The sequence below is a fragment of the Paenibacillus sp. NN59 genome (assembly GCF_057597225.1).
On sequence record NZ_CP199678.1, the window covers coordinates 2,652,627 to 2,710,297 of the forward strand.

At 42.5% G+C, this 57,671-nt stretch carries 65 protein-coding genes and 1 pseudogene (2 of these 66 cut by a window edge); 62 read left to right on the forward strand and 4 right to left on the reverse strand.

The annotated features are described in order from the left end of the window. Positions 1–51, reverse strand: the 5' end (the start) of a protein-coding gene (locus tag ACT89M_RS11830) for a TraR/DksA C4-type zinc finger protein (RefSeq protein ID WP_308721980.1). It extends 516 nt beyond the left edge of the window; the window shows 51 of its 567 coding nt (coding positions 1–51); its start codon is at positions 49–51; its stop codon lies off the left edge, out of view. A 200-nt stretch (positions 52–251) separates the two neighbouring features. On the opposite strand from ACT89M_RS11830, the gene ACT89M_RS11835 reads away from it, so the two are divergent. The 50 genes and pseudogenes from ACT89M_RS11835 (at position 252) to ACT89M_RS12080 (ending at position 42,555) form a co-directional block, all read left to right on the forward strand. Then, the gene (locus ACT89M_RS11835; RefSeq protein ID WP_154886309.1) at positions 252–629 is read left to right on the forward strand and encodes a DivIVA domain-containing protein; all 378 of its coding nucleotides are present in this window, start codon (positions 252–254) and stop codon (positions 627–629) included. 41 nt (positions 630–670) lie between these two features. Continuing rightward, positions 671–1,120: an Rrf2 family transcriptional regulator gene (locus ACT89M_RS11840; protein WP_308721979.1), complete on the forward strand. Its 450-nt coding sequence runs from the start codon at positions 671–673 to the stop codon at positions 1,118–1,120. Between the two features lie 17 nt (positions 1,121–1,137). Then, positions 1,138–1,635: a metallophosphoesterase family protein gene (locus tag ACT89M_RS11845; RefSeq protein ID WP_308721978.1), complete on the forward strand. Its 498-nt coding sequence runs from the start codon at positions 1,138–1,140 to the stop codon at positions 1,633–1,635. Between the two features lie 276 nt (positions 1,636–1,911). Then, entirely contained in the window at positions 1,912–2,832 is a 921-nt protein-coding gene (locus ACT89M_RS11850; protein WP_308721977.1) for a sugar phosphate isomerase/epimerase family protein, read from the forward strand. After that, entirely contained in the window at positions 2,829–4,001 is a 1,173-nt protein-coding gene (locus ACT89M_RS11855) for a Gfo/Idh/MocA family protein (protein WP_308721976.1), read from the forward strand. The genes ACT89M_RS11850 and ACT89M_RS11855 overlap by 4 nt, the downstream gene beginning before the upstream one ends. Before the next feature lie 112 nt (positions 4,002–4,113). Next, positions 4,114–5,211, forward strand: a complete 1,098-nt coding sequence (locus ACT89M_RS11860; protein WP_090921016.1) for a Gfo/Idh/MocA family protein — start codon at positions 4,114–4,116, stop codon at positions 5,209–5,211. Positions 5,212–5,481: 270 nt separating this feature from the next. Continuing rightward, positions 5,482–6,099 (forward strand): bis(5'-nucleosyl)-tetraphosphatase (symmetrical) YqeK, encoded by a 618-nt coding sequence (gene yqeK / locus ACT89M_RS11865; protein ID WP_308721975.1) that lies wholly within the window; start codon positions 5,482–5,484, stop codon positions 6,097–6,099. Positions 6,100–6,258: 159 nt separating this feature from the next. After that, the gene (locus ACT89M_RS11870; protein ID WP_308721974.1) at positions 6,259–6,969 is read left to right on the forward strand and encodes a P-loop NTPase fold protein; all 711 of its coding nucleotides are present in this window, start codon (positions 6,259–6,261) and stop codon (positions 6,967–6,969) included. A gap of 121 nt (positions 6,970–7,090) precedes the next feature. After that, positions 7,091–7,588, forward strand: coding sequence for a hypothetical protein (locus ACT89M_RS11875; protein ID WP_308721973.1), 498 nt, complete (start codon positions 7,091–7,093; stop codon positions 7,586–7,588). A gap of 171 nt (positions 7,589–7,759) precedes the next feature. Continuing rightward, positions 7,760–7,999: a hypothetical protein gene (locus ACT89M_RS11880; RefSeq protein ID WP_308721972.1), complete on the forward strand. Its 240-nt coding sequence runs from the start codon at positions 7,760–7,762 to the stop codon at positions 7,997–7,999. A 139-nt stretch (positions 8,000–8,138) separates the two neighbouring features. Continuing rightward, positions 8,139–8,540, forward strand: a complete 402-nt coding sequence (locus ACT89M_RS11885) for a hypothetical protein (protein ID WP_487345236.1) — start codon at positions 8,139–8,141, stop codon at positions 8,538–8,540. Positions 8,541–8,610: 70 nt separating this feature from the next. Further along, positions 8,611–9,138 carry a GNAT family N-acetyltransferase gene (locus tag ACT89M_RS11890; RefSeq protein ID WP_308721970.1) on the forward strand — a complete coding sequence of 176 codons (528 nt, stop codon included), beginning with the start codon at positions 8,611–8,613 and terminating at the stop codon, positions 9,136–9,138. A gap of 112 nt (positions 9,139–9,250) precedes the next feature. Then, a complete protein-coding gene (locus ACT89M_RS11895) occupies positions 9,251–9,757 on the forward strand; it encodes a hypothetical protein (protein WP_308721969.1) in 507 nt (168 codons plus the stop codon). Between the two features lie 66 nt (positions 9,758–9,823). Further along, the gene (locus ACT89M_RS11900; RefSeq protein ID WP_308721968.1) at positions 9,824–10,705 is read left to right on the forward strand and encodes a GNAT family N-acetyltransferase; all 882 of its coding nucleotides are present in this window, start codon (positions 9,824–9,826) and stop codon (positions 10,703–10,705) included. Positions 10,706–10,951: 246 nt separating this feature from the next. After that, positions 10,952–11,440 (forward strand): NUDIX hydrolase, encoded by a 489-nt coding sequence (locus tag ACT89M_RS11905; protein ID WP_308721967.1) that lies wholly within the window; start codon positions 10,952–10,954, stop codon positions 11,438–11,440. Between the two features lie 19 nt (positions 11,441–11,459). Beyond that, positions 11,460–12,392 (forward strand): aminoglycoside phosphotransferase family protein, encoded by a 933-nt coding sequence (locus tag ACT89M_RS11910; RefSeq protein WP_308721966.1) that lies wholly within the window; start codon positions 11,460–11,462, stop codon positions 12,390–12,392. Between the two features lie 62 nt (positions 12,393–12,454). Continuing rightward, positions 12,455–12,775: a GrpB family protein gene (locus ACT89M_RS11915; protein WP_373323167.1), complete on the forward strand. Its 321-nt coding sequence runs from the start codon at positions 12,455–12,457 to the stop codon at positions 12,773–12,775. A gap of 51 nt (positions 12,776–12,826) precedes the next feature. Further along, on the forward strand, positions 12,827–13,453 hold the full coding sequence (locus tag ACT89M_RS11920; RefSeq protein ID WP_308721965.1) for a Type 1 glutamine amidotransferase-like domain-containing protein: 627 nt from the start codon (positions 12,827–12,829) through the stop codon (positions 13,451–13,453). A 90-nt stretch (positions 13,454–13,543) separates the two neighbouring features. Beyond that, on the forward strand, positions 13,544–14,539 hold the full coding sequence (locus ACT89M_RS11925) for a phosphotransferase enzyme family protein (protein ID WP_308721964.1): 996 nt from the start codon (positions 13,544–13,546) through the stop codon (positions 14,537–14,539). A 91-nt stretch (positions 14,540–14,630) separates the two neighbouring features. Continuing rightward, positions 14,631–15,113, forward strand: coding sequence for a DinB family protein (locus ACT89M_RS11930; protein WP_308721963.1), 483 nt, complete (start codon positions 14,631–14,633; stop codon positions 15,111–15,113). A gap of 40 nt (positions 15,114–15,153) precedes the next feature. After that, complete coding sequence (locus ACT89M_RS11935) at positions 15,154–15,627, forward strand: hypothetical protein (RefSeq protein WP_221791065.1); 474 nt, start codon at positions 15,154–15,156, stop codon at positions 15,625–15,627. A 23-nt stretch (positions 15,628–15,650) separates the two neighbouring features. After that, positions 15,651–15,980: a low molecular weight protein tyrosine phosphatase family protein gene (locus ACT89M_RS11940; protein ID WP_090920973.1), complete on the forward strand. Its 330-nt coding sequence runs from the start codon at positions 15,651–15,653 to the stop codon at positions 15,978–15,980. A gap of 17 nt (positions 15,981–15,997) precedes the next feature. Beyond that, the gene (locus ACT89M_RS11945) at positions 15,998–16,417 is read left to right on the forward strand and encodes an HD domain-containing protein (RefSeq protein ID WP_308721962.1); all 420 of its coding nucleotides are present in this window, start codon (positions 15,998–16,000) and stop codon (positions 16,415–16,417) included. Positions 16,418–16,447: 30 nt separating this feature from the next. After that, entirely contained in the window at positions 16,448–17,029 is a 582-nt protein-coding gene (locus ACT89M_RS11950) for a hypothetical protein (protein WP_308721961.1), read from the forward strand. A gap of 14 nt (positions 17,030–17,043) precedes the next feature. Then, positions 17,044–17,499, forward strand: a complete 456-nt coding sequence (locus tag ACT89M_RS11955; protein ID WP_308721960.1) for a hypothetical protein — start codon at positions 17,044–17,046, stop codon at positions 17,497–17,499. Between the two features lie 60 nt (positions 17,500–17,559). Then, the gene (locus ACT89M_RS11960) at positions 17,560–18,009 is read left to right on the forward strand and encodes a hypothetical protein (RefSeq protein ID WP_308721959.1); all 450 of its coding nucleotides are present in this window, start codon (positions 17,560–17,562) and stop codon (positions 18,007–18,009) included. 88 nt (positions 18,010–18,097) lie between these two features. Then, entirely contained in the window at positions 18,098–18,532 is a 435-nt protein-coding gene (locus ACT89M_RS11965; protein WP_308721958.1) for a DUF6557 family protein, read from the forward strand. A 222-nt stretch (positions 18,533–18,754) separates the two neighbouring features. Next, a pseudogene (locus ACT89M_RS11970) lies at positions 18,755–19,261 on the forward strand (YfiT family bacillithiol transferase); the annotation flags it as partial. A gap of 63 nt (positions 19,262–19,324) precedes the next feature. Then, entirely contained in the window at positions 19,325–19,825 is a 501-nt protein-coding gene (locus ACT89M_RS11975) for a helicase (RefSeq protein WP_308722027.1), read from the forward strand. Positions 19,826–19,849: 24 nt separating this feature from the next. Next, positions 19,850–20,296 carry a GNAT family N-acetyltransferase gene (locus ACT89M_RS11980; protein WP_154958881.1) on the forward strand — a complete coding sequence of 149 codons (447 nt, stop codon included), beginning with the start codon at positions 19,850–19,852 and terminating at the stop codon, positions 20,294–20,296. A gap of 11 nt (positions 20,297–20,307) precedes the next feature. Next, complete coding sequence (locus tag ACT89M_RS11985; RefSeq protein ID WP_308721957.1) at positions 20,308–20,853, forward strand: P-loop nucleotide/nucleoside kinase family protein; 546 nt, start codon at positions 20,308–20,310, stop codon at positions 20,851–20,853. Beyond that, positions 20,850–21,149 carry a hypothetical protein gene (locus ACT89M_RS11990; protein WP_154886289.1) on the forward strand — a complete coding sequence of 100 codons (300 nt, stop codon included), beginning with the start codon at positions 20,850–20,852 and terminating at the stop codon, positions 21,147–21,149. The genes ACT89M_RS11985 and ACT89M_RS11990 overlap by 4 nt, the downstream gene beginning before the upstream one ends. 549 nt (positions 21,150–21,698) lie before the next feature. Then, positions 21,699–22,217 carry a phosphotransferase-like protein gene (locus tag ACT89M_RS11995; RefSeq protein WP_090920952.1) on the forward strand — a complete coding sequence of 173 codons (519 nt, stop codon included), beginning with the start codon at positions 21,699–21,701 and terminating at the stop codon, positions 22,215–22,217. Positions 22,218–22,450: 233 nt separating this feature from the next. Next, the gene (locus ACT89M_RS12000) at positions 22,451–22,927 is read left to right on the forward strand and encodes a hypothetical protein (RefSeq protein ID WP_308721956.1); all 477 of its coding nucleotides are present in this window, start codon (positions 22,451–22,453) and stop codon (positions 22,925–22,927) included. Positions 22,928–22,979: 52 nt separating this feature from the next. Then, positions 22,980–23,516 (forward strand): hypothetical protein, encoded by a 537-nt coding sequence (locus ACT89M_RS12005; protein ID WP_308721955.1) that lies wholly within the window; start codon positions 22,980–22,982, stop codon positions 23,514–23,516. A gap of 23 nt (positions 23,517–23,539) precedes the next feature. Next, complete coding sequence (locus ACT89M_RS12010) at positions 23,540–24,052, forward strand: DUF6886 family protein (RefSeq protein ID WP_308722026.1); 513 nt, start codon at positions 23,540–23,542, stop codon at positions 24,050–24,052. Between the two features lie 32 nt (positions 24,053–24,084). Next, positions 24,085–24,546: a DUF5662 family protein gene (locus tag ACT89M_RS12015; RefSeq protein WP_487345237.1), complete on the forward strand. Its 462-nt coding sequence runs from the start codon at positions 24,085–24,087 to the stop codon at positions 24,544–24,546. A 37-nt stretch (positions 24,547–24,583) separates the two neighbouring features. Further along, positions 24,584–25,072 (forward strand): DinB family protein, encoded by a 489-nt coding sequence (locus ACT89M_RS12020; protein WP_308721953.1) that lies wholly within the window; start codon positions 24,584–24,586, stop codon positions 25,070–25,072. Beyond that, the gene (locus tag ACT89M_RS12025) at positions 25,069–26,016 is read left to right on the forward strand and encodes an acetamidase/formamidase family protein (RefSeq protein WP_308721952.1); all 948 of its coding nucleotides are present in this window, start codon (positions 25,069–25,071) and stop codon (positions 26,014–26,016) included. The genes ACT89M_RS12020 and ACT89M_RS12025 overlap by 4 nt, the downstream gene beginning before the upstream one ends. Positions 26,017–26,420: 404 nt before the next feature. Beyond that, positions 26,421–27,812, forward strand: coding sequence for an extracellular solute-binding protein (locus ACT89M_RS12030; RefSeq protein ID WP_308721951.1), 1,392 nt, complete (start codon positions 26,421–26,423; stop codon positions 27,810–27,812). 31 nt (positions 27,813–27,843) lie between these two features. Further along, positions 27,844–29,253, forward strand: coding sequence for an ABC transporter substrate-binding protein (locus ACT89M_RS12035; RefSeq protein WP_308721950.1), 1,410 nt, complete (start codon positions 27,844–27,846; stop codon positions 29,251–29,253). 108 nt (positions 29,254–29,361) lie between these two features. Continuing rightward, positions 29,362–32,274, forward strand: coding sequence for an extracellular solute-binding protein (locus ACT89M_RS12040; RefSeq protein WP_308721949.1), 2,913 nt, complete (start codon positions 29,362–29,364; stop codon positions 32,272–32,274). A gap of 72 nt (positions 32,275–32,346) precedes the next feature. Continuing rightward, complete coding sequence (locus tag ACT89M_RS12045; protein WP_240037208.1) at positions 32,347–33,252, forward strand: carbohydrate ABC transporter permease; 906 nt, start codon at positions 32,347–32,349, stop codon at positions 33,250–33,252. 3 nt (positions 33,253–33,255) lie between these two features. After that, positions 33,256–34,119, forward strand: a complete 864-nt coding sequence (locus ACT89M_RS12050) for a carbohydrate ABC transporter permease (RefSeq protein ID WP_090920933.1) — start codon at positions 33,256–33,258, stop codon at positions 34,117–34,119. Positions 34,120–34,142: 23 nt separating this feature from the next. Beyond that, positions 34,143–35,576: a gluconolactonase gene (locus ACT89M_RS12055; protein WP_341181981.1), complete on the forward strand. Its 1,434-nt coding sequence runs from the start codon at positions 34,143–34,145 to the stop codon at positions 35,574–35,576. After that, positions 35,563–36,186, forward strand: a complete 624-nt coding sequence (locus ACT89M_RS12060; RefSeq protein ID WP_090920930.1) for a Yip1 family protein — start codon at positions 35,563–35,565, stop codon at positions 36,184–36,186. The genes ACT89M_RS12055 and ACT89M_RS12060 overlap by 14 nt, the downstream gene beginning before the upstream one ends. Positions 36,187–36,208: 22 nt before the next feature. Next, the gene (locus ACT89M_RS12065) at positions 36,209–38,881 is read left to right on the forward strand and encodes a DUF5696 domain-containing protein (protein ID WP_308721948.1); all 2,673 of its coding nucleotides are present in this window, start codon (positions 36,209–36,211) and stop codon (positions 38,879–38,881) included. Next, on the forward strand, positions 38,878–39,777 hold the full coding sequence (locus ACT89M_RS12070) for a carbohydrate ABC transporter permease (protein ID WP_090920925.1): 900 nt from the start codon (positions 38,878–38,880) through the stop codon (positions 39,775–39,777). Before ACT89M_RS12065 ends, ACT89M_RS12070 begins: the two co-directional genes overlap by 4 nt. Positions 39,778–39,797: 20 nt before the next feature. Next, complete coding sequence (locus ACT89M_RS12075) at positions 39,798–40,811, forward strand: carbohydrate ABC transporter permease (RefSeq protein ID WP_090920923.1); 1,014 nt, start codon at positions 39,798–39,800, stop codon at positions 40,809–40,811. A 175-nt stretch (positions 40,812–40,986) separates the two neighbouring features. Then, positions 40,987–42,555: a glycoside hydrolase gene (locus ACT89M_RS12080; protein ID WP_154886279.1), complete on the forward strand. Its 1,569-nt coding sequence runs from the start codon at positions 40,987–40,989 to the stop codon at positions 42,553–42,555. Positions 42,556–42,671: 116 nt separating this feature from the next. Here the strand turns inward: ACT89M_RS12080 and ACT89M_RS12085 are convergent, their stop codons facing one another. Further along, positions 42,672–43,121 (reverse strand): DUF1569 domain-containing protein, encoded by a 450-nt coding sequence (locus tag ACT89M_RS12085; protein ID WP_154886278.1) that lies wholly within the window; start codon positions 43,119–43,121, stop codon positions 42,672–42,674. 156 nt (positions 43,122–43,277) lie between these two features. On the opposite strand from ACT89M_RS12085, the gene ACT89M_RS12090 reads away from it, so the two are divergent. The 12 genes from ACT89M_RS12090 to bglB all read left to right on the forward strand — a co-directional run bounded on the left by ACT89M_RS12090 (position 43,278) and on the right by bglB (position 55,182). Next, positions 43,278–44,054 (forward strand): class I SAM-dependent methyltransferase, encoded by a 777-nt coding sequence (locus ACT89M_RS12090; protein ID WP_186809544.1) that lies wholly within the window; start codon positions 43,278–43,280, stop codon positions 44,052–44,054. A gap of 43 nt (positions 44,055–44,097) precedes the next feature. Continuing rightward, complete coding sequence (locus ACT89M_RS12095) at positions 44,098–44,922, forward strand: methyltransferase domain-containing protein (RefSeq protein WP_154886276.1); 825 nt, start codon at positions 44,098–44,100, stop codon at positions 44,920–44,922. A 25-nt stretch (positions 44,923–44,947) separates the two neighbouring features. Beyond that, positions 44,948–45,241, forward strand: a complete 294-nt coding sequence (locus tag ACT89M_RS12100) for a hypothetical protein (RefSeq protein WP_221791022.1) — start codon at positions 44,948–44,950, stop codon at positions 45,239–45,241. Between the two features lie 56 nt (positions 45,242–45,297). Further along, complete coding sequence (locus ACT89M_RS12105; protein ID WP_221791021.1) at positions 45,298–45,663, forward strand: hypothetical protein; 366 nt, start codon at positions 45,298–45,300, stop codon at positions 45,661–45,663. A 67-nt stretch (positions 45,664–45,730) separates the two neighbouring features. Then, positions 45,731–46,309, forward strand: a complete 579-nt coding sequence (locus ACT89M_RS12110) for a phosphotransferase family protein (RefSeq protein ID WP_186809543.1) — start codon at positions 45,731–45,733, stop codon at positions 46,307–46,309. 126 nt (positions 46,310–46,435) lie between these two features. Beyond that, a complete protein-coding gene (locus ACT89M_RS12115) occupies positions 46,436–46,888 on the forward strand; it encodes a GNAT family N-acetyltransferase (RefSeq protein ID WP_154886273.1) in 453 nt (150 codons plus the stop codon). Between the two features lie 600 nt (positions 46,889–47,488). Further along, positions 47,489–48,370 (forward strand): AraC family transcriptional regulator, encoded by an 882-nt coding sequence (locus ACT89M_RS12120; RefSeq protein ID WP_154886272.1) that lies wholly within the window; start codon positions 47,489–47,491, stop codon positions 48,368–48,370. A gap of 22 nt (positions 48,371–48,392) precedes the next feature. Continuing rightward, entirely contained in the window at positions 48,393–49,664 is a 1,272-nt protein-coding gene (locus ACT89M_RS12125; RefSeq protein WP_308721946.1) for an ABC transporter substrate-binding protein, read from the forward strand. Positions 49,665–49,776: 112 nt separating this feature from the next. Next, positions 49,777–50,682: a carbohydrate ABC transporter permease gene (locus ACT89M_RS12130; protein ID WP_154886270.1), complete on the forward strand. Its 906-nt coding sequence runs from the start codon at positions 49,777–49,779 to the stop codon at positions 50,680–50,682. After that, positions 50,682–51,506 (forward strand): carbohydrate ABC transporter permease, encoded by an 825-nt coding sequence (locus ACT89M_RS12135; protein ID WP_154886269.1) that lies wholly within the window; start codon positions 50,682–50,684, stop codon positions 51,504–51,506. The genes ACT89M_RS12130 and ACT89M_RS12135 overlap by 1 nt, the downstream gene beginning before the upstream one ends. Before the next feature lie 5 nt (positions 51,507–51,511). After that, on the forward strand, positions 51,512–54,067 hold the full coding sequence (locus ACT89M_RS12140) for a hypothetical protein (RefSeq protein ID WP_154886268.1): 2,556 nt from the start codon (positions 51,512–51,514) through the stop codon (positions 54,065–54,067). Positions 54,068–54,102: 35 nt separating this feature from the next. Beyond that, positions 54,103–55,182 (forward strand): beta-galactosidase BglB, encoded by a 1,080-nt coding sequence (gene bglB / locus ACT89M_RS12145; protein ID WP_154886267.1) that lies wholly within the window; start codon positions 54,103–54,105, stop codon positions 55,180–55,182. A 93-nt stretch (positions 55,183–55,275) separates the two neighbouring features. Here the strand turns inward: bglB and ACT89M_RS12150 are convergent, their stop codons facing one another. Beyond that, on the reverse strand, positions 55,276–56,286 hold the full coding sequence (locus ACT89M_RS12150; RefSeq protein ID WP_154886266.1) for a sugar ABC transporter substrate-binding protein: 1,011 nt from the start codon (positions 56,284–56,286) through the stop codon (positions 55,276–55,278). Then, positions 56,279–57,671, reverse strand: the 3' portion of a protein-coding gene (locus ACT89M_RS12155) for a response regulator transcription factor (RefSeq protein ID WP_487345238.1). 206 nt of this gene lie beyond the right edge of the window; the window shows 1,393 of its 1,599 coding nt (coding positions 207–1,599); its start codon lies beyond the right edge, outside the window — the gene reads right to left on this strand; it ends in the stop codon at positions 56,279–56,281. Before ACT89M_RS12155 ends, ACT89M_RS12150 begins: the two co-directional genes overlap by 8 nt.

Consider the following 57,671-nt stretch of genomic DNA (forward strand, 5'->3'; position numbering starts at 1 on the left):
CAGCAGGGCTTGCTGCAATTCTTTACGTTGATCTTGGGTTAATTTACTCATAAGGACATGCTCCTTTCCCGCTTGAGGGGGTGTAGTGACTTCTTACCCTAAAAGCAAGTGAGGCAATCATTTTGCACGGGAGAGGGCGGTTTCGTTTTATATCTGATGCATTATGTGTTATAAAAAATAGAGAGAGAATTGCCGTGTGTTCTTTTCGAATGAATGGAACCGCTGCTCGGCTATAATGGAGGGTTGTCAAGATGGATGAACATATGAAACGAAGATTGGACAAACAGAGACAATTGTTCAAACAACTGGGTGTACAGCTGGATGCTTTATCAATTCATGAGAAACAGTTCAATTATAAACTTCGTGGTTATGACCCGGACGAGGTAGATGCGTACCTGGATCTGGTGATTAAGGATTACGAGCGCTTTTATGCGAATATTGCGGATTTAATGGATAAATGGCAGGAACAACAGTTGACCATTCGTGACCTCAAAAATTCGGTCAAACCTGTCGAAGACCCGAATAAGATTGATCGCAAACAACTGGATGACATCGTGAAGCAACTGGAGTATACTGTGCGACAACTCAAAGTCAGAGCACGTCCTGAAAAGGATCTGTTTATGGAATAAGGCTGGAACATCCGGGATTATATTAAAAAAGGTGGTTAATCATGAGTACTCATTTTTCGGTCAGTGTGCATTGTTTGTTGTTACTGTCTCTCAGCGCGCCTGAACGAATCACGTCTGCTGAAATTGCGGGCAGCGTAAATACCAATCCTGTCGTTGTCAGACGTATACTGGGAGGGCTGAAAAAGGCAGGATTAGTCAATTCTTCACCAGGCACTCGAGGGTTTTATTTGGCAAAGCCAGCGAGTGAAATTACACTTGCCATGGTTTATGAGGCAGCCAAGGATGAAGGACCATTGTTCCCGATTCATGGCAATTGTAATCCCAATTGTGAAGTAGGCCTTCAAATCGATGGACTGCTGACCAATCTGTATCAGATTGCTGAATCTAAAGTGGAGCAGTTCTTTGCAACGATCACGCTTGAAGATATGGAGCGTACCAGTACCGAGCGGATTCGGGCTTCACAATTAGAGGCGAACCAGAAGTCGAACTAAGGGAAGGCGGTAATCACATGAAAATCATTGTTATCTCCGACACGCATCTACCAAAAAAAGCAAAAACATTACCAACACCATTGGTTGACGCATTGACTAGTGCAGATCTCATTCTTCATGCAGGGGACTGGTCAGACTGGAGTGTGTATGAATTGCTAAGCCATTACGCTCCGGTCGAAGGTGTAGCTGGTAACACGGACCCATCCGAGATTGGAGAGAAGCTGGGTTTCTCGCGAGTTGTTGAAGCGGAAGGATTACGGATTGGACTTGTGCATGGTCATCGTGGATCAAACGGAACAGAGCAGAACGCCATTCAGACCTTTGCTGGAGAGCAACTGGATGCGGTAGTCTATGGACATTCCCATATTCCGGTGATGCATACCGTAGATGGTTTACTTGTATTTAATCCGGGTTCACCCACGGACCGCCGGTTTCAGAAGCGATTTTCGTTTGGAATCATGACGGCAGAAGATGGGAAATTGCAGGCCGAGCATGTTTTTTTTGATCGTGAATAGATCGTGTTTGTATGGACATGTTGGCTTGGATAACGATAGAACAACATTCCATATAAAAGGTGTCTCTGAACAGAAGTCATTTCTGATTTAGAGACGCTTTTTTGTTTTTGGAGGATGATTTTGACGTGAAACGTTATCTCTGAATGGGGAATATGTGCGGTTTGTTATCTGTCATTCATCTGTTTGCGTTATGCTCTATGGCAGTGATCGAGAGAGTGATACAATGCGTTTACGACATAAAATGAATGCGTTTACATAAAGGGGAGGTTCAAGAACATGAAACTGTCCATATTCACCGTTGCTGTCCCTGACCTGGATGCTAACGAGCTGGCTTCCGCAGCGGCGGCAGCGGGCGTCGCTGGAATCGAGTGGAGATATCGCGGCATACCGGAGGATGCGTTGGCTGAACAACCTTCGTTCTGGCGAAATAATCGGTGCTCCATCGATCCGGACAGATGGCAGGAACAAGTTCCTGTTTTTCGGGAAGCAGCTGAAGCCCATGACAGAAAGTCTATCGCACTTGTGCCATATCTCAATTGTGGGGATATAGTTGCAACCGAGCAAGCATTCCAGGCCGCATCTACACTTGGCGCTTCGATGATGCGTGTGGGTGTTCCGGGTTATGACCGGAGTACAGCTTATCCCGAGTTATACGGGAAGGCCGTTCGTTATCTAAACGAAGTTCAGGATATAGCGAAACAGTATAACGTTAAGGCTGTTATTGAAACTCATCATCAAACGATTGCGCCAACGGCTTCTCTAGCCTATCGTCTTGTACAATCTCTTGACCCGGAGCATGTCGGGGTACTCTATGATCCGGGCAACATGGTGCACGAAGGGTATGAAAACCATCGCATGGGACTTGAACTGCTTGGTCCGTATCTCGCCCATGTGCATGTGAAAAATGCAGGGTGGTACAAGAAGAATTCCGGGGACACATCAGATGCGAGATCGTTGGTTGGAAGCGGCGGCTCTGAACAATCACTAAGCACGTCATGGGAATGTCACTGGGCTCCGCTGACGGAAGGTATGGTGGACTGGGTGCAGATGGTACGTGATCTGAGAGCAGTTGGCTATGACGGTTATTATGGCATCGAAGATTTTAGCGGAACTTTGGATTCCAGAGCGATGTTGCAGCATTTTGCAGACGTTTTTGCAGAAATTGAGCGTCGCGTAAACGAGGAGGAGCAAGCATGAGTATCGTTCGAGTAGCGGTCATTGGAATTGGAAATATGGGGGCATCACATGCCAGAACATTGGTGGCTGGAGAAGTACCGGGTGCAGAATTAGTAGCTGTATGTGATGTGAGAAAAGAGATGGAGAGCTGGGTAACGAGTAACCTTCCGTCTACCGTAACGTATTGGCAGGATGCGGAGCAGATGATGTCCTCGGGAACGATCGATGCCGTCATTGTTGCCACGCCACACTACGATCATCCCGAACAAGCGATCCAGGCGTTCCGTCATGGCCTGCATGTAATGATCGAAAAACCGGCAGGTGTGTATACAAAACAGGTACGGGAGATGAACGAGGCTGCCGCGGCAAGCGGTAAAGTGTTCTCCATCATGTACAATCAGCGGACCAATCCGCTGTACATTAAGCTACGTGATCTGATTGCTTCAGGTGAGCTTGGTGAGGTGCGGCGCACCAACTGGATTATTACGAACTGGTATCGTTCTCAGAGTTACTATGATTCCGGCGGCTGGCGTGCAACATGGGCAGGCGAAGGAGGCGGTGTGTTGATTAACCAAGACCCGCATCAGCTGGACTTGTGGCAATGGACGATTGGCATGATGCCTGTGCGTATGCGTGCCTTCTGCGCCTTCGGCAAATACCGGAACATAGAAGTGGAAGATGACGTGACTGCCTATGTGGAATATGAAAATGGAGCGACCGGTGTGTTTGTAACCACCACGGGTGAAGCACCAGGAACCAACCGCTTTGAGGTCAGCGGCGACCGCGGTAAGATCGTCATCGAAGACGGACAACTCACCTTCTGGCGCTTGCGCGAATCGGAACCAGAGTTCAATCAACGTTTTACCGGCGGATTCGGACAGCCGGAATGCTGGAAATGCGATGTGCCAATTACAGGCATTGAGACAGGTCATCCAGGGTTAATCCGCAACTGGGTTGATGCGATTCGAACAGGGGCACCATTGATTGCTCCCGGTCAGGATGGTATTCACGGCTTAACGTTATCCAATGCGATGTTACTCTCCACTTGGACGGATAACTGGGTTGATCTGCCGATCAATGAAGACTTGTTCTATGAGCACCTGCAGGAACGGATTTCCAATTCAACAACGAAGAAAGACAAAGCATATGCGGGCGGTCAGCCTGCCGATCTGAGTCAGACCTTTAAATGATGATGTAGATAAGTTCAACTGGGGATTTACACGGAACACTCCGATGACCTCTGAACTTCAAACTTGATCTATATGCGTTTATGAATATAACTTTTAAAAAGGATGGGATAACATGGCGAAAGACGGAATGTTCTATGCACCCAAAAGTGTGACAAAAGAAGTTGTGTGTCAACCGGGAGAGTTCACGATCGCAGCTGTAGCGTTAGATCACGGACATATCTATGGTATGGTTGGCGGTTTGCTGGATGCTGGAGCTACGCTCAAATGGGTATATGACCCGGACCCGGCGAAGGTGGAGGCATTCCGTAAACAGTTCCCCCAGGCGCAGGTCGCCGCATCGGAAGCGGAAGTACTTGCGGATGAAGAGGTATTGCTGGTAGCAAGCGCAGCTATAACATCAGATCGTGCGCCACTCGGTATGAGAGTGATGGCGGCAGGCAAAGATTATTTTACAGACAAAGCCCCGTTCACCACGATGGAGCAATTAGACTTGGCACGTGAAGAAGTGAAGCGTACGGGCAAAAAATACATGGTGTATTACAGTGAACGCTTGCATGTGGAAAGTGCCATCTATGCGGGACAGCTCATTGAACAAGGAGCTATCGGCAAAGTAGTACAGGTCATGGGCACAGGGCCACACCGCTTGAACGCGGGCGGACGCCCGGACTGGTTCTTCAACCATCAGCAATACGGCGGCATTCTCTGTGATATTGGTAGTCACCAGATTGAACAGTTCTTGACCTTTGCGTCGTGCAGTGATGCACAGGTAGCTTTCAGCCGGGTCAACAATTTCAATCATCCGCAGTTCCCTGAACTGGAGGATTTCGGTGAAGCTTCCCTGATCGGTGATAACGGAGCATCCGGCTACTTCCGCGTAGACTGGTTCACACCGGACGGCCTCGGCACCTGGGGGGATGGTCGTACCGTAATCCTGGGTACTGATGGATACATTGAGTTGCGCAAATACATCGATATTGCACGCGAGCCGGAAGGGGATCAGGTATATCTGGTTAACCATGAGGGTGAGTTCAGATACAACGTCAAAGGCAAAGTCGGTTATCCATTCTTCGGTCAACTCATCCGCGACTGTCTCGATCGTACCGAGACTGCAATGACACAGGAGCATGCGTTCAAAGCAGCAGAGCTGTGCCTGATCGCTCAGCATAAAGCCATGAGCGAACGTGTAGTGTGGAGTGTCGGTGGTAAGTAAGGGTTAGGGGTATGGAGTGAAATTTTAGGTATGAGACAGTAAGAATATAAATAAGCTCAAGCAGTCCCGTTGTAACTGTACGTATGCTTGTTAGTAAGTACTAACAAGTCACGCAGTTGTGGGACTGCTTTTTATCTAGTTGCGTCTTCGCAGATGGAACAAATTGGGTTATATTAGATGTAGTTCGCATATGAGTTTGAAATGAGAGGTATATACGGAGTTCGTAGATACAATGTTAGCAGAAATTAATGCAAAGGGGAACCCAAAAACATGAACACCATACTTGAACAGTTTGTGCCAAACTTTAAATTAACGAATGACCTAAAGTATGATATCCAGAAGTTTTTCACAATACATAATGACAAAGAAACATTGGAACATACATTGAAAGTCGCAGCTGAAGCAAGACGAGTTGCTCAATTATATAATGCAGATCCATTGAAAGCGGAGCAAGTAGGGCTTCTTCATGATATAAGTAATGTCATTCCAGTGAAAGAAATGTTACATGTTGCAGAAGTGCTTTCAATAGAAATCTTGCCGGAAGAGAGAACTTATGCCCGAATCGTACATCAAAAGCTATCAAAAGCAATGGCTTTTGAAATATTTAAAATTGATGATCAAGAAATGTTAAGTGCAATAGAGTGTCATACAACTATGAAGCCACATTCCTCTTTATTGGATAAAGTCTTATTTATTTCTGATAAGATCTCATGGGAACTTCCAGGAGACCATCAATATTTGAAGGACATACGAACAAAAGTGGATGAACACAAAATAACAGAAGGAATACTAATCTATTTAAATAACATATGGGAACAAAGAGACAAATTGAAATTAGTCCATCCGTGGTTAATCAAAGCAAGAGAAGAACTTTTGAAGCAATTCTAAGATGACATTAACATCTGCTAACATCATATCCACGCTTCGGGCCTGACGGCCCTCGGTCCGCTTGAAGCGATCGGCAGGGAAGCAGAATCAGCGGACACATCCGCACCGACTAACCGCATCGCGGCCGCTTCCGTTGGTCGCTTAAGTAGGTGGGACGTCGTGGATACAGGAACGTTAGGTGAAATTATCAGAAAGAAGGAAAAATATATAATGACTCATAAACTAATCATAGTAGATGGAATACCGGGATCTGGGAAGTCAACGCTTTCGGAAATGATATCTAAAGAGTTGGATAAGCAAGAAATAAACAATATATTTTATCATGAATTAACTGAAAATCACCCACTATTTATATGGGAGCGTAAATTTACGACCTTAAAAGATAAAGAGGAGGCAGAGTATTATTTTAATCGAGTAGTTGAACTGTTTAATAGTTTTGTAGAATCCCATAAAAATAAATCGGAAGTTATTATAATCGAAAGTGTATTATTTCAAGATACATTAAGTTTTGCATATAACAGGGGAATGGACCGGCTAAAGATTGAAGAACTATTTAGTAAATTAGTAGATATATTAAGAAACATGAATCCTATTCTCGTTTATATCTATCAATTAAATGTTAGAAGAAATTGGGAAATAATTGGTAAGGTAAGAGGTGTAGAATGGATAGCTTCTTTACATACTCAAGAAGGATTAGATGAAGCTGAAAGAGATTGGAAACCGAATCAAGAATTTATTAAGTCATTGATTGAAGAATGGAAGATACCAAAATTAATTATTGAAAACAAAGATTATTTATGGGAGGAATATAATGAAAGAACTAAAGAATTTTTGAGAGCTAATTCAATGCTGTCTGATAAAATCACCTAACATCACATTCCTACTGCGGGGCATTCGCCCCTTGGTCACCAGAAGCATTTCGAGGAAGAGGTTCAGGTGACACATTGATTTCCCTAAGATAAGAGCTATCTAAAGGAATCAAACTTCAGGAATGCAACAACGTTATACAAAACCTGTGCAAGTGATAATATATAAACAAAACCTTAAGATACAAGAAATTTTGGCTAGTGGGGGATTAGAAATGAATAAAATGGTTGAGTATGGTTTTTTATGTGGCATTAAGGATGAAAAGGTGCTTATGAGTGCTCTTTACAGTTTTTTAGAACCATTAAATAGAACTTTCTCAAAAACAAGGAACAAAAGCTTGTTAGATTCGAGGCTTCCATATGTTTATAAATATTATTATTGGAATTTGAACAAAGAAAAACAAGTATACATAGAAGTTTATCCCAACAAAGATTTAGAAGGGAAATATAAGTTTTCGAACGAGGACGTTGGCTGGATACTCTTTGCTAATATTATAGATCAAACACCACCTTACCATGTAACAATCGAAGAGCAAGAAAGGTATCTCCATGATATTTTAGCCTCATCGAATTTTGAGTATTTAAAGTTATATGAGTACAAAAATGGTGAGGAGAGATTGTAAAGGAATGAATATTTAATGATTTTAGTTTTGGAAGGCAGCGAATATGGAGGAGCTGATTTTAGTTACGGAGTTAGGCAGCCTGTCGATAATAAACAGGTACAGATATTTCTCGAACTCAAAAATCAAAAATTTAATCCAGAGGTGATTTGAGATAAAGAACTTTACTTAGAGGTGAATATTGAGGGAGTGAGAAATAGCCTGAATAAAATTCTGAAGATTTATACAGAAAGAGCAAGCAAGGAAGAACAAGATAGAATTATATGCCAAGCAATGAGTGAAGTTTTTGAAAGATATGAAGGTGCCTATATCACTAAAGAACATATTCAAAAATTGTCTTTAAAAATAGCAGAAGATTTTGAGAATTGGAGATATAGAGTTGACACGGAATCATCTATTGATTTAGAAAAATGAGTTTCTAAATCAACTGAAAGTAATAGGAAGGCGAATAAACAATAACGAACCCCATGTAGCGGAGTGGTTTACTACAAAAGTTGAACAGCTATTCACTGATTTTGTCAATGAAAGAGTAGGGCGAGACGAAGTTACAATTATGGAAAGTTACGTCTTTCAGAATACACTTGGCTTTGCCTTTAATATGCAAATGGACAAACAAAGAATATTAGATTTGACCAAGAAAGTACAACTTATTTTAAGTCGTCTCGACCCGATCCTCATTTATTTTTATCAAACTCATGTAGAGCAACATTGGAAATGGATATGTAGTGTTCGTGGACCTGAGTTCACACAGGATCGTTGTGGACTTTACACGGATAATGATTTTATTGAAGCAGGCCATTTTTGGACGAAAAACCAAGATTTCATTTTCAATATCGTTCAGGACTGGGAGATACCAAAATTGATCATAAAAAACGAAAAGTACAATTGGGAAGACTATGAGAATAAAGTGGATCATTTTTTGGAGAAATGTGAAGAAGACACTGACATCCGATAATTTAAGCAGGCAATCCCGGGGTACATGAATACAGGAACGTTAACTAAAATTGATAGAAAGAGGAATGAAAATGGAAACCCAAATAAGAATAAGGCAGCTTTCAAATCATGAAGAAGTATCTTTATTAGTTTTTGAATTTTCAAAAAGATATCCATGGTACACCTCGAATGACTATTTTGATAAGTGCTTGGAAGAAAATATAGAAGGCAAGAGAGTGACTTTAATGGCCTATTATGGAGATACATTGGCCGGGTGTTGCCACTTAATGTTTACTTCGGATTATCCGTATTTTAAAACAGGTAATATCCCAGAAATAAATGACTTGAATGTTTTTCCAGAGTTCAGGAGGAAGGGGATCGCAAGTACAATGTTCGATGAACTCGAAAGAATAGCATCCAAGAGATCCAGATTCATTGGCTTAGGAGTAGGGCTCTATAAAGATTACGGTAATGCTCAAATGATGTACAACAAACGCGGGTATTACATGGATGGTCAAGGAATCGTCTATAACAATATTGAAGCAAAACCCGGAGAGAAAGTGATGGTAGACGACGACTTACTGATATATCTAATTAAACCATTGGATAATGAGCTGTGAATGTAATTCAAAGAAGTGTCGAGATCAATTAACATTCTATTCAAGCTTTGGGCATACGCTGAGGCCGTGAGTACAGGAACGTTAAGTGAAATCACCAAAAAGGAGTGAGCTTTTGATTCTGGAGTACTTAAAAAAGTATGCTAAAAAAGCATATGGAGAAGTTCATTCGATAACGAGTTCCCCCGGTTTTTTATTTGCTAATGATCCCAAATTAAGAGAGAAGGAATTTTATCATAACTACTTCTACATCCATGGATTCAACCGATTGATTAAGTATAATCGAATATCATCAGAGAAATTAATCGAAACCTTTTCTTATCTAGAGGAAGAGATGGAGCACTATCTTAAAACGTATTATAAGAGTAAAAACTTTATTTTGTATTTGAAAGCGGATTCCTTAGTACCTGCATTTACAGTGACATTGCTTTCTTATTATGAAGACGAGGGCTTGAAGGGAAGTTGCTCCCTGCCTGAATTAATTGATTGGTATAAAGAAAATGCTTGTTTTGATGGCTTGAAAATCATAGAGAATGAAACAAGCGAAGACCATGTAGAAGTACAGTCTGAAGATGTTTTTCCTATTGTCGAAAAGACATATATAAAGATCATAAGGACCTAGTCGGGTCGTGAATACGGGAACGTTATCAGAAATAGACTCAGAATTTATATGATATGGGGGATTGTCATGAAAATTGTTTTTAGAAATTTTGACGATTCGTATTATGAACAAGTTTGTGATTTTTTGATTGAACTATCAAAAAACGATCGTAAACATATCAATTGGAATTGGGCAAGGTGGGAATGGATGTTTTTTCATCCTGAATTTAATCGTGACTTAAAAAATAAAATTGGTTTATGGTATCATTCTGATGAGTTAGTAGCTATAGCAACGTATGACCATTATTTCGGTGAAGCTTTTTTTGCTACTAAACAGGGATTTGAAGAGTTAGAAAAAGATATATTAGAATATGCTATTGCTACTTTCAGTAATGAAGGTGGCCTTGGGATTGCGGTGAATGATAAAGATATCCATACTGTAGATTTACTGCGTAGTTATCATTTTGTTACGCATGATCAGACGGAAAACATACTTGAGCTTGCACTAGAGAATGTTAGCCTTGAAGGTACAATTTCTGAAGGCATAACCCTAAAAAACATTGATATAAAGAATGACTTATATAAACTTCATCATATGTTATGGCAAGCATTTGATAACGAAGGGCCTGTACCCGTTGATGAAGTTACGATGAATAAGCAAAAAGAAATGTTATCCGCAACCCATTTGAACCCTTTTCTACATGTTATGGCTGAAAATAAAGATGGGGAATATGTTGCATACTGTGGCTTATGGTATAGTCCGAAAACAGATTATGTTTATGTTGAACCTGTATGTACGGTTCCTGAGTATCGTCATAAGGGTCTAGGCCAAGCGGTGGTTATGGAAGCTTTAAAAAAAGGCCGTTCCTTAGGTGCTAAAAAAGCATATGTTATTTCTGATAGTCATTTTTATAAGTCATTAGGATTTCAACAGCATTCACATTATACGTTTTATTGGCATAATAGCTGATATTTCGATCATCGTTAAGTGAGAGTTGCATATATTCAAGTTGAGTCCTTGTCTATCTTTGGTCCGAGTTGAAGCATAGATGAGGTTTCAAAGAAGCTGATTCAGTAGCAGGGAGGCATATTCGGTCGGACAACCTTGCACTGTTTAATCGGTCACAACCGATCTCTCTATTCACTTAAGGCAGTGAAAATTTGTGAATACAGGAACAAAATAAAGAAATATAACTGGTGAATAGGAGGTAATAAAATGGGATTTCCAACACATATCGTATCAGCGGGTGGAATTGTAGAGGATGGAAACGGAAATATACTTTTGGTAAAAGCTCATGATGATGGATGGGTATATCCTGGTGGGATTACTGAAGTTGGAGAAAATCTAATTGATGGTGTGATCCGTGAAATCAAGGAGGAAAGTGGAATTGATGTTACAGTAAGCCATTTAGTTAACATTGTATCAAGCACGGGAATACATAAGTGGTATGACGGAGTAACTGATGTTCCAACGAAGGTTATGTTTGATTTTGTATGTAAAGCTGAGGGAGGAGAGTTAAGTATTTCTGAAGAAACAAGTGATTGCCGCTGGGTTGCAAAGGACAAGGTTCTGGATTTTATTACTTTCCCAGCCATTCGAACTCGTTACGAAGCTTATTTAAATTTTAGTGGCTCGGTGAATTATATTGAGTATATTACTCCGACCACGACAGAATGTAATGTAAAAGTTCAAAGGTATTTGTAATTTTTATAAAGGAGGATCAATGAAGTTAGAACTTAGAAATACAATGCAGAGTACAATTGACCGTTTCGTATCGCGTAATGCAGAAATATTGAGTATTAAAGATCAGGATCTTGCTTACGGCACCTCAGCTGTAGAACTTAAAAGACATGAAATATTACTTAGAAATGATACTCGTGATTGGAGTATTAATCTTATTTCAAAGAGAGCGTCACTCATTGAAAGGCGTACATTAAATTATCTAAATGATCAATCAGCAAATGTTCCATTTAGTTTTACATTAAATATGACAAGTAACAGCCGAGAATATCTTTGCATGCAGGATGTAGATTATGAAACGGATTACAATAATTTAGATATCGAACTGCTTCAAAAAAATGAACAAGCTGCTCTGGCAGATATACATGCGTTCAACTTTGAAAAATATTATAAATTGGCATGGCTTCCATTGCTTGATTCAAGATATATTAAATCAATACTGAACGAGAAATGGGGACCGACTTGGAATAATGCAAAATCAGATCCGGATTTTATAAGTCATTTTGGTGATCTTATTCCAGAGATTGATAAGGTTGCAGAGCATATAGTTAAGGACATGGATAAAGTTCTCAGTGATGAAAGCTCCCATACCCTTGTACATAACGATCTACACCCCGGCAATACATTAGTTCACAAAAACCGAAAGGTATATTTCATTGATTGGGAAGAAGCACATTATGGTTCCTTATACATTGATGTAGCGCTTAGGTATAGAGAGTTTTCTCAAGCCGAGAACTATAGAATGTTGATGAATTCGAGAGGATTAAATCTATCGGAGGGTAAATTTAAACTGAATTATACAATTACGTCCAGATACTTGGGATTACGATATATGTCATGGTTTTTATCCACGTGGAAAGATGATAAGCGATGGCTGGACGAATTAAACAAGTATATAAATATGACTATATCCTAAATAAGATTGAAACTACTTTAGTGATGGAATATACGTAATATTTATGTTACGCACATTCGCCCTTGGTCTGGTATGTACACGAAGGTGATTTAGAAATAAAAAATAGAGAGGCATTTGAAAGAAAGATGACTAGGTACCTTACCAGTGCTGAAAGCGATATCAAGTACGAACATCATCTGTACGTATGTAATAGAGAAAGTGACGAACTACAAAGACATATCATGTTCCGGGACATATTAAGGAAGCATCCCCTATTGGTATCTGAGTACTCAAATTTGAAGATCCAACTGTCATCTGAATTCAGAAACAATCGCAAAGCCTATACTGAAGGGAAAACAGAATTTGTTACGAGGATAATGAAAGAGTACAAAGATGTTTTGTAGCATATTTCAGGTTATAAGATCAGATAAATTCTTATTAAGGACGGGATTTGAATGAGTAGCGTGTTACTGACCTCTTGTGGGTTTAATACGGAAGATATTAAAAATCAATTTCTGGATTTTATTGATAGAGATATTTCTCAATTAAAGGTCGCTATTATTACAACAGGATCCCCTATGAAAGAAAATAATAGATATGCACAAAGGGCAATGCAAGATTTCAAAGACATGGGGTTTCAGAATATTGAGTTTGTAGATATCGAATTTGATGACCCGCAAATCCTTTTACATAGAGATGTTATATATATTAATGGGGGGAATCCCTTTACTTTATTGTATTACGCTAAAAAAAGTGGTGCTGATGAAATTATTAAAACATTGGCTTCGCAGAATGTAATTATAATTGGAGTAAGTGCTGGCGCGTTAATACTGGGGCCGAATATTAACATTGTCGGTTACTTTACTCCAGAGATGAATACGATGGATGTAACGGATTTTAGGGCATTAGGTGTAACCGACAAGTTTATCTTTCCTCACTATGATCGAGAGGACATATTTAGAGATAGTACGAATAGAACGATTGAAGAGAGAATCGTTGAATTTGAATCTAATGAGAATTGTAAAGTGACAAGGCTTAGAGATGATGAATATATTTCGATTTTAACGAATCAAACACAGTAAAAGTCGTAAATGCTGAAGCTCTTAAGCCATAGAAGGCTAAGTAAATACGAGATGTTAGGCGAGATCGTGATATAGAAAGGAAGAGATTTGATGGAAAAGCATGTTAAAGAACTTTTTACTGAGGAAGTGCTTCATGAAGCAGCGCAAAAGTTTAATATTATTCAATCCAGTCTTCAAGATTTGGAAGGTTTTCAGAACTTTGTTTATTTTGGGGAGTCCAATGGTACAAATGTTGTTCTCCGGATAACACATAAATCCCATCGAACCGAAAAGGAGATTTTATCTGAAATAGATTTTATAAATCACTTGTCTTCTCATCATGTATCTGTTTCCAAAGCTATAACATCTATTCATGGGAAGTTTGTAGAGGAAATCAGTGATGGGGGATTTTATGCAACATCTTTTGAATTTTCTAGTGGAAGAAAGGCTAAAATCGCTGAAGAGAGCGATCTGTTCTATCAAAGAATCGGTGGTTATACAGGGAAAATGCATAATATTTCAAAGACGTCAAATCTAATACATAAATTAAACAGGAGACAATGGCATGAAAAAGAGTTTTTGATCCATATGAAAGAGTATTTACCTGCGGAACTTTCTTATGTAATGGATCAATACGAAATTCTGAAGAGAAAGCTTAGTCAGCTTCCAAAGAATACGGATTCATATGGAATGATTCATGGGGATTTAAATCATGGGAATTACTTAAATGTAGAAGACGATGTTGTATTTATTGATTTTGATGAAGCCGAATACAGTTGGTTTGTGAGTGATATTGCTATCCCGTTATTCTATGAAATTCCAATCCCTTGGGTAGTCGATGGAAAGCAAAGGTTAGAGATAACCAAGAGGTATTATTATAATTTCATGGATGGTTATGTTAAAGAAAATACAATAGATCGTACATGGTTAGAATTAATCCCTGATTTTATTAATCTTAGACAGTTTGGTGTAGTTTCCGCGATTTATAGAAGTTATAATTTTGATAACTATAACAACTGGAGTGATTGGGACAAGGAAGCGTTGAAATTCTATCTGAATAATATCGAGCATGATATTCCTTATATTGATATGGATTTTAGCAGGTAGTTTAATGTGGCATGGACTAAGCTTATATTATAAATGCATGACGTTTACTGAAGAAATCAACACTTAGGATGAATGAAGAGAAGAGGATCAAATGATGAGCTATAAATCCGTTTTAACAGATCAAATATCGGCATGTTATAACGATAAAAGCTGGTTTATTCCGCTGGAGGACATACTGAAAGATGTCACAATGGAAGAAGCATTGACTGAGGATGATAATAAACAAACCATTTGGTCCATCGTGAATCACCTTATTTATTGGAATGAAAAATGGCTTGAGCGTTATAAGGCTGGAGAATTTGTATTAAATCATGGAATCAACAATGATGAAACTTTTGTTTTGAATGAAGATCATTTGAATGATGCTGGCTGGAAGGAAACATTAAATAGACTTGAGCATGTTTTTATCAGTTGGAGAGTAGTTTTAGAAGAAACAGATGAATCTAAACTAACAAAGCAACTTCCAGAATATTTTAATGCTCCTTGGTGGGGAGTTGTTTCTAATCTAAGTATTCATAGTGCATATCATATTGGACAAATTATGTTATTAAAAAAACAAATTCGAGGTAGATAATATCAGATTAGACTACTATCCATTCATGGGAGTGAATACAATGTTGTTTTTTGAGAATCTGGCTATTTACAATTTCAACTTAACAACTGAAGAAGAAGCAACAATTTTAAGTCAGTTTATAGATGCAGACCATGACTTGTTATTTCCTTATTTTGAATGTAATTTTCGGGCATTTCCTGAGGATCGGGCATATATTGAAGAGCGAACAATAATAAGGAGCAAAGAGAAAGTTTTTGAAATGAATTATTCATTTATCGAGAATGAATTAGTTTATTGGTATAAGCCTCATGATCGAGACGATTTAATACATATTATTAATAGGGACAGGATTACTTATCGAAGCATAGTAGTACCAAAGAATGGGGGGCTGAATGACTGTAGATTCAAACTTTTTACATATGAGCATGCTATCTACAATGAAGAAGAAACTAGGGTGCTTTGGATAGAAGAGGCCATTGAAAATGACTATATCGAAAATATTTGTCCTAAAATAATAAGTCAAACAAATGAATAATTAAAAAGGATAGGTGAGATGACATAAAATTACTGTTTATTTGCAGCCGGAATAAATGGCGTAGCTTAACTGCTGAGAAAATTTTTGAAGGGTACAACGGATATGAAGTAAGGTCGGCTGGAACCGAAACTGGAGCAAGAATCAAGGTTACGGGAGGGCACATTGGATGGTCAGAATTAATTTTTGTTATGGAGAAAAAACATGTGAGAAGATTGAAGGAAAAATTTCCAACAAGTCTAAAAGATAAACGTTTAATCTGTCTGGATATTCCAGATGATTATCAATTCATGGATGAAGAATTAATAGAAATTTTGAAAGCAAGAGTGTCCGAATATATTGAAGTGCCCATCTAAATAAGGAGTTGATTATTTTGGACATCGAATCAGCTATATCTCTCGCGTTACAAGCTCATAAAGGGCAGCTTGATAAAGGTGGGCAACCTTATATTTTACATCCGTTAGCTGTTATGAACAGAGTGGAAAGCATGGAAGAGAAGATCGTGGCTGTTCTCCATGATGTCATTGAAGATTCAGAAGTTACACTTGAAGAGTTAAGAGGTTTGGGATTTTCGGAAGAAATTTTAACAGCCATTCAGTTGTTGACGAGATCTACAGAGGATAGTTACGAAGAATTTATTGAGAAGACAACAACGAATCGAACTGCAAGAAATGTAAAGATCGCTGATATTAAAGAGAATATGAACATATCAAGAATAATGAATCCGACGGAGGAAGACTATAATCGACTTGAGAAATATAGAAAGGCGTTGGAAAGATTAGAGCATGAATAACATGTGAAAGAAACTAAAAAGAGGTACGTTATGTCTCAGACGATGACAATTCCTAGAATACAGATAAAATTCCAAAGTGCTGAGTGGACAGCAGTAGTCTTAAGACAGAAGGATATAAATATCAAAGTAAGAGAAGAGCTGGGTCATCTACTGTTAGTAGATGCTAGGGACTGTCCTGAAATGTTTTTGTTAGCCAGTTTATTTCAGCACGCCATGTATACTCACGACATTATCTATTTTGCGAGAGAAGATGATTTAAGTTGTGATCTCTTGGTATTTAACGGTGCGATAACTCCAATAAATCAAAGAGATTTAAAAAATCTAAAAACAGTGATAAAGCATACACAGCCAGGAACTTATACAATTCCGTTGATAGATTCTCACGATGAATCCATGTGGAAGACTTGGCAACATTGGAAATACGATGAACAATTGAGAGTTATGGCGAACAAAGATTTAGCCATCATTAATGCATCTCAGCTGGGATACGAACTATTGATTCATCAATGTGCATACTTAGCAAGCTCGTATTCAGGGCATTCACATTTTGATCAGTATTCAACCAAGAAATCTATAGAACTGATTATACGTAATATGAAGCGAAATAATTAAATGAGGTATTTTATATGAGTGAACCAGTGCAGTTTTTTTATAATGATGATCTTATAGGAGTGTGGTCATCTGAAGCGTTTTTCTATGATGCATTTGAAGATACACAGTTAGAATTTCATGCGGATGGCACGGGATGTCATGCCTATTTAAGACCTGATGGTCAAGAGATTACCTTATTCCGATGGACGTTAATTAAGGATCGAATTGAATTTGAGGAATATTTCACGGTATCCATTGAGGTGAGTGAGGTTACGGGAGAAGAAATTTGCTCTACAGATCGATTTGAAAATAAATATTCAGCAAGGTTTTTCAAAGCGAAGGGATTAAATGTGGCTAATGAAGAGATTAATGTGATCGTATTCTATTCCCCTTTGATTGAAGGGATCAATTCACAATCATTTGGAAAGATTTCAAAAGCATTGGATAGATCACTTTTTGATGCAGCCATGAGACATGAGCAGGACATCTAGATCATGGAAGCTGGGCTGCTCAGAGTAATCTGTACAAATACTCAATGATTGGAGTCCAGGATGAGTAAATTAATTCTTATATTGATAGGTGTCCTTCTACTTATAACAGGTTGCAGTACTACATATAAGATCCATACCGATTCAACCAAAGAATTAACAAAAGAGCTGAAGGAACTTTTTCCGTCGATTGAAAAAGTCCATTTTACGTTTACCCGTCCAAATCTCTCTTGCAGAATAGACATGAGCAAAGAACCGAGTAAAGAAGAACTGGAATCAATTCTTACAGTAATCAAGAGATTTACAACGTTGGATAACATGAATGAGATTGCTCGTAGCGTTAAATGGGGACTGGAAATATCCAAAATTTATCTTGATATGAATACAGATGAGGATACGAAAACCATTGAACATGCTTATTATGCGAGATATTTCAAAACATTTAACGCTAGCGACTATTCTGAAACAAACATTGAGGGCTATAGAATTTGGTATGAAATAAATGAGAAATAGTGGCGACTGTACCTATTAAATTCTCAGAATAGCAATTAAACGCTACCCTAACCATTGAGAGTCTTATAAAGAATAGGAGTAAAATGAGTTGATTACTTTTAAGGAGATTTTAGAGCGTGTTACTTTCGATGCCGTTTGGGATAACTTGATTAAATACTATCCTGATATGGCTCAAATAAAAGAAAAATATGTAACAGTATATGAATCCATTCTTTTACAAAACCCTGCAACTAATGTAGTCGAAATGATTGTTCATATAGACTCGATTGATTCTGATGATGATAAGGATAAAAAAGACATCGAATATAGAGTACACGGAAAGAATAATTCACCTGAGTGGGAAGGATATTGGGATCTTTCTGCAAGTAAGTGGGGAGAATGGTTAGATTTTTATGTAGATCAACAGGTACTTGAGCAATTCTCAAATGAACAAATCGTCGCACTTTGTTTGGTTGAAATGACTTGGTTTGGTTTTTCTGAAGAACGAATCAAGGATCGGATTGATCATCTTGAAGATGATTAACAATCGGAGAGGATACATGGATGGCGGACATTATAAAATAACGGCTTCGTATCTAAAGAAGGAGGGTACTATTCCAGATTTTACTATATAAGATGGAGTCATTGGAGCTAGCCGTCAGGATCATGGCTGCTTTTTTTTATTTTTCCACTTCGCAAATGGAACATTGTGGGTTATATTGGATATGATTTGATCCTGTAGTAAACGATTGGAGCGGTGTTAAATATGGACTTAGATGAAAAGATACGTTTTCCGATTGGACACTTTGAGCCCCGATTTGAATTTACTGATGAGAATCGAAAACACATATTGGATCAAATTCCCGAGATTGCAAAGACCTTGAGGGAGATCACACAAGATCTTAATGTTGAGCAACTTCGTACTCCTTATCGTACAGGCGGCTGGACGATCATCCAGATTGTACACCATCTTGCAGACAATGATATGAATGCATACATAAGATTCAAAAGAGCATTAACTGAAGAGGAACCACTCGCAAGCTCGTATCGCGAGGATTTGTGGGCAGCGTTACAGGAGTATAAAGATTTGCCAATGGAAGATTCAATCATGCTGCTTGAAATACTGCACAAACGATTTCTCACACTGCTACGTGGTTTACAACCTGAGCAATTCAAGCGGAAGCTGCGAACAGAACTACTAGGTACCATTTCTTTGGATATCGCTATTCAACGATTGGTCTGGCATGGACAGCATCATATTGCTCAGATTAAATCTTTAAAAAGTGTCACAAAAATAGGAGTGCTTAACCAAGAAGAAATTTACCCTCATTGTCCCATGAAAATAAGAGTCATTGAAGTTGGGGGAGTAAGCAAACCGCAGCTTAAAGATAAATTACAGCAGTGTTCAATTCGAATGAATGAATACGGAAATAAACTGTTTGATGATGAGAAATTTGTCATTTCTCCCACCAAGAGGCGGCTAGAGACGGTCGAGTTATCAGTTAGAAATCTAGGGTTTTTGGATGGAGCTACGACCTTACAACTCTTTCAAATGGCGGGTACTCTTGGTTTGCAGTTATGTCCAATGGATTTGGGTCCCTTTCTTCGAATTCAGTATTCGGATCAACCTGAGATATGTAAATTAAGCCTGGATGAAAGAAACCAAGCACCATCAGGTTCTCTTACAATAGCCTCTAAACCTCTTACTGAGGATGATTATTTTCCAAAAGGCTTTTATCTCAGAAATATAGAAGAAGAGTTGTGGTTAAGAGGTTACATTGCGGATGATCTGCATGTGTGGAATCCTCATGACCGTTTTATCTTTTGCAGAACTTGACTGTGTTCGATAGGAGACTTGCATATGTACCATTACCGAAAGGGGCAAAAGAAAGATCTTACACACATTATTGAACTCTCTATACTTTGGCAGAAAGAAGACATTACAGTAGGCTATGAGAATGTGGCCTGGACCCCAGAAAAATTAGAAAAGAAGCTGAATGATTACTTTTATATTGTGGAGTTACAGGGTGTGGTTATCGGTTATGCCTTCGGAGAGATTAGGTGTGGAAACGCAGAGCCGGTCATTCCTCAAGCTGATGGTTATTTGGAAATTCATGAAGTGTATATCCATCCTGAACATAGGAGTAAAGGGGTCGGCAAAGAACTTGTTAGGTGTTTAATCGAGAAGGCAAGTGAGCACCAGATTGAGAGGACTCTGGTTGGATCGTCCAATCGAAAATGGAAAGATACGGCGTCATTTTATGAAGAATTGGGCTTCCATATGTGGTATATCCAAATGTATAAGTAGGTGAGGACAACATGATCCCAACAATTTACGTAATTTCAGGACCCGCTGGGGTAGGAAAATCGACAACATCGCAACAGCTTGTTAAGACATTGAGCAAAAGTGCGTATATTTCGGGAGACGCTATCAGTCATATTCCAGTGAATGGACGAGGTAAACCATGGTTATGCAAAGACACGTTTGATCTGACATGGAAAAATATATTGAGCTTAACCCGGAATCTGTTAGAACAGAATTATGATATTGTCATTGACTACGTTACTTTCCCTTCAGAAATAGAATGGCTTGTACAGCAGTTAACGAATTTTCAATTCAGGATCGTCTATGTTGTCTTGTTGGTAGATCGAAGTACCTTGATCGCCAGGGATCAATTGAGACCCTCAGAAGCACAGATGGGTGAGCGCAGTTTGGATTTACTAGAGGAATTTGAAACATGCTCAGAATTAAAAGAACAATATAAACTCTATACGCAGCAGTACAGGCGAGAACAAGTATCTGAAATTGTTGAGGAGTTACGAAACAATCTGAGGTTTATCTGGAAGGGAGGTCACCCGAGTTGAAGGCACTACCCAAAATTTTTTCGTTCATTCTCATTATTGTTGGAATCAGTATAGTGACACTTACCAAAACGATTGAACAGGTCATACCAAAATTGGGATATGCCGCGTTTCAGTCCGCAGGAGCAGGAAGTTACAGCCCGATTAACTATGAGATGAATTTGGACTTGAACTACTTGGTGGGAGGCATCTGCATCTTGGTGGGAGCAATGTACTTCATTCGTCACATCGCTTTCTTTCAACATTCGATCACCGAAATGAAAAAGAGAAACAAAGAATTTGAGGATAAATATAAATAATATCGGGTACTTGTACGCTGAAGTTAATTATATTAATTTTCAGGTGGGTGATCGGTATGGATGATCAAAATCTCTTGAATTTTTATTTACAATATTCAAATACCGACAACAAAAGGAGGGCCATCCCAATGCCTCTGCTGTCATATGTGAAGACTTTTTAACATCTGAATTGCCTCAGGATCATTATGATCTGGTCACCATGATTGGTTCTGCTCTTCAAGAGACAGACGCATACCGGAAAGGTTTGCAGAAAATATCAGAGGTGTTAAAACCGGATGCTCAATTCATGTATATGGATTTTGATAGATACCACAAAAAAGAAAATCTATTCGAACTCTTAAATGAATTGAAGTTTGAGCTAATACATATCGAAGAATATAATCGATTTTCAAATGTCAGTTTTTATTGCATGAAGATCAAAAAGACGGGGGTTTTATGAATCGAACTCTCATGATGTTAGGCATGGATAATGGATGCCCTTTGGAATGCGTATTAGTTCATGCTGTAAAATATTTATAAATTCTTATTTTAGCAAAGGGAGATATCATAATGAATAAAGGCAAAATTATTTTTTTGAATGGTGTAACGAGTTCGGGGAAAACGTCTATAGTCGAGGCGATGCAGTCATATGATGATCCGTTTTTCTATGTCGTGGCGAATGATTTATTTGAGAATACAATCGGGGATAAACATCTACAGACTGATTACTGGAAGTACCTAAGCGAAGCCATCATCATGATGTATCACACAGCAAAGGTATTCTCAGACCATGGCAAGCATGTGCTGATCGATGGGATTTTGGTGGAGAGACCGGAGCTTGCACCGCATTATGAACAAGTGAAAAAGATATTTGAAGGATATCCGCTAGAGATTGTGGAGCTACATTGCCCTCTCGATATCTGTCGTCAGCGTAACCTTGAACGGGGAGACCGCAGAGAAGACCAGTCTGAAGAGCAACATCGTATGATGGCGTCCGACATTCAGTATACGTACTCGGTTGATACGAGTCAGCATACACCTGAAGAATGCGCCGAGATGATTATCAACACGTTATTCAAAAGTGAATAAGGTTTCTTCTGTGGCATGAAACGAGGAGAATAAAAATGAAGCTGGGACGTCTAAAGCAAGATGGACCAGCTTCTTGACTATTTCAGCACAATAGCAGGAAGAAGGAGCAAACAGATATGCAGTTTGGGAAACATAAAGAGCGCTCGAATCGAGAAAGAATACTTCTTCAATTCATAACCTTGCGCTGGGAGAAGGATGTAAGAGGGGCCCCTTTTTCCACTGCCCGAAATGATATGGAGAAAGCCTTCCGTTTACCGGATATGCTGTTCAGTTACGACACGTCCTATGGTCTGCCTTACCACCGAATGCTCATTTTGCAGAACAAGAACGGTTTTGAGAAGATTCAAGATAAAAGTGTCATTCTGAAACCTACTGCAAAGAATTTCAAATTGGGTTGTGTTTTGATTGATAGTAAGGAGCCCGAATCTGAAACTTCCGAATATGATGTAACCTTCACCTACTTTCCAGAGTGTGGGAAACCAATCCGATATGACAAGCGATATCAGCCTTTGACAGAGCGGGCATTTGGATTGACTTCAAACGAATATGGAAGAGTGGTGTACAACGGAAGGCATATCTATCAGGATACCGGAGAATGGTACTACGAGTTAAATATATTGAATATGTTACTTACCGAGCAGAAAGACCCGAATGTGTTGATTGATCAGGAGCCGCTGAACGTATACAACCAGATTGAGATTTTATATTAATGTAATTTAGATACGAATGATTGATATAAAATGAGCGTTAGGAGTGGGACACATGATGATGAATCCTCAAGAGATTTTACCGTTAGTCAAACGTTTAGAAGCGAATCATATTGCATATTCACTGGGTGGAAGTGCGATGTTGTGTTTTCTTGGCTTGGTTGATTCCGTGAACGATTGGGATCTGATGGTCGATTGCTCAAAGTTCAAATTTATAGAAGCGATTGCTGGATATGAGTGGATCGAGAAGGAGAGCGGCGACAAACCTTTTGCAAGTGAATATAGAATGGAGGTTGAGTCGTTAAACGTGGACGTCATTGGCGGATTTGCTTTTGATGTAGATGGAAGACGACTGGAGTTACCTATATCGCCTATTCGAAATGTAAAATGGCACGGAATGCATGTTTCAAGTCCTGAAGTGTGGTACGTTGCTTATCAGATGATGGGTAGACATGAGAAAGCGGATTTGATTTTAGATTATTTGCAAACAAGCAATGAGTATGTGAATCAGGATCTGATTAAGAGCTTATTAGCGAACGACATTTTAACGTATGGGATTAGAAAAGGATTGAACACACTGCTTGAGACTTAACTTCACGAACAGAGGTGTATCAAATGCTATATCATTTCAGTGAAGAATCTGATATTCATATCTTTATACCAAGAGCGAAGCAGAATCGGCCTGAGTTTCCGGCGGTTGTCTGGGCGATTGATGAGCAACATGAATTCAGTTATTACTTTCCGAGAGATTGTCCTCGCATTGTTATTCGAAGAACGAACGACATTAGTGATGAGCATCATGAGTTGTTTTTTAAACACTCAAATGCAGACCTCATTGTAACGGTTGAGAACGAGTGGTACTCCAGGATCATGCAACAAACGTTGTATCGGTATCATCTGGATGCAGCGTCGTTTAAACTTTTTGATGAAATCGCAGGGTACTATATTTCTGATCAGGTGGTTACACCAAGTTACATAGAGAAAATCGATCATCTGGTAGATAGGCTTTTGGCCAGAGGGGTTGAGTTGCGATTCACGACAAATCTATATCCTCTGAGAGATGCTGTGTTACAGTCAGACTTCCAACAATTCGGAATACATCGTTTCAATCATGCTAAACCATTGTAGAGGGCGGGGAATAGCCAGCTGGGGGGATGACCATGCTTTCTGCCTATTGGAGGTATTTCTTATATGTAACTGAACATAAGTTGAACGTTTTCATTGAGTGCTGGCATGAAGGGTTATATTTACAAGGGATATTTCATGATTTAACGAAATTTTGTCCTCACGAATTTTTCCCTTATGCAATTAAATTCTATTCGGACCGTAAAGATGAAGTCACAGAACTAAGGTGGAAGAAGGCATGGCTTCATCATCAGAATCATAATAAACATCATTGGGAGTATTGGATCGTGAACAGAAATACAAAAGAAGCTCTGCCTATGCCGCAAAAATATATTATAGAGATGGTATGTGACTGGAGATCTTTTACGAGAAAATGGGGTCGTAGAGTCAAAGATTCCAATCTGGCAGAACGCATAATGAACTCGGAAGATATTATTTTGCATCCAAAGACGAGAGAATCGCTTGAACAGTTGCTTACTAGAAAGGGCGAATCGTGATGATTCATCTTCTACAAAGAGAAGGGGGAAGTTTGGTGTGAACAAAGAAACGGAACAACTGCTTTTAGCTTTTGAAGAATGGACGCTATTTGTCAAAATGTTGATTCGTCTCGAAGAAAAGACCTGGAACTCCAGTCTAGAAAAAGGAAAGTGGACGATCAAATCCATCGTAAGCCATATGATGTTATGGGATCGATATTTTTACAAGGAAGCGATTGAGAAAATTGCCCTGAATCAGCAGATTACGTTGAAGCATCTGGATTTTGATGAGTTTAATCGCAAAGCTGTGGAGTACGGGAACCGCACAGAGCCGTCCGAAATTGTCGACAAGGCGATCACGTACCGTCACAAAATTATGAATGATATTCGAGGGTTATCGGAGGAACAGCTTTATCAACGATATGTGGATCCAGAGAACAAAGATAATGTATTTTACATTCCCCAATACCTTAAAGATTTTATATGGCATGACCAGCATCATATGGAGCCGTTAAAACAATATCTGGCCGGGGAGGGATTATTGTGAGTATTCATACGATTACATTGGCTCAGGAAAATCTGATTGGTTCATTTACGGATGAGGTAACGCCGATTCTAAAGATCAAGTCAGGTGATTCCATACGTTTTCAGACGCTGGACGCAGGTTGGGGCACGGGAGTAAGTTATGCGAAACGAATCAAACCTTTTTCACGACAAGGTGAAAAAGATGGAGGGCACGCCTTAATCGGCCCACTCTATATTGAAGAGGCGAAGCAGGGAAAGACACTCGAGATCATTTTCAATGAGATTATACCAGGCAGTTACGGGTTTACTTCCGCGGGTGGATATCCCAACTGGCAGAATCAGAAATTGCATCTAACAGAGGTCGAAGAACTGTCTCTAAATTGGACACTTGATCGACAAGCGATGAGTGGCTCTTGTGAGGTACGGGGCAAGTCATACAGCGTATCCTTAAATCCATTCATGGGTGTCGTAGGCATGCCGCCAGAATCAGGAGGGATTCATACGACATGGCCGCCGCGATATTGTGGAGGGAACATCGACTGCAAGGAACTAGTACAGGGAAGTAAGTTATATCTGCCTGTTCCTGTAGATGGGGGTTATCTGGCGATTGGTGATGGTCATGCACGGCAAGGCGATGGGGAAGTCAGCTGTCAGGCGATTGAATGTGCCATGGAGCTTGTAGATATTACAGTGAATGTCATAGATGATATAAAGCTGACCAATCCACGTGCGCATACGCCTTCTGGATGGATTACCTTTGGTTTTGATGAGGACTTGAATGAAGCAACGGTTCAAGCGTTGGATGGCATGTTAGGCCTGATGGGCGAGTTATATGGCCTGGAGCGGGTAGAAGCGATTGCGCTGGGAAGCGCAGTGATTGATCTGCGTATCACGCAAATTGTGAATGGTGTGAAAGGCGTGCATGCCTTTTTGCCCCACGATGCTTTTATAAGTGATTCAAACTAGCAGCAACTCTGAAAAATTTGCATTCTGCTAAACCAGATTATATGAAGCCCTCTACGATGTCATTTAGTCTGATGTTAGAGGGTTTTGAAGATTTATCCCCTTTAAGTGTTATGTTTTCCTTAAATTGTGCGGAATGAATTAGAAGGGATCAAAATATTCTAAATAATAACAGAATATGTATTGACCCAAGGCTTTTCATGATACTATAATGAAATGGGTTTCATGAAATCCGTTTCATTAACTCCTAACAATTTCGTAAGCGCTTTCTGTTGAAGGGGGTTGGCAGGTTTTCAAGTTCCCATCCGTGACAGCCTTGTGATGAATTAAGTCACTCGAGGAAGTCATCCAAGTATGATGCAAGCTTGATTCATCTTTATCTAACTTTGAGGGGGAGCGTGTGAAAGATGAAGTTTGTGAGAAAGAAGAGGTTCAGCCTGTTGGTGATTTTCACCTTACTGGTAACCATTATTGCTGGTTGCAGTGGTGGAAGTACACCATCTGATACAGCGACCCAGCCACCGGCGGATAAAAACAAAGAAGCGGCAGTCGAACCTGTACAGGAAAAACAGGAGCCTAAGGTGGATTTGAACGGCAGAGCTGTTCGCATATCGAACTGGTGGGATGCATCTCCCAAAGGAGATTCGGAGGCAGATGAGCGCGCTCGTGAACGAATCAAAAATGTAGAAGAGAAATACAACGTTAAAATTTCTTACTTGAATACAGATTACGGAGCAACATCCGAGAAAATTTCTTCATCCGTGATGGCGAATGAACCATTTGCAGAGATTGTGCGTGTGCCTGACGGTAATATTTGGGGTCTTATGCAGGGCGGATTCCTTACACCACTGGACGAATATCTGAAGGATACGCAGATCAAGCTGGATGTCATCGATTCGATGCGATTTGGCAGTGATAAAGTATATGGACTGACGGGTTGGTATACCCCGAATGACAGCGGAATGTTTTACAATAAACGAATATTCAAGGAAGCTGGTTTGAAAGATCCGCAGCAATTGATGGAAGAGGATAACTGGAACTGGGATACGATGCTGGATGCTGCCAAGAAGCTAACCGTAGATAAAAACGGTGACGGCAAGATGGATCAGTATGGTCTGTCGGGTGCGTACTATGTACTTCACGAAATGCTGATTGGAAGCAACGGCGGCAAGATGTATGACGAGGCAACGCAAAAGGCAGCGTTTGATTCACCTGAATCCTTGGAAGCGCTTAACTTTTTGTATAGTCTGTACAACGACCACAAAGTTGTGAAGGCCAATGCCGGTAATGATTGGGAAGACCCATCCAAATTTTTCTCAGAAGGCAACATTGCGATGTACCCTGGCGGATTATGGGAAGTCGAAGGCCGTATTCTGGATAAGTTAAAGGACGACTGGGGTTATGTTTACATGCCTAAAGGTCCAAAAGCAAAAACGTATCTGGATACAGTCAACAGTACAGAAAGTTTTGTTATTCCTAAGGGCGTTAAGGATGCCGATATCATCGTGAAAATTTGGGAAGAGCTTCAGGACTTTGACAACTGGCAGGATAATCACCGTCTGTGGTTAGAAAACATTTTGCCTGACGAAGCTTCGATCGCTAATGCCATGAATGACAACGGACAGGTTGAACGTGTATACGGTGCTCGTGCTGGAGGATTAGGTGTTAAGGAAGCTCTCGGCAGTGTAACCGAAAAGTTCGTGAAAGGTGAAGTGACTCCATCTACAGGTGTTGCTCAGGTCATCGGACCTGCACAGGCAGGAATTCAGAAAGTACTGAAGGGCGAAAAAAGCAAGTAAAGTAAAATCATTTACTTAAGGGAGGCAACCCATGTTGAAAAAATTGATTTCTAACCAAATCATGTTCATCGTTTTGTTTGCCGCTTTGATTATGCTTTTGTCTGCATGTAGTGGTTCTAATGATAAACCAGCCGAGCCTGTTGCGACTAAACCAGCTGAGACGGAGACTAACACCACACCTGCCAAGGAAGAAGAGAAGGAAGAGGCTGTGCCAGCTCCTGATTTGAACGGACGGGTCATTCGCATATCTCACTGGTGGGATGCCACTCCCAAAGGAGATTCAGAGTCAGATGAACTGGCGCGTGAGCGAATCAAAATGGTGGAAGAAAAATATAACGTGAAAATCAAGTATCTGAACACCGAATACTGGTCTACATCTGAAAAACTGTCTTCCTCCGTGCTTGCGAACGAGCCTTTTGCGGAAATTGTCCGCATTCCTGATGGTTTCATCTGGGGACTTATGCATGGTGGATTCCTGACCACGCTGGATGATTATCTCAAAGACACTCGGGTCGAGAAGGATGTTGTGGACTCGATGCGCTTTGGCGGTGACAAGGTGTATGGTCTCGAAAGCTGGTATACACCGAACGAAAGCGGCTTGTTCTATAACAAGCGGATTTTCAAGGAAGCGGGTTTAAAAGACCCACAGCAGTTAATGGATGAGGATAATTGGAACTGGAATACGATGCTGGATGCAGCCAAAAAGCTAACCGTTGACCGCAATGGTGACGGTAAAATGGATCAATACGGTCTGGCTGGAGCACATTACGTGCTTTCGGAAATGCTGATCGCCAGCAACGGCGGCAAACTGTACGATGAGCAGACAGGCAAAGTGACGTTTAATTCTCCCGAAGCGATGGAAGCGCTCAACTTCCTGCATAGCTTGTACACCGAGCATAAAGTGATCAAAGCCAACGGAGGCAACGACTGGGAAGATCCAGCCAAATATTTCGGAGAAGGCACGATTGCAATGTATCCTGGTGGACTCTGGGAGGTTGAAGGCCGGATTGTAGATAAGCTGAAGGATGAGTGGGGATATGTTTATATGCCTAAGGGCCCTAAAGCGAACTCTTACTATGAACCATTCGGTCAGACGGCAGCTTATGTTATTCCGAAAGGTGTTAAGGATGCAGATGTGATCGTGAAGATCTGGGAAGATCTGCAAGACTTTGATAACTGGCAGGATAACCGCAGACTGTCTCTTGAAAATATTTTACCGGATGAAACTTCAATCGCGAATGCGATGAATGATGATGGCAAGGTACAACGTTTATTTGGCGGACGCTTCGGCGGTCTGGGTATCAAAGAGCAATTGGACAGCGTAACCGAGAAATTTGTGAAAGGTGAAATTACACCTTCCACAGGTATTGCACAAGTCATTGCACCTGCTCAGGCTGCGGCGAAAAAAGTACTAAGCGGAGAGCAAGACAAGAAAAAATAATGGATATAAGTTGACGGCCTCATATCTGTTCTCGGTTAGCCGGGAAACAAATTTGCAGGCCGTCCATCTGATTACGTTTAAGAGAGTCAGTTAAAGGAGGGGCATTGGGTGAAATTCACATTATCCCGAGTGACGATTGTCGTCGTCATGGTCATGCTCGTCGTGGTGTACGCGATATTTAGTTCCGGTGCGAGCGGTAATTCCAAATCCGGAAATCGAACATCAGATCCGAGCCGTGTGATGCCGATATCGGAGTCTGCTGCGGAGGGTAGCTATGATTATTATCTGCAGCAATACCAGAACGAGAAGCGGCCTTCCAGAGAAATTGTCATTCAGGGAGCAGATTACACAGCTGCTGAAGGAATGAAACCAGAGATGATCACAGAGCTCGGCGGCGAAACGGGCAAGTTTATACGAACAGAGGAGAGCGGTTCCATGCAATGGGACGTGGATGTTCCGGAATCCGGCATGTATCACATGACGTTGCGTTATTACCCGATTCAAGGAAAGAGCTCTGCGATCGAACGCGAGTTATGGATTGATGGGGAGATCCCTTTCAACAGTGCACGCAACATGAGCTTTCATCGGGTTTGGGTCAATGAAAAATCCGAAATTGAGCAAGACAATAGAGGCAATGACTTGCGTCCGCGTCAGATTGAAGCACCCATGTGGCAGGAGTCCATCCTGAGAGATAAAGAAGGCTATTATGAAGAGCCGTACCAGTTTTATTTTTCAGCAGGGAAACACTCCATAAAGCTTGTATCGACACGGGAGCCGATGGTCATTGATTCGATCAAACTACATCATTACGAAGAGCCGCCATCCTATGCGGAACTGAAGCAGGAGTACGAATCGAAAGGATACGCGGAAACAAGCGGACACTTGATCAAAGTTCAAGGGGAACAGGCCGCAACCAAGTCATCACCGACCTTGTATCCGATTACAGATCGATCCAGCACCTCAACAGAACCTTATGATGTTTCCAAAATCAGAATGAACACCATTGGTGGGAACAACTGGCGTGTGCCGGGGCAATGGATTGCATGGGAAATGGATGTTCCGGAGGATGGCTTATATAAAATTGCAATCAAAGGCAGACAGGAATTGCTGAGAGGCATATATTCCACACGCTCGTTGCAGATCGATAACCAAATCCCGTTCAAAGAAATGATGCAGATTCCATTCTTCTATGATTCGGATTGGCAGATGCATGTGCTTGGGAGCGAGGAAGAGCCGTATTTATTTTATTTAACCAAAGGAAAACATGATTTACGGCTTGAGGTCAGTCTTGGGGCCATTGCGCCTTTGATCCGTCAGGTTGAAGCCAGCGTGCTTGAGATCAATGCGATGTATCGAAAAATTCTGATGATCACAGGCAATGTGCCTGACCCATATCGCGATTATCAATTAGAGAAGCAGATTCCAGATATGGTGGAAGTATTTCATAAGCAAAGCGATATCTTGAATGCGGTTTCTGAAGAATTAATTCATCTAACAGGTGAAAAGAGTGATAAAACCGCGATTTTGAATAAAACCGCTTATCAACTGGCTGATCTGGCCGACAAACCGGAAACGGTTCAGAAACGGTTGTCTCAATTCAAAATCAACGTCGGGAGTGTCGGTTCTTGGCTTCTGGAAGTTCGGGAGCAACCGCTGGAAATTGACTATCTGCTCTTAGCTTCCCCTGATGAGAAGTTGCCAAACGCAAATGATTCGGCCTTCCGCAAAGCAGGGCATGAGGTTTCGTCTTTCTTCCATTCTTTCTTTGAAGATTACGACACCATCGGTAGCACAGCGGATGAAGATAAATCCGTTACCGTCTGGATTGGTACAGGCCGGGACCAGGCGCAGGTATTAAAAGCGATGATTGATGACACGTTTACACCGCTGACAGGCATTAGTGTCAATCTCAAGCTGGTCAATGCCGACGTGTTGCTCCGCGCCTCCCTTGCAGGAGAAGGACCGGATGTGGCGATGCAAGTAGGCAATGATGTGCCGGTTAACTTCGGGATGCGGCATGCGGCAGAGGATCTGTCTACGTATCCGGGGTACCACGAATTGATCAAACAGTTCAGGGACAGTGCCATGGTTCCTTATCAATTTGAGGATCAAGTATTTGCCCTACCGGAACAGCAAATATTCAATATGTTATTTTACCGGAAAGATATTCTGGAACAGCTTGACCTTGAGCCGCCGCAGACGTGGGAAGATGTGTATGCCATGATTCCGGTGCTGCAGAAGCATAACATGGAAATGGCACTGCCGCTTGCTCAAACCACAGGTGTACCGGTACTCGAAGTGAACCGGGCGTATGCAATGTTGCTCTACCAAATGGGTGGTTCATTCTATCTAGACCAGGGTGCGAAAAGTGGTATGGATACGGAAACGGGACTAGAAGCGTTCAAAGAATGGACGAATTTTTATACCAGTTATAAACTTCCGCTCACCTTTGATTTCCCAATGCGCTTTAGAACAGGTGAAATGCCAGTTGGTATTATGGATTACACCTTCTATAACTATTTGTCTGTATCTGCGCCAGAGATCAAAGGATTATGGGAGTTCATCCCGGTTCCAGGAATCAAGCAGAAGGACGGAAGCATCAAACGGGATGTGGCTAGTGGTGGCACGGCGACGGTCATGCTGAAACAATCCAAACATAAGGATGCGGCATGGGAATTCATGAAATGGTGGGTTAGTAAGGATGCACAAGTTCGATTCGGACGGGAAATGGAAGGTCTGATGGGAGCTGCGGCGCGCTATCCGACAGCCAACATTGAAGCATTACAGGAATTGCCTTGGCCAATCCGCGATTATCGCAGTTTGGAAGAACAATGGGAGTGGGTGCAGGGCGTGCCTGAAGTGCCTGGAGGTTACTTTACAGGTCGCCATCTGGACAATGCCTTGCGTGAGGTCGTGAATAACGGTACCAACTCCACGGATGCCATCTATGATTATGTGCAGGAAATTAACTACGAAATTCAGCAGAAACGAAAAGAGTTTAAATTGGACGGAATGCGCTAGGGAGGGACTCTTTTGCAAAAGACAGAAATGGTGAACAAAACCGGTTCTCGGCCCAAGCGCACGCCTGCCGGCATGCCGGGAAAATGGGAACTCTTTGTCAGAGATATGAAGCGGGATAAACATCTGTATGTCCTACTATCTCCGTATATGTTGTTATTTTTACTTTTTACTGTATTTCCCGTCATCATCTCCATTTTCTTCAGCTTTACTAACTTCAATATGCTGGAGTTTCCGCAATGGGTCGGCTGGGAGAACTATTCCAAGCTGCTCTGGAATGATGATGTGTTCTTGATTGGTCTCAAAAATACAATTATTTTCTCGGTGGTCACCGGCCCAATCAGTTACATCGCTTGTTTTGTATTCGCGTGGCTGATTAATGAGCTGAATCCCAAGGTGAGAGCCTTTATGACCCTGATCTTTTTTGCACCTTCAATTTCGGGAAATGTATTCTTTATTTGGCAAATTATTTTCTCGGGAGATTCGTATGGCATTATGAACGGTTTCTTGATGAAAACAGGCATTCTTTACGAACCGATCCTGTGGCTTCAAGATCCGAAATATATGCTGGCGATCATCATGCTAGTGCAACTGTGGCTCAGCTTGGGAACCAGTTTCCTGGCGTTCATCGCCGGTTTGCAGACCGTGGATCGTACGCTGTATGAAGCAGGAGCAATCGATGGGGTACAAAATCGCTGGCAGGAGTTATGGTACATTACGCTGCCTTCGATGCGGCCTCAACTGATGTTTGGTGCGGTCATTCAGATTACTGCGTCCTTGGCGGTTGCCGAAGTTGCTACGGCGCTAGCAGGGTTCCCAAGTGTGCAGTACGGTGCGCATACGATCGTCACTCACTTGATGGATTACGGAACGATCCGCTTCGAAATGGGTTATGCGTCTGCCATTGCAACGGTGTTGTTCGGTCTGATGCTGGGTTCCAACCTGCTTGTACAAAAGCTTCTGAAGAGAGTGGGGGAATAGCAGATGAAGATAGCCCTGCGTATGAAACGAAAAATCAACCGATCCTGGCAGGTCGACATCCTGCTGTTCCTGCTACTTGGCGGATTTGGCGCATTTATGGCGGTTCCGCTCATCTATGTCATTAATAATGCGTTTAAACCGCTGGATGAGCTGTTCATTTTCCCGCCAACCCTGTTTGTTCGCAATCCGACGTTCGAGAATTTCTCGGATTTGTTTCAGGTGATGAAAAATTCATGGGTTCCTTTTTCGAGATACATTTTTAATACCGTGTTTATTACTGCGGCGGGTACGTTTGGTCATATCATTCTGGCCTCGGCGGCTGCATACCCACTAGCAAAACATAAATTTCGCGGACACAAGGTGCTGTTTACAGTCATCGTATTGTCGCTTATGTTCTCGCCACATGTCACGGCAATCCCGAATTACATGATTATGTCGACCCTTGGGTGGCTCGACTCGTATCAAGCGATTATTATCCCTGCCTTTGCTTATCCGCTGGGTTTGTATCTGATGAAGCAATTTATGGAGCAGATCCCGGATGCACTTCTGGAGGCGGCGAAAATGGATGGTGCGAGCGAATACCGGATTTTCATACAGGTCGTTATGCCGCTCGTTAAACCGGCTTGGTTAACCCTGCTAATCCTGATGATGCAGATGCTGTGGGGAACGGATGGCGGCAGTTTTATCTACAGTGAGCAGCTCAAAACGATGCATTATGCCATGGGACAGATTGTGCAAGGAGGGATTGCTCGTGCAGGGGTAGGCGCTGCAGTAGCGGTCATCATGATGACGGTGCCGATCGTTACGTTTGTATTGTCGCAGAGCAATGTCATTCAAACGATGGCTTCATCCGGCATGAAGGATTAAGGGAGAGGGTGTTACAGATGAGAGTGAAATCATGGCTAATCGTTCTGGCAGCTTCCCTGCTGATTGCCGGATTCGGACATAACCAGGCTCATGCGGCACCGTATGAGGGATATACCTACAACTATTGGGGAGATGCGGTGAAGTCACCGATTGCGTTTCTTCCCTCCAGAGTAATCACAGGGGATGAGGCCGGAACAGGAGCATGGCAGTCTCCGCTGGATTTATATGCTGCGAAAGATGGCTTGCTCTATATTCTGGATTCAGGCAATGGACGGATCGTTGTCTTGAACGAGAAATGGGAAACGGTTCGGGTCATTCAAGAGTTTAACCATGACGGTAAAAAGGACAGTTTTAACAATCCTGAGGGGCTTTTTGTGACGGAAGCAGGTCAAATCTACGTTGCGGATACTGAAAACAGACGAATCGTAGAGTTGAATCAAGATGGTACTTTTGTACGTGCCATCGGTGCACCAGAGTCGGATGTGCTTAGTGATACGTTTGAATACTTTCCTCGCAAGGTTATCGTGGACAAAGCTGGACGAATCTATGTGGTTGGTCGCGGGGTCTTCGAAGGACTGATCGAGTTTGATAGTGACGGACGTTTCACTGGATTTATGGGTACCAATCGAGTGCAGTTTGATCCGGTCGACCTGTTCTGGAAAACCGTATCCACCAAGGAACAACGCGAGAAAATGATTCGGTTTATCCCGCTGGAGTTCAACAACGCGGACATCGATGATGGCGGTTTTATCTACACCACAACAGCGGACAAAAACTCGCTTTCTGCGGTCAAAAGGTTGAATCCCTCCGGTATTGACGTACTTCGGGTTAACGGTGAATTTGCACCGGTCGGAGACTTGACCTTCAATCGCTCTTCCTTCGTGGATATCCAGGTGTCCAGTAACGGTGTCTATCGTGCGCTGGATTCAACAAGAGGTCGGGTGTTCACGTATAACGAGGATGGTAATCTGCTCTATGTCATAGGTCAGCTTGGCAACCAGATCGGTACATTCAAAAATCCGGTCGCCATCGAAAGCTATGGGGACGCTATCTACGTACTGGATCGAGATCTCGGGCGAATTACGGAGTTCAAGGCAACAACGTTTGGAAGCCTGGTTAATGAGGCCAATCGGTTGTACAGCTCTGGCAAACATACGGAAGCCGCGAAGTTATGGCAAGAGGTGTTGCGCCTTGACGCGAACTATGAGATGGCCTATATCGGTATCGGCAAATCGATGCTGCGAGAAGGGAAGTACAAGGACGCAATGACCTATCTGAAGTTAGGGAATGACCGCGAATACTATTCCAAAGCTTTAGCGAAATATCGGAGAGAATACATGCGTGAATATTTCGGGATGTACATGACTGTAGCAATTGCCTTGCTAATCAGCGTCATCGTCTGGCGCCGGATCGCCAGAACAAGGAATGAGAGGGGGGTCAGAGATGTCGCTAATTAAGGAACTCAAATACTCTCTGCATGTCGCGGTACGTCCTTTTGACGGATACTGGGATTTGAAATATGAAAATAAAGGCAGATTGCGCGTTGCATTGCTAGTGCTTCTGGCTGTCACGATAACGATGATCTTGAAGCGACAGTTTGCCGGGTATGTTGTCAATGATAACTATCCGCTCTCGCTTAATAGTATTAACGAGTTCAAATATATCGTTCTCCCTTTTCTACTCTGGTGTATTTCCAATTGGTCCTTGACTACGCTGATGGACGGGGAAGGTAAGTTCAAAGACATCTTGATTGCAACAGGATATGCGATGCTTCCGCTTATTCTGGTCAACATTCCTAATATTTTACTAAGCAATGTGATCACGCTGCGCGAATCTTCTTTTTATTACTTGCTGGATTCGTTCGGTGTCATCTGGTTTGTGTGGCTGCTGTTTATCGGAACCAAGACAGTACATCAATACTCGGTCATGAAAACGATTACCACCATGCTGCTTACGCTAGTTGTCATGGGTGTTGTGATCTTCCTGGGCCTGCTTTTCTTCAGCCTGATCCAGCAGATCATCAGTTTCGGTTATACCCTCTTTCAAGAGATTACACTGCGCGAATAGGAGAAGAAGGGAGGTGCCTGATATGAGAAAAAAGCGTACTACGTTTGCAGCGGTCATCCTTATTGCAAGCTTGTTTATGGCTCAAAATATCAACTATGCGGAATCCGTATCTGAACGTGTGGTAACCACATCTGGCGATTCACAAGAGGCGGATCAGACTACGTCTCCTGAGACGTCTGCAACACAAGAAACTTCAACAGAACAAGGGTCTACGGCGGCGGATCCTGAACGTAAGGGGGAAAAGCAATCCGATGCGACCAGCTCTGAACCGCAGACGGCATCTGCGAATCAACAGAAGAACGAAGCCGTAGCTGTTCCTGAGGGGATGGAAGTTGTTACGGAAAAGGATGGCCTGATCCTGTATCTAAAGCCGGAAACGACAGAGATTGCGGTTAAGGATCAGAAGAATGGTGCGATGTGGTTTTCTAACCCGCAGGATCGTGAACAGGATACCATTGCGACCGGTTATAACAAGTCCCAGCTGAATGTGCAATTTGAATTGACGTATTACGATAATACGGGCAACGCGCTCAAATACGATAATTTTACGCACAGTGTAGAGAGTGGTCAGTTTGAAGTTGAAAAAGTAGAGGACGGCTTCAACGTTGTATACACGCTGGGTGAAGTCAAAAGTGATATTGAAGCTATCCCTAAATATATTAGCGAAGAACGTTTTAACACGTTAATTCTCGGGAAACTGGAAGAAAAAGATCAGAAAGAAATCGAGAAGCGCTTTAAATATGATGAGCAGAACAAACGTTACGAAAGACGGGATTCATCTCTGAAAGGCGTAGGTTTGTCCAAAGTAACCCGAATTTTCGAGTCTGTCGGCTATGATGAGGCACAGATTGCCATAGACAAAGCGGCCTACGGTGAAGAGGAAAGCGGGAGCGCAAGTGTCATTGTGCCTGTCCAGTATCGGCTGGAGCAAGGACATCTGCGTGTTTCCATTCCGGAAAATGGAATCCAGTATCCAGATACGATGAAAATTCAATCCTTGTCCCTGCTGCCGTTTTTTGGAGCAAGCGGTCCAAAAGATAAAGGATACAGTCTGGTGCCAGACGGATCGGGATCTCTGATTTATTTTAATAATAAAAAAACGTCAGTATCCCCATATAGTACGGCTCTGTATGGAAGTGATCATGCTGTAAATCAGCTCTCCCAGATCCAGAAGGAACAGAAGGCGAGAATGCCGGTGTTTGGTATGAGTTACGGAGACAAAGGATATCTTGCTGTCATTGATAAAGGTGATGCGGTTGCGTCTGTTGAAGCGGATGTCAGCGGCAGATTGAACCAGTACAATACGGTGCATTCCAGTTTTTCACTCAGCAGTATGGAAGAGGTTACCCTGACGAACGGCTGGCGTTCCAGCACAGTCAAACGGTTTCAGGCACAGCCTTTTCATAATGAAATGTCCGTTATCTATGAATTTTTGGGCGCAGATGATGCGAGCTATTCCGGTATGGCCTCGACTTATCGGGATTATCTGACGGAGCAAAAGAATCTCACCCGTTTAGGTGATGATACGGAACTCCCTTTTTACGTGGAATTGATCGGCGGTATCCCGAAGAAAAAGTTTTTCCTCGGCATCCCGTATAATGCTTACGAGTCGCTTACCACGTTCGAAGAGGCACAGGATATTTTAAAGGAAATGCAAAGCCTTGGTGTGGAGGATATCCAGCTTCGGTACTCGGGGTGGTTTAACGGAGGTATGCATCATGATATGCCGAAGTCCATCGATGTTGATAAAAAGCTTGGTGGCGCTAAAGGTTTGCAAAGCCTACAGGCCTATACACAAGAGAATGGTTTTGGATTATACCCAGACGTATCCTTCCTGGAAGCTTTTCCGGAAGCAAAGGGATTCAAGAAATCGTATGCTTCTCGCCAAATTACGGGTAAACTTGCGCAGTTGTTCCCGTACTATATCGCCTCCTTTACACAGGAGAATGAAGCCTCTCCAGGTTATGTCCTGAGTCCGGAAGCGGTGCCGGGCATTGTGAGCGGATTTCTGCAAGATTATAAGGAAACAGGACTTACAGGTCTGTCGCTTCGAGATTTAGGCGACCAGCTGAATTCCGATTTTAACCGCGCTAATGTGATCAATCGCGAACAAGCCAAAGAGGTTGTGATGAATCAGCTTGAGCAGGTACGCAGCTCGGATGCATCGCTTCTTGTAGAGGGCGGCAATAGTTATGCAAGCCCCTATGCCAGACATATCGTAGATGCACCTGTTAGCAACAGCGGGTTTAACATCACCGATGAAGCGGTTCCCTTTTTCCAACTGGTCTATCACGGCTTCGTGCAATATGCAGGGCAGGCCTGGAATATGGCGGATGATCAGGATTCCCATGTACAGATGCTCCGGGCGATCGAAACCGGATCGGCACCGTATTACACGTGGTTCTATGCAGATCCATCTGCGATCAAACTGACGAGTTTTGACGCGTTATATTCAGCCGATTATCGGCGCTGGATCGAGGAATCAGCAGAGCGATATAAGGAACTTAGGAATGTGCTGCAAGATGTACAGAATCAAACGATTGTTAAACATGAGAAGCTGAGTAAGGGTGTTTATCAAACGACTTACGAAAAAGGTAAAACGGTCATTGTGAATTACAACGATGCTGCTGTGGAGTGGAATGGCACACGTGTGGCAGCGAAGAGCTACTGGGTAGGAGGTGACATGCCGGAATGAAACTTAAGAAATTATCCCTAGAGCAAAAAAACAGATATTACGGTTTGTATTTCATCCTGCCTTGGTTCATCGGTTTCTTGTTACTTTTCATGGTGCCGCTGATCTCTTCGTTCCGATACAGTCTGAGCAATCTGCAGGTGTCCAATGAAGGGTTTACGCTGGAGTTTATCGGTTTGGCGAATTTCCGTGAGGCGTTATTCTCTCATGAATCCTATGTGAGAATGTTGACGGAATCTGTAATCAATATTGTCGTGAATACACCGTTAATCATTATTTTCAGCCTGTTTTTTGCGGTGATTCTGAATCAGAAGTTCCATGGAAGGGTGCTGGCGAGAGCGATTTTTTTCCTTCCGGTTATTCTGGCTTCGGGTATTATTGCAAGTATCGAAAACGGGGATTTGATGCAATCCGTTGTACGTAGTGCTAACGATATGACGGGCGGTGGACTGTCCGTGATGAAAAATCTGGATCTGACCATTATGTTGCTTGAATCCGGCATGAGTCCGATTTTGGTCGAATATCTGACAGGTGCGGTTAGCCGGATATACGAAATTGTCAGTCAATCAGGCGTCCAGATTCTGATTTTCCTTGCCGGTTTGCAGTCGATTTCTCCATCGCTTTATGAAGCAGCCAAAATCGAAGGATCTACAGGCTATGAAGCCTTTTGGAAAATTACGTTCCCGATGCTAAGCCCGTTGATTCTGACGAATCTGGTGTATACCATCGTGGACAGCTTCATCAGTGATCAGACGAGTCGGCTTGTGGTGGATACGGCCTTCAAAAGCTTTAACTTCGGGCTCAGTGCGGCGATGTCCTGGATGTATTTTGCCGTGATTGCACTGATTCTCTGGGTAACGACCGCCTTGGTATCCCGCAAGGTCTTTTATCAAAACTAGTATTCTGAAGGAGGCCTGACATGAAGACAGAAACCGCAGCAGGGCAACCGCCAGCGAAAAAGGAATGGCTGCATCGCCTGGGTTCCACGGCCTACTGGTTTGAAGCGATCAAGAAGTGGGCGTGGATTCTGGTTCGGTTTGTCTTGATCTTTGGCATTTCATTTGTCATTCTATATCCGATTTTATTGAAAATATCGATATCCTTTAAAAGTATGTCCGATCTGTATGACCCAACGGTGATCTGGATTCCGCGTACGTTTACGCTCGAAAACTTTAAACTGGTCTTCACGGCAATGAACTATCCCGGCGTGTTAATGAACACCTTATGGTTATCCTCTGCGGTTATGCTTCTGCAAACGATAACCTGTGTGCTAGCCGGCTATGGGTTTGCAAGAATCAAGTTCAGAGGCAGTGGTTTGTTGTTTGCTGCCGTAATATTTACCATCCTGGTGCCTACACAGACGATCATGATTCCGCTCTATCTGAATTTTAAGAACTTTGATGTGATGGGCTTAATCGAGCTGTTTCGTGGCAGTCCTGCTAATCTGATCAACACATACTGGCCGTTTCTGATCTCCGCAGCACTCGGTATGGGTGTGAAAACAGGTCTGTACGTCTACATTTTCCGCCAGTTCTTCAGAGGTATTCCGCGTGAGATTGAAGAGGCTGCCTACGTGGATGGTGCAGGATATTTCAAAACGTTTGGACGCATTATTTTGCCTAACGCGATCCCTTCAATGGTTACGGTCATGTTGTTCTCGTTCGTATGGCAATGGAATGACTCCTTCTTCACCAATATGTATTTGAATGAACCTAAAGTGATGTCGTCGATGATGTCATCCTCGGGCTTTACCATTGCGACGTATCTAACGGGCGGAGGCCAGGCTGCGGCATCTTATACACAAGACCCGTTTTTCATGTCCATGATGATGAATACGAGTGTGTTGATGGCGATTCTGCCACTGATTATCATTTATTTGTTCGTTCAGCGTCATTTTGTGGAGAGTGTGGAACGTTCCGGTCTTGTAGGATAACAGGAATCGGTGCAGGGATTAAAGGGGGAATATTTCCTTTATAACTTGAGAAGGACACTGAATTCGAAAAAATATAAGAGGCTGCCTACATAGCTGGCAGTCTCTAACCCATAGCCAATGAACGGTTTGGAGTGCAAAGATCTGCAAAGATAGACCAGGAAGAGGAGGATGAGGGATGCAAAGAGATACCCCAAAAGCAAACGATAGGCTGGATGCACAAGTCACGATTGATGGAAATATATGTTATCAGAGTATAGACAATTTTGGCGCGTCGGATGCGTGGTCGATGGAACCGCTAGGGAAGCATTGGAGCGAGGAAAACAAGGCGCAAATCGCCGATCTGTTATTTTCCAGGGAGCGAGGCATCGGGTTGTCCGCATGGCGTTTTAACATAGGCGCAGGTTCAACAGAAACCGATCAGGATCGAATTCCCGACCCTTGGAGAAGAGCCGAAGCTTTCAAAATATCAGAGGAGCACGAGTATGACTGGAGTAAACAGTCGGGCCAACAGTGGTTCCTTCAAGCCGCGCGTGATCGGGGAGTTGGGACACTTATCGCATTTGTAAATAGTCCGCCGGTATGGATGACCAAAAATGGGCATGCCCAGCCTGATCTTGAAGTGGGTTCGACGAATCTGAAACCGGAGTATAATGGAAAGTTCGCGTCGTATCTAATTGATGTTTTATCGTATTTCAAGGGAAAAGGACTTGCTTTTGACTATATTAGCCCGATCAACGAGCCGACTTGGGACTGGAATCAGTCTTGGCAGGAGGGAAATCGTTATAATAATGATGATCTGAAGCAAGTGATTCTGGAATTATATCGCCAGTTACAGCAGACCGATTTACAGACACGGATCAGTGCACCGGACGGTGTGGAAATTACGTCGCTCTTGGACGACGAATACTATCGTCAGTTTGCGGGAAGTGGTACGTATTCAAGCGGCGCTAACAAGCTGGGAACAGGGAAGTATCGGGAATACATAAAGGATATGATCGGTGATCCTGAGGTGAAAGAAGCGATAGGAAATAAAATGGCTTCTCATTCATACTGGTCTGACTACAGTAATCCGGGGGATGATCGGTTAGTCAGATTGAGGCAATTGCTGCACACGAACATGAAGCATTACGATGAAGAGAGCAAATACTGGGTGACGGAATATTGCATTCTGGGGGATTATGGTCCTGGACGTGATTTAGGGATCGAGCCAGCCCTTCATGTGGCAAGAACGATTCATTTTGATCTGGTGGAAGCGAATGCGGCAGCTTGGCAATGGTGGACAGCGGTTTCCAAAGTAGATTACAAAGATGGATTAATCTATACGGATTTTAATGAAAATGGCGATGAGCAAAATATTTTGACCTCGAAGATGCTGTGGGTACTCGGTAACTATAGCCGATTTATTCGGCCTGGTGCGAAGCGAATCGACTTGACCGGGCTTGGTGAGGAAGCCGACAGCGGTTTGTTAGGTTCTGCCTATGTCCATGTAGGAGAGCAGACCGTGACTGCTGTTTTTGTGAATCATGGTGAACATGACAAATGCGTGCAACTAGACCTTCATGAGCTAGGATTAAATGGACGAATTACGACAATGCAGTCTTACGTAACCAATGCGGAACTGGATCTGGTTTGTCAGGAGAGAGTTACCGCAGCGGAAGAAGAGCAATCTTTTATCGTGAACATTCCAGGAAAATCGGTCGTGACCGTCACTGGCTGTGTACAGAAAGTGGAAAGTAAAGAGTAAGAGCTTTACTTCATATTGCCCATGACATCATGAAGCTTGAACCATGCAGAGATGTGTGATTAAGCCATAATCTTGTCATGGGCTTTTTTCGGATTATGCGATCTGCCAAGATTAGATTAAACTCCAAATTGTTTGAGATGATGGTCCAGATGTTTATAGATGCCTTTTCCCCATTGCTCAGGCGTTAGTTTTCCGAAGAAAGGATGAGGATGATGGGAGCAGTGATCTGAGCCGTTTACTTGAAAAGTGGTAATCTGCTGTTTCAGCTTTTCTTTCTCCGTCCTAAACACTCGATCATCATCAATAACGATCGTTGGAATGGTCGACATATTTTGTGGTAAGGGCTTTTCATTGTAAAACATCGGTTTGGCAAACCGTCCAACAAGTCTTCCGAGCAACCCTCTCGGCGGGAACGTATTACCCAAGGGAATATCATGAAAAGCCACACAGTGAGCTAACATTTGAGAAACCTGCATGGTTCCCCACAGAGGTGTGGAATCTTCACGGAGTCGATCAATACGATCTGTAATTTCAGAAGCATGCTTTGTTTCAAAGATACTTTTCATTGAAGCACCCCGATCCATTATAGTAACTGGTGAACTAGAAACAGGATCATTCCATTATTGAGAGGTTTATTCTGATATGTTCAACAATAATAAAATATGGTAAGTTTAGTCAATGAAAACGAGGAAAATAATGTTAGCAAAATGGAGGCGGATACCATGGAAAACAAGGAAACATTTAATCTCGTAGTGAGTGAATATGAGCGTTACAGACCTGTCTATCCGAGCGAAATGTTTGATGATATTTTTACATATGCGAAGCTTGATAAGCAAGATTCCATTCTTGAAGTTGGTTGCGGAACAGGGCAGGCCACTGGTGGTTTGGTGAGTAAGGACTACACCAACATTACGTGTATTGAATTAGGTAGCAATTTGGCACAGTTTACCGCAGATAAATTCAGATCGTATCCATCCATTCAAGTGATCAACACTTCGTTTGAGGAATGGAATGATGGAGGAAAGCTTTTCAAGTTGATGGTGTCAGGCACAGCCTTTCATTTTATTGATCCAGAGATCGGCTACCGCAGGGCCTGGGAAGTGCTTGAGGATGAGGGATGCATAGGTTTTTTTTGGACAGTTCATGTTCCTGGCTACGACCAGCTGCATCGAGAAATCCGTGCGCATTACATTGCGCTAGCCCCTCATTTGGATGATTCTCAATATCCTTCGCCTGATGAAGTCATTCAGGAGCGCAAAGAAATAACGGAGCTTTCGGGCTTGTTCACAGACATTAAGGTCAAGGAATATAACTGGATACAGTCCTGTTCGAGCGATGAATATGTCGCACTTTTAAATACAAATTCCAAGCATCAGCAGCTTTCTGAGGATGTTCGGAGTGAGCTTTTGGGGAGAATCAAACGTTCAATAGATCATGCAGGCGGAACGATAGACAAACATCACAAGGTCGCTCTTTTTTTAGGTAGAAAAAAAGTGTAAAAATACAGGTTCTATCATTTTAATCAAGAGGAGGAAAAGGAATATGACTGACCCGCGTTCAACTTACAATATCCAAACCGCAGTATTAAGTTTCGAAGCTGAATTAGAGAGGTTAAAGATGCAAGCCGGCATGGGATGGTCCAAAGAATTTCGTAATCTGGCGTGGTATGGGCTCAAAAATGGAATGCGTGTTTTAGAGGTCGGAAGCGGACCCGGCTACATCACGGAACAATTATTGAACAGTCTACCGGGCAGCGAGATTACCTCGCTTGAGATAGATCGTACGTTACAAGCGCAAGCCAAAGAACGGCTGAAGGACGTTTCTTCGGAGCGACTGCAATTTGTGGAATCTTCCATTTATCAGATGGACCTGCCGGATAATTCATTTGATTTTGTGGTGGCTAGGCTGATCTTTCTTCACCTGAACAATCCGATCGAAGCTGCGCAAGAAATTTATCGTGTGCTCAAGCCTGGTGGCCGGCTGGCCATTATTGATGTTGACGATGGTGTTTTTGGCGCAGTGAATCCAGATATACCGGCGCTATATACCGTATTAATGAAAATCGCGGGCTATGTAGCCCAACATGGTGGGAATCGGTTAATTGGCAGAAGTTTGCCGCGGCTCCTCTCTGAGAGTGGATACATTGATGTTGACATCGATGCGGTTGTTCAACACAGTGACATCATCGGGATGGAGGGTTTCAAGCAACAATTCAATCTCCAGCGTTTTGTACATTTTGTTGAGAAGAGTATCATTAGCCGGGAGGAGTTTGCCCAGTTAGAGCGAGCTTTCGAAGCTATAAATCATTCATCAGAAGCCTATGCCATGATGAATTTTATTACTGCTTGCGGCACGAAGCCATTGTAAGGGCTATGAGGGACGGAGGATGAAGATGAGGAAGAATATCGTTCATGCTTTTCAGGAAACAGTCGCTCGAGGCGATCATCAGGGGATGATCAACTTATTGAAAGAATATGAACAATCCGGCGAACTAGCTGTGAATGAACGAGGCTGGGTATACTGGAATATTTCAGATGGTTATGCCCTTTTAAGAGATCCGGAGCCACTTTATGCCAATCATTTGGCATTTTTCGAATGGGGGAAGCAGATTCTCCCCCCTGAACAGTACCATTGGGTCGTTTCTGATTCTACACAGGCTTTGTCGTTGTCTCTGGGGAGCGTCTAGCTTATCTGTATCACTCCAGAGACGAAAGAGAAGTAGATTTACTTATGCATGAAACGATGCATTTAATAGATCACATCGATTGGGCTTCCTTAGAGCCAATGAAAAAAGAAGAAGTTGTCGGCAGTTGGGAAGATGTGAATTCGAGCAGAATATCACAGAGAGATATTCACATTGCGCTAAACAATCTGGCTTGTATTCTAGCGGATATTGAACAGTCTGAAGAAAGTGCGAAATTGTTCAGACAGCTACAAGATAGCGGGTACGTCTTGAATGGATATGCCTTTTCCAAATATATTTATTCGATCTGGAAGTCGGAAGGTTTAGGAGCTGTTCGGGAAGTAATGGTGGCTAACAAATCTTTTGAGTTCCCTGAACTGACTAAACATAGTCCTACTCTTGTTGAGATCGGAGATCAGATTTAAGCATGCAATAGTGAATAGCACTTAATGGAAATAAGAAAGAAGGAATCCTAAAATGATACATGACATCTTGTTAAATCGATTCCCCAATGTAAAAATCTTCGAATTAACTGGCGGTTATACGAATATGACCCTCTTACTTGAGGGAACTGACATGAAGAGGGTTGCCAAAATCTATGATGTGAACAACGCAGATGCAAAGACAGAAATAAATGCACTGAGGCTGTTAACTCATTCTGGGGTGACTCCGCGAGTGTATGATTTTTTTGAACAGGATGAACGGCTATTTGTAATGATGGACTATGTCCCGGGCGTAAATGCACAGACGATTTTGGATCAAGATGGACTTGAACAAGGCAGGAGAATGTATGAGCAACTGGGTAAATATCTTGCCAAAGAGGTGCACTCCGTCAAACGAGACAATAAAGACACAGAGTTGCCTGTTATCATGAAATCCGCTGTTGCTGTGGATGGACTTGAGTTCATCCCCACCGGAATCATGAGCATGGCAAATGAAGTGTTAAGCACTCCTGATCATGGGGAACAAACTCTGATTCACGGGGATTATGAACCACATCAAGAATGCCCACCCGGATGTACAGAAGGAATGGTTGCGAAGACTAGAATGGACGCTTCATACGAACTTTAGTGTAAATGAATAGCGAGATGAATCAAACCTAAATACCTAGGCCTATGTGAAAGGAGCGATGCAGTATGAGAAAACAGTTGAATATGTGCATTAGAAAACGAAGAAAACCATTAGGAGGAATTTTAAATGACTATTCAGGTGAGACCTGTTTCGATGGATGATTGGTTTGCTTGTACTCAATTACAGATAAGTGAAGAACAGAAAAAAGCGTTCCCTGCACCCGTGGTATATTGGTTGGCTGAGTCAAGGTTTGTCACTGACTTTCAACCCATAGCCATCTACAAGGACTTAGATTTGGTAGGTTTTGCAGTGTACTCCGATCAAGAGCATGACGAGGGTGATTATTGGCTGCCTGCTTTGATGATTGATAGTAAATATCAGGGTAGAGGATATGGAAAAGAAGCGCTTCGTGCTTTGATTCAAAGGATGCAAAAGACACTAAACTGCAAACGCATTCTAATTGGACATAGGCCTGATAATCACGTTGCCGGCGCCTTATACGAATCTCTTGGTTTTCAGCGGATCAGTGAGCAACTTATCGATGGTGAGGTTGTTCGAGCTCTGAAATTCGGCATATAAAGGGTTTGAATAACATCTTTATGATGGATTGAGCCCATGAGCCTCAACTTGTTTAGAGAGGAGGGACAGACGAAGATGAACATATTTAAAAGGCTGACCTTTTGGTTAGTCCTTTTCTCATTACTGGTGTGTTTCAATAACCTAACGGGCAATGACGATAAAAACATTTTGATATATTTAACGAATCCATTCAATCCACTATTAAACCGCTGGCTAACAGACATCAATATGAACCCGGAGACAACGTACTTGTTTAAGCCTCTCATATGTGGATTACATCTGCTTTTTTGGACAGCGTTGGGTCTGATTATTGATAAATTAATAAAGAAGAGTAAAAACAAGGAGTAAATCGGGAGGTACTATTCAATAATGGTTGATCCACCACGTCGTAGACTGAGAGCTATGACGTGGTTTTTTTATTTCCAGCATGTAGATACATGAAATCCTTTGGAATCATTTGCAACAATTGTGATCAACAATACAGCAATATAGTTCATATTAGTTCGAAATATCTGTGATACAATTCATTGTAAAGCGCTATCATTACAAATGATTAAACTATATTGCTATTTGTATTCAGAGAAGGGAGATCTTTATTGAATGTTAACTATACACACCCCGACGAATATGGCATTGCAGGAAAATGAAGTTTATGTGCGCTCGGAAGCTGACAATTTTCAGGATGAATGGCCCATTCATACACATAACGGGTATGAGATTCATTATTTCATCCAAGGGGATGCAACCTTCTTAATCGGTGATCGAATCTATAAGCCGAAGCCCGGTGATATGTTTATTTTCAGAGGTGGAGTTCCTCATCGAATTAATCCTTCGAGAGAGATTGTGTACAAGCGAAGTTTTGTTAATTTTACGGAAATATTGCTATTAGATATGCTCGAACTTAGTCAATTAGAGAATCTGATGTCTATTTTCCGTCACCCCGACGGTTTATTGGTACATTGGTCCCCGGAGGAGCGTGAATACATCTCAAATACATTTAAAGGGATTAAAGAGGAGATGGATGCCCGAAGTGCGGGATGCAAAACGATGGTTAAATTGATTCTTACTCAGTTGCTGCTGCGGATTTATCGAAAAATGACTACGGAGCAATCGGTCGATCCGATTCTGATTTCCTCACAGAAGCAGTCCAGTGTGAGCCGGGTTCTTCATTATTTGAACCAAAATTATGCGGAGAACGTTTCGCTCGATGAACTTTCCAAAACGCTGCATTTGAATAAATATTATATTTGTCATTCTTTCAAAGAAACAACGGGATATACCATCAGCAATTATGTCATACGAAAAAGGGTGGCAGAGGCCAAAAAGCTGTTGCTATCTACCGATGCACCGATTTTGTCTATATCCGAGACATTAGGCTTCAATACACCTGTGTATTTCAGCAGAGCATTCAAACAATACGTCGGTGTTTCTCCACAGTTGTTCCGTAAAAACGAATTGCTTCATGTATCCCAAAATCATTAATTCTTCTTAAGGAGAGGTTAAAATGACAAGAAAAACATGGTTTAAGATGAGCATCAGCGCGTTACTGACAGCGGTGCTCATCCTGCTGAGCGCTTGTGGAGATGCAGGTAACAACGCTAATGGGAAACAAAAATCTCTTGATTTCTTATGGTTCTCTGATGGGAAAGAAGGAGAAGTCATCAAGGAGGTCATTAAGGAATACGAGCAAAGTAATACTAACGTAAAAATCAATCTGATTGAAGTCGGCTTCAAGGATATTCAAACCAAGTTGAAAACGATGTTATCCGGAGGTAAACCACCAGCCTTGAGCCGGGTGACGGATACGGGGTCTTTTGCCAATCAGGCTGTTGATCTTACCCCTTATGTACAGAATGCGGAACAATTCCAAGATCAATTTATCGACTCGCTTAAACCTTACTATGTTATGGATAACAAACTGGTAGCCGCACCGATGGATGTTACAGCAAATGGATTGATTTATAACAAAACCTTGTTTGTTAAAGCCGGTGTCAAGGTGCCAACTTCTCCAGATGAAGTATGGACTTGGGATGAATATATCGCTGCATTAAAGCAGGTGATGGACAAAGGTGGAGCACGATATGGTATGGTTTGGGATGTCACTCCCCATCGGTGGTCTACGCTGTTGTACCAGAATGGCGGAAGCATCTTGACAGAGGATGGCAGTGCAGCAGCGATTAACAGTGAAGCTGGGATTCGCTCCATGGAGATGTTCAAACAGCTTCATCAAGAGGGTATCATGCCTGAATCGGTATGGCTGGGTGGAGAAAATCCGAACAACTTGTTCCGTTCCGGAACGGTAGCGGCGCACTGGGCTGGCAACTGGATGATTAGCAATTATAAGGATATTACCGACTTCGAATGGGGTGTCACCTACATGCCAAAAGGAACGCAGCGTTCTTCCGTACCCGGAGGGAAGTTCCTTATGGCCTTTAAGGGCAGCGGACAGGAAGAGGAAGCTGCAAAGTTTATTGAATATTTGACGTCCAAAGAAGTGAATTCCAAATATAATCAGGAGTCCTTGTTCATGAGTCCAAGGAAGGACAGTTCCACACTGAATTATGAATTTGGCAAGGAGATGTTTGAAGTTTTCTCGGATGAACTGAAAAACAGTTCGCCTCTTGCAGCGAATGATTGGTCCAGACAAACGCTTATATCCAAGATTTCTACGGATTTGAAAAATCATATTATGGACGTGTTATCCGATAAAGCAACCCCGCAGGATGCATTGGATCAGATGGCTAAGAAGATCAATGAAGCCATTGGCAGTCAATAAGGGCTAACCAAACACAAAGTTAAACGTAAAGCCAAATGTTCATCACAACCGGGGGCTTAGCGATTCCAGTTAGGCCTCCCTTTTGTTTAATTTATAGGGAAGGGGCACGCAGATGAGTGAAGCACAGCGAACAAATCATAAAACATTGACCAAACAGAACAGGAAACTCGTTATCGCTCCGTATCTGTTCATACTTCCGAATCTCCTGATCTTTAGTACATTTATTGTCTTTCCCTCTTTATTGGGGCTGTACTATTCATTCCATGTCTATGATGGGTTGAATCCGATGAAATTTAATGGGCTGGACAATTATATGAAGATTCTGACGGATCAGGAGTTCTGGTCAACCATAGGGCGAACAGGCGTTTATGCTGTCATTGTTGTTCCGTTAATTTATGCAGCGGCTTTAGGCATTGCGTTGTTGCTGGCGCGTGAGATTCGTATGCGCGGTTTCTTCAGAGCTATCTTTTACTGGCCAACCATGATTTCCTTTATCATTGTAGGTTTAACCTGGAAGTGGATTTTCGGAGATTCCTTCGGCATTCTGAATCATCTGTTAACGATGGCAGGTGCAGAACCCGTAGGCTTTCTAACTTCATCTTTCTGGGCCAATACGGCCGTTATTGTAGCGACGGTATGGTCACGAGCAGGATTTTTCATGGTCATTTTTATTGCGGGGTTACAAGCTATACCCACAGATTATTATGAGGCCGCTCGCTTGGATGGAGCAACGGGCACCAAAGTTTTTCGTTATATTACCCTGCCGCTATTGAAGCCGACAAGTTTACTCGTGGTTATGCTTTGTCTGATTGACGCGTTTAAAGCCTTCCCACTTATGTTTGCGCTTACAGGCGGTGGGCCAGGTAAAGAAACGACCTTTATTGTTCAATACATTTATGAGATTGGATTTAACAGGCAGGAATTAGGTCTTGCCAGTGCCATGTCCGTTATTTTGTTTATACTTATTGGCGGTTTCTCGGCACTTCAATTCCGCTTATCGAAAGGAGGAGCTGTCTGATGGTGATGAAACCTATGGCCAAAATTGCAATCTACAGTATATTGAGTGTGGCCGCAGTGTTATGGCTCCTGCCTGTACTATGGGTTGTGATCTCTGCTCTGAAAACCAATAGCGATCTATACAGCTTTCCTCCTAAATTGTGGCCAGATCCAGTGACCTTCGAACATTTCAAAGCGGCATTCAAAAAAGGTGATTTTGGCTTGTATTTTATGAATAGCACGATCGTTACGATATCTTCAACGTTATTGCTGTTATTGATCAATTCCATGGCAGGGTTTGCACTCGCCAAATATCGCTTCCGTGGAAGCTCCATTATACTTATTGCTTTTATCTCAACACTTATGATCCCGATTGAGGTCATTATGATCCCAATCTTCAAAGTGCTAAGTGCACTTGGTTTATATAACAGCCTGCTTGCCATCATCATTCCGCCTGCAGCAACGCCGACAGGTGTGTTCCTTATGCGGCAATATTTGCTGACCGTACCGGATGAGTTGTTAGAAGCGGCTCGTATGGATGGAGCTGGCGAATGGAAAATTTACTGGAGCATTATTCTTCCGATAGCCAAGCCCATTCTGGCTGTACTTGCGATCTTCTCTTTTATGTGGAGATGGGATGATTTCGTATGGCCGTTAATTGCAATCAGTGATCCATCCAAATACACCATTCAGCTGGCGCTCTCTAATTTTATTGGGGAATACAATGTCGATTGGGGAAGCCTGCTTGCGATGTCCGTCATTACGATGCTTCCGGTCTTAATTGTATTTATGGTTTTCCAGCGTTATTTTGTCAGCGGTATGATTACTTCAGGGATGAAAGGATGAGTTAAATGATAGAATCCACCCAGGGCGAGACGGAAACTTTAAATTACAAGCCGATGAAACTAGGCGGAGATCAAGTGATCAATCATTGGTTGATCAATGGTATATATACGGAGTCTGTTGCGTTTGTTCCAACAACGATGGAGGGAGATATTAATGATTGGCTTATCGATGGATTTGCTATTCACGAAAACCCGTGCAGGCAGGAGTTTGTTGAAAATAGAAGATCACAGCCTGTATCCCGATTTTTCGATCAATGGAGTGAGTTCCCGAGTCCGGGAGATCCATTTCGTGGAGAACAGGATGAAAAGCTATGGGAGATTTATTCTCCCTGGGGTAATCCACGAGTAGAGAAATCAGGTTTCTGGTTTGTACCTACTCATCTGCGTAGCTATGCCGCGACACGTCTGATCTCTCCGACCGCTCATAAGGCGTCATTCCGAATCAAAACGTATGGAAGCCTGACACTGTGGATCAATGGAGAACAGGTCACGGATTTTGCGCCACTTGTTCGTAATAAGGAGCAGGAAATCGTAATTCAAGCAGAGCTTACAGCCGGAGTCAATGAGATTTATGCCTGCTGGGAGGATTTGGCTGAACGAGATACGATGTATGCTTTTGCCTTAGAATACCTTGGAAAAGAAGAATTGCAAGTTTCGTTGCCTGTTGCTTCCCATTTGGTAGAGCCTGTGCGATCCGCCGAGCGTGCTTTGGAACAAGCTTATTTTCCTTCTGATATTTTTAAAGGCGAACAGATTAAACTGAAGCTTCCGCTTTCCTTGCCAGATATCGTCAGAGAGATGCGTGTTGAGTATGGCAATTTCTTTGATGGCACCGAAAATAAGACGATACAGATCGCCGAGAAGGAAGCGGAGCTGGTTCTGGGACATACCAATGAAATTGGACATCATTACGTCTATTTCACGCTGACCCTTTCGGTTTCAAACGTAGTTCTCACCAAAAAGTTTGGCTGCCAATCCTACGATACCCGATATGATGAGGCTGCTCAACAAGCCAAGGATATTGAAGCCCGCAAATTGCTGGCTCTGCAATGTATTGCCGAGAAGGGTAGCTCTAACATTCACACAGCGATCGCTATGCTAAAAACAAATGGCAATGTGCAAGACGCGGAGACCATGTTGTTAGAAGGTGTGGAGGGTATTGAAGAGCGGAAGGATTGTAGTGATTTTTATCTCGTAGGGCTGTTCCGGCTATGGAGAGATGAACGAGATAGCGGGTTGTTCAGTGAAGCATTCTGGGAGCGGGTAAAAGCAAGTATCCTGAATTATCGGTATTGGATCGATGAACCTGGCGATGATGTGATGTGGTTTTTCAGTGAGAATCATGCGTTGTTGTTCCATACGAACGAACTGTTAGCGGGGCAATTGTTTGGGGAAGAAATGTTCACGAATAGTGGTGAAACAGGTGAAGTACATCGTCAGAAGGCAGAGCAGCGGCTTGCTTTATGGTTTGAACGCTTTATGGAAGAAGGATTGGCTGAATGGAATTCTAGTGCGTACATTCCCATTGATGCCGTTGGACTCTTGCATATTTACGAGTTTGCTCAGAATGAACAACTTAGAAAGCAAGCGAAAAAAGCAATGGATTTGTTATTTTATTATATTACGATTCAGATGCATCAAGGGGTGATGTCAACCACGTTTGGCCGTAGCTACGAGAAGGAATTGCTGGGGAGTTATGCCGCGGGGACAACGTCCATGTGCTGGATCGGTTATGGTGTCGGTCATGTAAACAATTATTCGATTAGTAACGTGGCTCTAAGTTTATCCGATTATATCCCTCCTGCGACTTATCAGGAACATCTCTTGCTTGAGGAAAATCAACAATTAACGTTTACCAATCAGCAGGGCAAGGGAGGGTATGCCAAACTCTATCACTATCGAACAGCAACATACGCCCTGTCCTCCATTATAAACTTTAGACCAGGCAAGCCAGGTTATCAGGAACATGTCAACCATCTGTCCCTGTCGCCAGAGGCGCAGGTATGGGTGAATCATCCCGCAGAGATATACAAACATGGGGATGGTAGACCTTGTTTCTGGGCTGGAAATGGTATTTTGCCTGACGTTGTTCAGCATGAAGCAATCGCTTTGATGATGTTTGATATTCCGGCAACGCATACTTCGGATTGGACACATGCTTATTTTCCTACGTCATTTTTCACGACATGGGAGAAACATGAGAACTGGTATTTTGGCTGTCTGAATAAAGGGTATGTGGCTCTATATGCAGCGAATGGAACGAGCATGGAGAAGAACGGAGTGACAAGAGAGCGTGAGCTTGTTTCCCCTGGATTACGTAATGCCTGGATTATTAGAGCAGGCAATGAATCGCAATTCGGATCATTTAGCCATTTTATAGACCAAGTTCGTTCTTCCAGCCCGCAATTCGACAGTACTTCTCTGACGCTTAGCCTGACCGATCCGATATACGGTTCCGTTCAGTGGGGAATGAACAAACCTTTATTTGTCCAAGGAGAGGAAATCGTACATGCAGGTCATGGTGTTATGGGACAGTTGCATCTAGATAACATCAAACGTTGAATCGTGTGCAATAAAATCTGGGGAGTGAAACAATCATGCTGAATCAAGATATGCTTATGGAGAAAATAAGCAAGGTATCAGGTGCGATGAAATCGATGAAAAACACAAGCATCAACGAACAGTTTCCCATTGGACTGATCGACATTCATCTATGGGAATGGCCTCAAGGGGTCGGACTTTACGGTCTCCTTCAGCTCTATGAAGCAACCAACGATGCTGAAGTGCTTCGTTTTCTTGAATCCTGGTATGATGCCAGGCTGATGGAGGGACTACCCGAGAAAAATGTGAATACCTGTGCACCGTTGCTTACTTTAATGACACTAAGCCAGCTGACCGGAAACAATGAGTACGAACGTGTCTGTGGAGAATGGAGCAGCTGGATTATGGATGAACTGCTACGGACCGGAGATGGTGCGTTTCAGCATATGATCACGGGAGATGCAAATGACGGACAGATTCTGATCGATACCCTTTTTATGACGGTGTTGTTTTTAGCTAAAGCAGGAGTGCACTTTGAGAAACCAGCCTATGTGGAAGAAGCCAAGCGACAGTTCCTTGTGCATATTAAATATCTATACAATAAACAAACCGGATTGTTCTATCACGGCTGGGATTTCAATGAAAACCATAACTATGGTGCTGTTCATTGGGGGAGAGGCAATGCGTGGTACACGGCCGGAGTGATGGATTTTCTAAATATCATCCCCATTGAAGATGGGCTGAAGTCTTATCTGCTAGATACAGCGACTGCGCAAGTCAGAGCACTTAGCAAGCTACAGCATGAGGATGGCATGTGGCATACGGTACTGGATGATCCAGACTCCTATAAAGAAACGTCCGCAACGGCGGCGTTTGGATACGGAATTCTCAAGGGAATCCGGTACGGCTACCTGGATGAATCCTATCTTGATACGGGGATGAGGGCGCTTGAAGCCGTGTTGCAGCATATTGATGAAACCGGAGTCGTACAGCAAGTATCTTATGGAACACCTGTAGGGCATGATGCCCAGTTTTATAAAGAAATACCGATTAGTCCGATGGGCTATGGACAAGCGTTGACGTTATTTATCCTCATTGAGGGCTTGCGGTCTTCAGTCGTTGCAGAAGTGTCTTAAAAAAGATAATACTCTCTACATGATTCGATAAAATTTCACCCTATAGCGAAGCCCTCTGAAAGGCTATTTCTATAGGGTGATTTCAATTCGTTACTATTCAGATGGAAGTATAGTTTGGTTGATTTCCTTTATCCCGGTATTAATAAAATTCTCAACAGGAAGTCCCTCGCTTGCACGCAGCAGCGTCTCAATAATTTTTGTTCCCCATACCTGCTCATTTTGCGAAATCACGGTTGATATCTGCCCATTTGACAGTCCTTTTTCACTAATTGAATTGCCACCGAAAGCGATTAGATGCCGGTTCAAGCCTTTGGCTTTCCAAACAAGGGTAGAGGCGGAAACGGATACAAAATCCAGCCCCACCACTGCATTAAAATGGGGGTGTGCATCAATCATGGATTCAATATCGTTGACCGCTCGATCTTCATTGCCTTGATTGTATCTGACTTCCAAAATTTCGATGTCAGTGTCATTACGAATATAATCAATGAATCCGTCCAGACGTTGCTGTAGACCAACCATCTCTTCCATACCACTTTCGACTAGAATCATGCCTTCATTATTCAGGAGCCTGGCTGTGGTCTGAGCAAACTGTCGGCCCGTTAGATAATTATCCGCTCCAACATACGCCATTCGATCGCTGGAAGGTGCATCCGATTCAAATGTAATCACCGGAATACCTGCTGCCGTAGCTTTATGAATGACCGGTGTAAGCGCGGCAATATCAATAGGAGCGATGGCAATTCCGTCAACATGTTGTTTGATCATATTTTCCAGAATGCGTATTTGCTGTTCGGTACTTGCTTCGTCTGGCGCGTTGACGGTAAGCGTCACATGATGTTTTTCAGCAGATTGTGTAGCATCCATTGTGATCATCTCATATGTCGGATAGGTCATCGGATAGATGATTCCGAAGGTTTTGTTTTTGGACGCGGATGCTTCCTCAGCTGTAGCAACATACTGGCTTACTTCCTGATTTTTGGGATGTGAATCACCTGAATCCGAATGGATCGTTGAACTCGAAGGGGCTCTCGTGCAAGAGGTTATCGATGATGCAAGCAAGATTAACAACAAGAACCAGCCAGCACTTTGGAGCTTACTCATACATGGGCTCTTTTCTCATGTCCTCAGATGATTCATCGGGTACCACGGCCCCCCGTGTACGATATTCCTTGGGCGTAAATCCGGTTGTCTTTTTGAATATATTTGAAAAATAGTGTGGATCGTTATATCCAACCTTGAATGCAATCTCAAATGTCTTGTTGCTCGTTGTTTTCAGCAGTTCTTTGGCTTTGCCGATTCTCACTTGGGTTAAGTATTCCGTTATGGTCTGACCTGTTTCCTGGCTGAAAATTTTACTGAGATGACTTGGGCTAATACGCACATGTGCTGAGATACTCTTCAAGGAAACCTGCTCGTTATTGTATTGCCCAGACACATACGCTTTGACCTGATCAATGACATCACTGTATTTGCCAGAAGATGCTGCTCTTCGCTGCCATAATTGATCGAGCAGATCACACAAGTATCGGGTACAGGCTTCCCAGCTTGTAATTCCCCGGATCATCTGCTGCAAGCTCCGAATGTTCTCGTCCGGGTCAGCGCCCATACGAAAGATTTGATTCGCAAGACGGAAGGATTCAAGGGTAAGATCGTTTAACAAATAAACGCCATACGATGAAGAGTTCCAGTCCATCGACTGTAATGGAGCTGCGAATTCCTGTACAAAGCTGTCACGCAGATAGGGGTCACCAATCTTGAGAAATTCAAGAAATCGACTGCGATCTAACAAAATATTCATTTTCTCATCCAGGTGAATCTCCCGTAACGAAGCTTTGTTTTGCTGGGTCAAACGCGTGATATATTTGTCTTCATCCGCTTCCAGATAGGAAACATGAATGCCTTGCAGGCGTTCCTGATGACTTCCAATGCCAATAACGACACTGCAGTTGAACTGTTGCTCCAGATCGAGACGTATCTGTCCTCGAAGTTGTTCCAGATAAGCCATAATACGGTTTTCGGAGCTGGATTTAAGCAACAGCACCCGTTCCGTCCGGCTACGAATGTAAGAGAGAAGTTCCACATCAACGCTACAGCATTCCTCCAGAATCCGAAGTGTTTTATTTAATAATAACTCCGAATTTTGAGAATCATCATGGGGTCTGATATCCATAATGACAATGGTGTAGAATTTGGCAGAAAGAGATAGTGAGAGCTTTTTGGCAGAATCGATGGCATCCGATGTACCGATGAGCCCACCGCACAGATCGGCGAGCAATTTTTCTTTGGTCATCGTAAGACTGGTCAGTCGTTGTTCTTCTTCATCCATCTTCTGACTGACTTCATGCAATATCTGAAGAAGTTCTGTTGCACTGACGGGTTTAAGACAATATTCAGTAACGCCAAGCCGGATTGCCTCCTGAGCATAACTGAACTCATCATGTCCGCTCATAATAATGATCTTGATATGAGGTTTTTGCGCACGGATG

What these genes read in the sequence shown, in the direction of transcription:
- ACT89M_RS11835 (WP_154886309.1), top strand. Translation starts at nt 252, where the DNA reads ATGGATGAACATATGAAACGAAGATTGGACAAACAGAGACAATTGTTC.
- ACT89M_RS11840 (WP_308721979.1), top strand. Translation starts at nt 671, where the DNA reads ATGAGTACTCATTTTTCGGTCAGTGTGCATTGTTTGTTGTTACTGTCT.
- ACT89M_RS11845 (WP_308721978.1), top strand. Translation starts at nt 1,138, where the DNA reads ATGAAAATCATTGTTATCTCCGACACGCATCTACCAAAAAAAGCAAAA.
- ACT89M_RS11850 (WP_308721977.1), top strand. Translation starts at nt 1,912, where the DNA reads ATGAAACTGTCCATATTCACCGTTGCTGTCCCTGACCTGGATGCTAAC.
- ACT89M_RS11855 (WP_308721976.1), top strand. Translation starts at nt 2,829, where the DNA reads ATGAGTATCGTTCGAGTAGCGGTCATTGGAATTGGAAATATGGGGGCA.
- ACT89M_RS11860 (WP_090921016.1), top strand. Translation starts at nt 4,114, where the DNA reads ATGGCGAAAGACGGAATGTTCTATGCACCCAAAAGTGTGACAAAAGAA.
- yqeK (WP_308721975.1), top strand. Translation starts at nt 5,482, where the DNA reads ATGAACACCATACTTGAACAGTTTGTGCCAAACTTTAAATTAACGAAT.
- ACT89M_RS11875 (WP_308721973.1), top strand. Translation starts at nt 7,091, where the DNA reads ATGCAACAACGTTATACAAAACCTGTGCAAGTGATAATATATAAACAA.
- ACT89M_RS11885 (WP_487345236.1), top strand. Translation starts at nt 8,139, where the DNA reads ATGGAAAGTTACGTCTTTCAGAATACACTTGGCTTTGCCTTTAATATG.
- ACT89M_RS11890 (WP_308721970.1), top strand. Translation starts at nt 8,611, where the DNA reads ATGGAAACCCAAATAAGAATAAGGCAGCTTTCAAATCATGAAGAAGTA.
- ACT89M_RS11900 (WP_308721968.1), top strand. Translation starts at nt 9,824, where the DNA reads ATGAAAATTGTTTTTAGAAATTTTGACGATTCGTATTATGAACAAGTT.
- ACT89M_RS11905 (WP_308721967.1), top strand. Translation starts at nt 10,952, where the DNA reads ATGGGATTTCCAACACATATCGTATCAGCGGGTGGAATTGTAGAGGAT.
- ACT89M_RS11910 (WP_308721966.1), top strand. Translation starts at nt 11,460, where the DNA reads ATGAAGTTAGAACTTAGAAATACAATGCAGAGTACAATTGACCGTTTC.
- ACT89M_RS11920 (WP_308721965.1), top strand. Translation starts at nt 12,827, where the DNA reads ATGAGTAGCGTGTTACTGACCTCTTGTGGGTTTAATACGGAAGATATT.
- ACT89M_RS11925 (WP_308721964.1), top strand. Translation starts at nt 13,544, where the DNA reads ATGGAAAAGCATGTTAAAGAACTTTTTACTGAGGAAGTGCTTCATGAA.
- ACT89M_RS11930 (WP_308721963.1), top strand. Translation starts at nt 14,631, where the DNA reads ATGATGAGCTATAAATCCGTTTTAACAGATCAAATATCGGCATGTTAT.
- ACT89M_RS11935 (WP_221791065.1), top strand. Translation starts at nt 15,154, where the DNA reads ATGTTGTTTTTTGAGAATCTGGCTATTTACAATTTCAACTTAACAACT.
- ACT89M_RS11950 (WP_308721961.1), top strand. Translation starts at nt 16,448, where the DNA reads ATGTCTCAGACGATGACAATTCCTAGAATACAGATAAAATTCCAAAGT.
- ACT89M_RS11955 (WP_308721960.1), top strand. Translation starts at nt 17,044, where the DNA reads ATGAGTGAACCAGTGCAGTTTTTTTATAATGATGATCTTATAGGAGTG.
- ACT89M_RS11960 (WP_308721959.1), top strand. Translation starts at nt 17,560, where the DNA reads ATGAGTAAATTAATTCTTATATTGATAGGTGTCCTTCTACTTATAACA.
- ACT89M_RS11975 (WP_308722027.1), top strand. Translation starts at nt 19,325, where the DNA reads ATGAAAATAAGAGTCATTGAAGTTGGGGGAGTAAGCAAACCGCAGCTT.
- ACT89M_RS11980 (WP_154958881.1), top strand. Translation starts at nt 19,850, where the DNA reads ATGTACCATTACCGAAAGGGGCAAAAGAAAGATCTTACACACATTATT.
- ACT89M_RS11985 (WP_308721957.1), top strand. Translation starts at nt 20,308, where the DNA reads ATGATCCCAACAATTTACGTAATTTCAGGACCCGCTGGGGTAGGAAAA.
- ACT89M_RS11995 (WP_090920952.1), top strand. Translation starts at nt 21,699, where the DNA reads ATGAATAAAGGCAAAATTATTTTTTTGAATGGTGTAACGAGTTCGGGG.
- ACT89M_RS12000 (WP_308721956.1), top strand. Translation starts at nt 22,451, where the DNA reads ATGGAGAAAGCCTTCCGTTTACCGGATATGCTGTTCAGTTACGACACG.
- ACT89M_RS12005 (WP_308721955.1), top strand. Translation starts at nt 22,980, where the DNA reads ATGATGATGAATCCTCAAGAGATTTTACCGTTAGTCAAACGTTTAGAA.
- ACT89M_RS12010 (WP_308722026.1), top strand. Translation starts at nt 23,540, where the DNA reads ATGCTATATCATTTCAGTGAAGAATCTGATATTCATATCTTTATACCA.
- ACT89M_RS12015 (WP_487345237.1), top strand. Translation starts at nt 24,085, where the DNA reads ATGCTTTCTGCCTATTGGAGGTATTTCTTATATGTAACTGAACATAAG.
- ACT89M_RS12030 (WP_308721951.1), top strand. Translation starts at nt 26,421, where the DNA reads ATGAAGTTTGTGAGAAAGAAGAGGTTCAGCCTGTTGGTGATTTTCACC.
- ACT89M_RS12035 (WP_308721950.1), top strand. Translation starts at nt 27,844, where the DNA reads ATGTTGAAAAAATTGATTTCTAACCAAATCATGTTCATCGTTTTGTTT.
- ACT89M_RS12045 (WP_240037208.1), top strand. Translation starts at nt 32,347, where the DNA reads ATGCCGGGAAAATGGGAACTCTTTGTCAGAGATATGAAGCGGGATAAA.
- ACT89M_RS12050 (WP_090920933.1), top strand. Translation starts at nt 33,256, where the DNA reads ATGAAGATAGCCCTGCGTATGAAACGAAAAATCAACCGATCCTGGCAG.
- ACT89M_RS12060 (WP_090920930.1), top strand. Translation starts at nt 35,563, where the DNA reads ATGTCGCTAATTAAGGAACTCAAATACTCTCTGCATGTCGCGGTACGT.
- ACT89M_RS12065 (WP_308721948.1), top strand. Translation starts at nt 36,209, where the DNA reads ATGAGAAAAAAGCGTACTACGTTTGCAGCGGTCATCCTTATTGCAAGC.
- ACT89M_RS12070 (WP_090920925.1), top strand. Translation starts at nt 38,878, where the DNA reads ATGAAACTTAAGAAATTATCCCTAGAGCAAAAAAACAGATATTACGGT.
- ACT89M_RS12075 (WP_090920923.1), top strand. Translation starts at nt 39,798, where the DNA reads ATGAAGACAGAAACCGCAGCAGGGCAACCGCCAGCGAAAAAGGAATGG.
- ACT89M_RS12080 (WP_154886279.1), top strand. Translation starts at nt 40,987, where the DNA reads ATGCAAAGAGATACCCCAAAAGCAAACGATAGGCTGGATGCACAAGTC.
- ACT89M_RS12085 (WP_154886278.1), bottom strand. Translation starts at nt 43,121, where the DNA reads ATGAAAAGTATCTTTGAAACAAAGCATGCTTCTGAAATTACAGATCGT.
- ACT89M_RS12090 (WP_186809544.1), top strand. Translation starts at nt 43,278, where the DNA reads ATGGAAAACAAGGAAACATTTAATCTCGTAGTGAGTGAATATGAGCGT.
- ACT89M_RS12095 (WP_154886276.1), top strand. Translation starts at nt 44,098, where the DNA reads ATGACTGACCCGCGTTCAACTTACAATATCCAAACCGCAGTATTAAGT.
- ACT89M_RS12100 (WP_221791022.1), top strand. Translation starts at nt 44,948, where the DNA reads ATGAGGAAGAATATCGTTCATGCTTTTCAGGAAACAGTCGCTCGAGGC.
- ACT89M_RS12105 (WP_221791021.1), top strand. Translation starts at nt 45,298, where the DNA reads ATGCATTTAATAGATCACATCGATTGGGCTTCCTTAGAGCCAATGAAA.
- ACT89M_RS12115 (WP_154886273.1), top strand. Translation starts at nt 46,436, where the DNA reads ATGACTATTCAGGTGAGACCTGTTTCGATGGATGATTGGTTTGCTTGT.
- ACT89M_RS12120 (WP_154886272.1), top strand. Translation starts at nt 47,489, where the DNA reads ATGTTAACTATACACACCCCGACGAATATGGCATTGCAGGAAAATGAA.
- ACT89M_RS12125 (WP_308721946.1), top strand. Translation starts at nt 48,393, where the DNA reads ATGACAAGAAAAACATGGTTTAAGATGAGCATCAGCGCGTTACTGACA.
- ACT89M_RS12130 (WP_154886270.1), top strand. Translation starts at nt 49,777, where the DNA reads ATGAGTGAAGCACAGCGAACAAATCATAAAACATTGACCAAACAGAAC.
- ACT89M_RS12135 (WP_154886269.1), top strand. Translation starts at nt 50,682, where the DNA reads ATGGTGATGAAACCTATGGCCAAAATTGCAATCTACAGTATATTGAGT.
- ACT89M_RS12140 (WP_154886268.1), top strand. Translation starts at nt 51,512, where the DNA reads ATGATAGAATCCACCCAGGGCGAGACGGAAACTTTAAATTACAAGCCG.
- bglB (WP_154886267.1), top strand. Translation starts at nt 54,103, where the DNA reads ATGCTGAATCAAGATATGCTTATGGAGAAAATAAGCAAGGTATCAGGT.
- ACT89M_RS12150 (WP_154886266.1), bottom strand. Translation starts at nt 56,286, where the DNA reads ATGAGTAAGCTCCAAAGTGCTGGCTGGTTCTTGTTGTTAATCTTGCTT.